Consider the following 46,088-nt stretch of genomic DNA (forward strand, 5'->3'; position numbering starts at 1 on the left):
GCCGTCGGCACTGCCGAGGGGCTTGCCCAGCAGCAGGCGAACGTACTCCGACCCGATGAATCCGGCTCCGCCGGTGACGAGGATCCTCACGGGTCCGAGAGTCTACGCCGGCCGACTGGCGGCGACGGCAGGTGTTTCGGCATTATCGGTTCGGGCCGCCCGGGCGATTGCAGGTGTAGCGGGGTTCGGGTAGAAAGTGCCAGCGAAGTACGACTCGTCGTGCCCGCACGTATTACATCTATGGGGGGCGAGTGAACGGCGTGTCGCTGGTCAAGACTGCTCGGCAATCGCCGAGTCCCGGCACGAAACCATCGCCCGGCCGCCGCGTACTGGGTCTGTTGCGGCAGCTCGTCGCACCCGAGCGTCTCTACATCGGCGCTCTCGGCCTGACCGGGCTGGCGGCGGTCCTGTCGGTGGCCCTGCCGCCGGCGGAGCGCGGTGAGCTGTCCGCGAACATGGTGAGCGCGACGCTCGGTGCGGCCGTCGGTGGTCTGTCCCTGGACACCTTCCTGCTGTCCCGTCCGGGCGGCTGGGTCTTTTCCCGGGGACGCCCCTGGGTCCTCGCCATGTTGGGGGCCTCGGTCCTCCTCTCCGTCGTTGCCGCCGCGGTGCTCACCACGGTGGCCGGACTCGGCAGCTACCTGGTCGGCATGGGGTCCGCGGCAGGTCTGACGATCTTCAACACGGTCTCGTCGATCGCGCTGCGCCAGAAGAGCTTCCTGGTCGTCTACGCGATGCGCGCGGCGAGCGGAGCCGTCCTGGTCGGTGGCTACGTGGCGCTGTACTTCGCCGGCTACCTGGACGGCGGCCTGTGGAGCATGGTGTGGCTGGTCGTCCAGTGGGTCAGCGCGCTGTCCGTGTGCGCCCTGGTGCTGGGGATGCTCCGGCGGATCGGGCCCGCACCACGGCCGGAGGCGACCGCGGTGGACTACCGCGCCGACATGGCAGCCGTCGGCAACCTGCACCTGGGGATCTTCGCCCAGATGATGACGCTGCGGTTCAACCAGATCCTGGTGGCCAGGTTCGTCGGCGCCGGCCCACTCGGCGTGTACGCGCTGGCGGTCGCCGCGCTGGAGTTCGCCCAGGCGGGTGCCGTCGTACGGGCGCAGCGGATCCTGGCCAGCCGGGACGGCGACGGCGGCCCCGACCCCACCCGGGCCGTGGTCACCGCGGCTCTGCCGGTCGCCCTGGCCGCCATCCTCGGGCTCGGTGTGCTGGGCTACCTCCAGCCCGAGTACCGGTACGCCTGGATCCTCGGCCTTGTCCTGCTGCCCGGTTCACTGGCCACCGCGGCCGGCAAGAGCTGGAGCGCCCTGCTGCTGAAGAGGCGGGGCGAGCGGGCGACGACGGTGGTCGCACTGATCACCCTCGGGTTCGCGATTCCCGCATACTTTGCGATCATCCCGTGGGCTGGTGTGGTCGGGGCGGCGATCGCCTCGACGCTCGCCTACGCCGTACACGCCTTCGCCTCCAGAGCAAGCCTGCGACGAGCGCAGTCGCCGAATCATGGGACGGTTTGACATGGATGTCTCGATTGTTGTCCTCGCCTGGGAGGACTTTGAGCGCACGCGCGCCTGCGTCCTGTCGCTGCCGGCGGAGGCGGAGATCGTAGTCGTCGACAACGGCAGCTCGATGCACATTCAGGAGTCGTTGAGCGCGTTCTGCGCCGAGCAGGGTGTCCGGTACGTCCAGTCCGGCTCCAACCTGGGGTACGCGCGGGGGATGAACCTCGGCGTGCGCCACACCAGCCGGGCGAACGTGATCCTCTCCAACAACGACATCATCGTGCACGAGGACGCCGTCAGCCGCCTGCTGACCGCCCTGGAGGACCCGCAGGTGGGCGCGGCCTTCCCGGGCGTGGTCACCCCGTCGGGTGTGTCGCAGACCGAGGGTGGGCGGTTCCTGGGCCTGGGCGTGGGCTTCGCCCACGCCACCGGGCTGAGCATGGTGCTGCCGAACCTGCGGATCGTCGCGCCACCGGAGAAGGCGGACTGGCTGACCGGCCCCTTCGTCGCCATGCGCCGCGACACCTTCGACGCCATCGGCGGCGTCGACGAGACCTCGTTCTTCTACTCCGAGGACATGCGGCTCTGCTGGGCCGTCCGTCAGCAGGGTCTGCGGCTGGCGTATGTGCCGGAGGCCGTGATCATGCACGAGGACGACGCGACCGCGAAGCGGCGCTGGTCCGAGGAGGAGATCTCCGAGCGTCGGACCAGGGAGTTCATCCGGGCGAGCCGGAGCATGGGTGGCACGCGCGGCCGCATCGCCACGACGGCGTACGTGGGCGGGGTGCTGCTGCGCGCCGCGGTGGGTGGAAACCCGGTTCGCCGCGCCATCGCGAAGGGCGCCGTCGAGGGGCTGCGTACCTCGTGAAGGTGTTGTTCGTCTGCACCACGGGTGGTTCCGGGCGGCGGCAGCTCGGTGGCGCCGAGCGCATCCTGACCGAGATCATTCCGGCGCACGCCCGAACGGGCCTGGACGTCATCGCCGCCACGTCGGACGACGAGGTGGGTCACGCGCTGCGCGAGGCCGGGGTGCCGTGGGTCGGGCTCAGCGCGACCAGCCGGATCGACCTCGCGTACGCGCGGGAGATCCGCCGCCTGGTCGACGAGGTGCAGCCGGACGTGGTCTGCGCCCACCTGCTGTCCGCCGCCATGCACTCCCGGGCGGCGCTGAGCATGGGACGCCGGCGGATCCCGCTCGTCGTCACCCTGCACAACAGCCTCTGGCAGTACCGGGACACCGCCGGATCGTTCCAGCAGAAGGCGCTCATCCAGTCCAACATCACGCTGGACCTGGCCATGCGTCGGGCCCGTCCACACGCGACGGTGGCGGTGTCCGAGTTCGAGGCCTCCGAGCTACGCGACCGCGGTGGCGTCAAGAACATCCACCTGATCCCGAACCCGCTGCCGGTCACCTGGCCGAGCCCGAAGCCCGCGCACCTGCCGGAGCCGGGTCGACGGCCGGTGGTCGGCTATCTCGGCCGGCTGGAGAAGGAGAAGGGCGCCGATCTCCTGCCCGAGATCGCCTCCCTCCTTCCGGAGGTGGACTTCAAGGTCGCCGGGGCGGGTTCCATGGCGATCGACCCCAGGCCCAACCTCGACCTCGTCGGTCGGGTCACGGCCGCAGACTTTCTTCAGGAGATCGACTGCCTGGTGGTGCCGTCCCGGGTCGAGTCGTTCGGGCTCAGCGCCCTGGAGGCGCTGTCCCTCGGCGTACCTGTGGTGCACACCGGGGCCGGCGGTCTGGCCGAGGTCACCCGCCACGCCACGGGCACCCTGGCGTTCCAGGCGGACCTCGCGCCCGCCGCGCTCGCCGCCGCCATCCGGGACGCCGTCGGCCACCGCGCCATCGACGAGGGTCAGCGGGTGGCCGAGTGGTACGCCCAGGAGTACGCCTTCGATCGGTGTGTCGAGCGGTGGCAGAGCCTGTACAGGTCTCTTCTGTGACCACAACAACCAGGGCCAGCAGCCCCACCCTCTACCGGACCCTGGTGCCCTGGGTGGTGGCGGTCGTCATCGTCCTGGCGGTCCTCCTCTGGGACACCGAGTTCGGCGTCGCCGCCGCCTTCCTCGCCATGGCGGCCCTGATCTTCCGTGCTCACACGTGGCTCGCCATCTGTACGGCCGCCTGGGGCTTTGTCTTCCTCGCCGTCCTCACCATTCCGGGGCCGTACGACTCTCCGGCCGGACGCGCCGCGGTGCCGATCTTGGGGATCTACGCGGCCTGGTTCCTCGCCGCCTGGTATTTCGGTCGTCGACTGGCAGCCAACAAGCGTCGCCCGGAACAGTCGACGGCGACCGAGGACACCGTCGTCATGCCGGCCGTGCGGACGGAGTCCGCGGTCACCGTCGTCATGCCGGCCGTGACGACGCGTCCGCCGATGGACCGAGCGGGCGTCGAGTCGGCTCGAGCCGAACTGCGCTGGCCCGCCGAAAGTCGGCTCCGGCCCTTCGTACTCTTCCTCCTTCTGCTCGCGCTCATCGGTGCGGCGATGAAGTTCCGCGGTGAGGTACCGCCGCTGTTTGCCGACAACCCGGACGCCGCACGCGAGGCGGTACGACTGCGCTCCAACCTCCTCACCGGGCTGTTCTCGGAGTTCTGGGGGATCGGATTGGCGATCTCGCTGCTTCGCGCGCTCACCGGGAAGGCGGAGGGACGGTGGAGCTACGTCGCCTTCGTCGTCATCTTCGCGTTCGGCGCGGCGCTGGGCGCGAGCAAGAACTCCGTTCTGCTGGGGATCGTGCCGCCGCTGGTCGCCGCTCTCTCGGTACGCCGATCGGCGACCATCAGCCGGAAGAACCGGCTGCGGGTGTCGCTCGTGGTGCTGGTGATCGGAGCTCTCGCAATGGGTGCGGCAGTCTTCCTCGGCGGCCAACGGACGCTGGCCGGCACCGGGCAGTTCGAGGACCAGTTCCGAGCGCAATACGGCGCCAGCCCGTTGTACGCCAGTGTCGGGTCGCTGGATCTGTCGCTGAGCAGTTCCGTCGAGACCTTCGGTCGGTTGTGGCAGGTGCGCGAGCAGCACCCGCCGACCTGGGGTCGATACACCCTGACCTTCACGGGTTCGTTGGGCGATCGCCTGCTCGGTTCGGCCGACATCTACAAGATCACCGCGGGCCTGAGCAAACCGTTCTACATGAACACCGCGACGTTCGTGGCCATACCTCTGCTCGACTATGGGCCGGTCGGCGCGGTGCTCTTTCTCTCGCTGTTGGGCTTCTGCGTCGGGGTCATCGATCGGCGGCTGACGTACACGTCAAGCCCTGCCCACCAACTGACCCGGGCGTTCGTGATCTATTTCGCGACTTTTGGTGTCTACGAGTTCTATCCCGTGGTGCAACCCTTCTGGCTGGCGCTCGCCCCTGGCCTCGTTGCCCTTTACCTGCTCAGCAAACCGATGAGGTGGATCCCGGAGTGGATGAAGCGCTGACAATCGTCACCGTTCTCTACCGTTCGAGCGACATGTTGACCCAGACGCTGCCTACCTGGGTGCGCAGCGCCGAGGGACTTCCGGTGCGGTTCATCTTCGCCGACAACTGGCCCGAGGACGGCTGCGAGAAGGTCGTTGCCGGTTGGCTCGACGAAGAGCGGTACGAGTACCTCCCCGACTCCTCGAATCCGGGGTTCGCGGCGGGCTGCAACCGCGCGGTCGCGGCCGCGAGGACGAACCACGTGCTGCTGCTCAACCCCGACGTGTGGCTGCCCGATGACGCGCTTGCGCGCATGTGCGCCGCCATCGCCGAGGACCCCGGCACACCGATCGCGGTTGGTCTGGCCATGCACGGTGGGGAGTACATCGGCATCGACGTCAATCCGGTCTCGCTCTTCATCGACAGGACCGCCACCGCGGCGCGGGGACCACTGGGTCCGTCGGGGGGCGCCGCCGTCTTCCCGACCGAACTGTTCCACCAGTTCGGGGGGTTCTACGAGCACCTGTTCGCCTGGGGCGAGGACGCTGACCTGGCTTACCGTCTCTACGCATCGGGATACCGGACCCGCGCGCTCGATCTCGTGCTCCCCCACGCGGGTGGGCACAGCGTCGAGGGCGACAACAAGCTCCAAGGCTTTCGTGCCTTCCTGCTGGCCCGAAACCGACTTCTGGTCGCGGCCCGGGTCTTCACCTGGCCGCTGATGCTCCTCGCCATGCCGGTACTGGCCCTTGCGCACCTCGCGCTCGCCGCCCGACGTGTCCGTCAAGGCCTGCTGTGGCCGTTCCTCCGTGGCGTCGGACGTGGCCTGGCGGAGAGCCCGGCCGCCCGACGGCAGTGGAACGGCAAGCGGTTCGGCTTCGCGTCCCTCTACAGCTACCTGACAGTTCGGAGAGCATGATGGCAGGACACCAGTGGAGTGTCGTGACGGTCACCTACAACTCGGCGGAGACGCTCCGCAGGTGCTGGCGGGGAGCCAAGCCCTACGAGTGGATCGTCGTCGACAATGCCTCCTCCGACGACTCGGTCGCGGTGGCGGAGGAGTTGGGTGCCCGGGTCATTCGCCTGCCGGAGAACGTCGGCTTCTCCAAGGCCAACAACGTCGGCGTGCGCCAGGCGGCGAGCGAATACGTGGTATTCGCCAACCCCGATCTTGAGATCGACCCGGACGGTCTCGACGTGCTCAAGCGGCACCTCGACGTCCACGGCGGTCTGGTAGCTCCTCAGCTGCTCGCGACGGACGGCACTCCCCAGCCCAACGGGCGCGGTTTCCCCTACGCCACCGCCAAACTGGGCAACCGGAAGATCTGGCCGCTGTCCCGGATGCACGCGACCTACCGGGTGGTGGCGAACCCCGGTGAAGCGGTCTACGTCGCCTGGGCCATGGGTGCCGCAATCGCCGCCCGCACCGCCGACTTCATCGCCATGGGCGGATGGAACGAACAGTTCTTCCTCTACTACGAGGACCACGAGCTCGGTCTGCGGGCGTGGCGGCACGACATGCCCGTGGTGCTGCTCGGCGACGTGCGGTGGACCCACCACTGGGCCCGTGCGACGAACTCGTTCCAGTGGTCGCGCGCGCACACTCTGGAACTGCAGAGCGCCAAGACCTTCTTCAGTCTGTTCCCTGAGTTCGTCATCGGGTTGCCGTCGGCCTCCCGGCGCAACCCGCAGGCGGCACGCCTGATCGGTGCCCCGGTGCCCATGCAACGACGCACGGGTGAGTCGCTGCCCACGCCGGGCCGCCAAGCAGGGGGCAGCTGACGGCGCCCTGCTCCACCTCGGCGCCACGACGGGCTCGGTCGACACCGCAATTCGCTCTCATCGACGATGTCGTCGGAATGAAGCATGGTCGTTTCGCACTCTGGATGGGAATTGGCGTGGTTGGACAACTCGTACTCGAGAACGTGAGCCCGTCGGACGCCCCAGCGGCACCGACAACCAGGCGCCGCCCCACCTCCGCGGACTGGGTCGCCATTGCCGTATTGCTGGCCCTCGTCCCGGTGGTCCACGACGTCAAGACGATGCTCACGGCGGGGTACTGGCTCGACGAGGCGTGGGTGGCGCTCTCGGTCCGGCTCCCGCTCGGCGACCTGCCGGTGACGACCGCGTCCACCCCGATCGGGTGGACCCTCCTGCTGCGGCTGGTGCCGGACGCCGACTACCTCCGTGTGGTGCCGCTTGCCTTCCTCTGCCTGGGTGTCGTCGCCGCGTACGGGCTCGGGCGGTTGCTGCGGTGGCCGACTCGGTGGCTCGGAGTTGTCGCAGGCTTCGTCTGTGCCATGGCGGTCCTGCTCCTGCCGGCGCAGCAGATCCGTCACGACCTCAAGCAGTACACCGCTGATGCCGCCGTCACGGTGGTCCTGCTCGCTCTGGGCGCTTGGACCGAGCAGACCTGGTCGCGGAGACGGCTTGGCGTGGTCGCGGCCGTGGCCGCCACAGGCATATTCGTCAGCCACGTCACTGCCATCGCCACCCCCGCCGTGTTCGGCGGGTTGTTGCTGGTCACCGCGCTGCAACGCCAGTGGGCGCGACTCCGGGACGTCGTCGTGGCGGGGCTCGGCGCAATGACTGTCATCGTCGCCGTCTACTTCGGTATCTCCGCGCGGGGCAACAATGACTCGATGCGGGAATTCTGGGTCGGTAGTTTCCCGACCCTGACCGAGTTGCCCGGCTACCTCAGCGGGCACATCGGCGACCTGGTCCCGATGCTCGGCGCGTCCGCTCTGGTCGTCGGCGGGCTGTTCATCGCAGGTGCCGTCACCCTCGCCCGGCAGGGCCGCCCCGCGTCGGCGATCGCGGTGCTTCTGCTGCCGGTGGCGGTGACAACGCTGGGGGTCGGCAAGTTCTATCCGCTACTGGAGCTGCGTACCTCGCACTTCCTGCTCGTCACGACGGCTGCGGTCGCCGGCCTCGGTCTCGCCGGACTGGCCCACGGGGTGGCCGCGCTCGTTGCCCGCAGGGTTCCTCGCGTGCCGTCGACGGTCCTGACCGCGGCGATCTGCGCCGTCCTGCTCACGATCTTCGGCATCAACAACGGCCGCTGGTACCGGTTCGACGGCAACGACCCGGGGTTCTACTTCACCGCCATCGGCGCGACGGACATCCGTTCGGCGACCGAATACGTGAACACCCATCGGTCGGCCAACGATGCCATCGTCATGAACGGTCTGGCATGGTACGGCTTTGCGTACTACTCGCGGTCCGACAAGGTCAAGCTTGTCGCACCAGCCGACAACACCGTCGGCTGGCAGGTCGAAATGCCCACCCGGTCCGACCTCATCGTGATTCCCCACCACGACATCGCACTCATCCACGCCAAGATCGATGAGGCGCTGGCATTGGCAGCGCAGCGCGGCGGCGGGCGCGTATGGCTGATCCGCACCCACGTGATGTGGGAGACGGAGGACTGGCAGAAGGTGTTCACCGACTACCGGGTCGAGCAGGCTACCGGTGGTGTGGAACCGGTCCTGCTGATCAGCAAGAAGTGACCACCCCGGCACCGAAGTAGCCACCGCACGCCAGGGCTTGGCTAAAGGCTTCCGGTCAAGCCGAGGTGGAGACCAGCGGCGGTTCGGCAAGGCGGAGATTCGTCCAGAGATCGAGGTGCACCCCGGGCGAATCTCCGCCTCCGGGCGGGCCTAACGGATCTTGTAGATGAGGAATGTGGCAGCCGGATAGCGGACTGTCTCGCGAAGTTCCAGACACGGCTCGTCGAGCGCCGTCGCTGTCACCAGGTACCGGACCTGATGCTGCTGGAGGAAGCTGCCGCACGGTTCGGTGGCGACCTCGAAATGGTCGGGCGTCGGCAGGTCGAAGGTCGTCGGTGAGTCGCGGGCGGGGTCCCGGTCGAACACGAACCAGACGTGGGCGTAACGGTTGTAGACCGCGTCCTGCTCGCCCTGCTCGTCTGCGGTCCGCCAGAGATCCAGCTGGGGGTAGGCGTAGACGCCGGACAACGAGCGGGCGCCGCTCATGGAGGCGAAGCTCTGAATGCTTCCCACATCGGTCACCCAGGCGGCGCCGGGGTCTTCGGCATTGATGGTGCGGATCGACTCCGCCAGCGGCGTGCGGGTCAGTGCTGCGGTGCCGCGGTAGAGCGGGTGGATGAACACCGTCATGGCAACGGAGAAGGCCAGCAGGACGGATACGGCCCAGGTGAAACGCTGACGAAGCAGCAGATACACGACCAGCGGAACCGGGATGATCGACAAGAGGAAGCCGCGCGACTGCATGAAGCCGGGAAATGCCCGCTGCACGTGCAGGCTGAGCAGCACCTGAACGAGCAGGACGACGAGGGCGTATCCGACGACGACCTTGAAACCCGGCTTGGCCGATCGCTCGTCCTGCAGCCGCCGGACGACCAGCACCACCCCGATGACACTGAGCAGACCGATGCCGACGAGCAACCGCGTGTGCGGCACCAGGCTGAGGAACAGGATCTTGCCGACAAGGTCGAGATGGGGGACGGACAGCCAGACCAATGCCCCTAGAAGCGTGAGATTGGCGAGCAGCAGTGGCCAGTCGATGGCCCGCTGGGCGCGGTACAACAGGTACAGCAGGATCATGCTGGGCACTACCAGGTACGGGAATACGAGCAGGAAGTTGGAGTTCTCGCTCTGATTGTCCATGACCTGGTAGAGCTCGGCCTTCTCGGCGAACTGCAACCCGAAGCTGGTGTGCCCGGAGAACAGGTGCAGCAGATCGAACCCGCCGCTCTCCACGACGCGCTCACCCGGATAGACCGTGCTCTGCATGGTCTCGATGACGGTCAGCCGGGAGGCGATGAACGCACCGATCACGGCACCCGCAACCGCAAGCGATGCAGCGACGATGCTCAGCTGCCGCAGCAGCAGTCGGCGCTGTAGTACACGGCCCTGCTCGATCAGGTAGCCGATGGCGAACGGCGTCACCGCCAGGACGCAGGCGATCTGGAACGGCGGGTAGAGCACGAGCGCGAAGCAGGTGAGCAGGTAGGCCAGGAGCGCCCCCCAGGCAACTGTGACGAGCAGCCGTTTCGAACGCACCAGAAGAATCAGCACCGTAGCCGCGAACAGGGCGTAGTACATCGACGACAACGTCACGTACTGGTACCACCACTGCACGAACGGACTGAAGAACAGCGCCAGGGAGAGCCCGGCGGCAAACCACCGTTGCCTGGGCATCAGAGCCAGCACGAAGAAATAACAACTCAGGATGAGCAGATAGCCCATCAGCCACCATTTGAAGGCGAAGGCAAAGTCGAACGGCAGCACCAGAAAAGCCAGGTTGTGCGGCTTGAAGGCGACCGACCACTCCTTGTACGGGACGTCCCTGACCAGGGAGACATCCTCGCCTTCCTCCCCCACGTTCGGGTTGATCAGGGGGTAACCGGCCGCGTCCTGGGCGACGGTCATTTGAGTGTTGACGTTCCACTCGTCTGACCGGATCCCCTGCGGGCTGTTGAACAGGAGGTCCGGGTCCTGCTGCGCGCCGTACAGCGTCTTGTGGACCATTCCCATTGAGGACCCGTTGATTTGCAGAGCCGTCAGCCCCAGCAACGCGACAGTCAACAGAGCCGGGAAGAGCCAGATGCTACGGACGAATCTCCCGCCGGCGCGGGTGGCCCGGCCACGGAGACCAGTGATGTCGTTCATCAGTACCATTCTGTTCAAGGAGTGAGGGCATTGCGCGGTCAGCCGCAGGAAGACGTGCTGCCTCGTCGGCGCAAGACCCCGTAGTCAGCGCGGCGGCGCGCCTGGGCCGTTCGCAACGCCCGGGCCGGCCGGGTAGTAGTTGTGCCAGAGCCTCAGCTGTGGCGACGCCACATGTCGCGCAGAGCGTCCCAGTTGCCCGCGATGCCGGCCATGCAGGGAGTTTCGAGAACCATGACGGCGTTGGAGTCGTCCCGGTCCCACCAGACACCGCAGTATGCCTGGCCCTCGAACAGGAAGCCGTACTCGACGTAGCTACCGGGCACACCTGTCACGCCGCCCGTCGTGCGGGTCGGCTCCCTGACTCCAGGGGCGAACGCGTTGGCAGTGCGGCCGAGTTCTTCACGCTGCGCGCGCCCCGCGATCTTCAGGGCTCCTTCCCGGAACAGCGAGAAGTGCACCTGCAGTGCGCCGTCGGGGCAGAAGACGTGGGCCTCCTCGTTCTCTGCCAGTGCGGGGCCGCCGCGACCGTAGACCACGCAGCCGCTGACGTCGGCCAACCAGAGTTCGCCCATCTGCGCCAGCTCGCCGGTGAACTTCGACTTGTTGATGGAGAGCTGGGTCGCCTGATAGGGCGAGAGGGAGGCGGTTACGGGCGGCGGCTCGTCCGAGTCGCCGCGTCCACCGAGGGCGTACCCCGCGACACCGGCGACGAGGGTGAGCGCCAACCCGCCGACGACGACCCAGATCCAGTTCACGCCTCTCCGGACGACCTGGACCGGTGCGATCCGCCGGCCGGGCGCTGCGAACTGTTGGTCGAAAGGGGCCGGCGCGGCGGACGAGGGCGCCGCCGAGATCGGTTGGGACGACTGTGCGGACCACGGCGCTTGCGAATACAGGGCAACCTGCTGCGTCGGCTCCGCCGGCGCGCCGGTGACGTCGTCACCCGCCAGGTCCCCACTCGGGCCCGCCGACACGGGGATGCCGCTGACCGGAGCGGCTGGACCACTCACCGGCGCAGCGGGGTCTTCGGAACGGTAGTCGAGCTGCAGGAGCCGGAAGAGCTGCCCCGGAACATCAGGCTGCTCGCCCTCGTACGCCACCCATGGGTTCGTCGCGGACAGGTCGGCCTCGGCGTAGTGCTGGTTGCCAGGCGCCTGCATCAACATCCTGACGGCGTGAGCGAAGGCGTCTCGCCAGCGCGGGTCCGCCGCCGCCGGCCCTTCCAGCAGGATGACCGTCCTGGGTCGCCCCCGCTCGTCGACGGCGGCCCATGCCTTTCCCACCAGCGACCCGCCGAGTGCACGGGTGAACCTGTAGGGACTGTCCGGCTGCATGCGCGCTCCTCCGTCGTACCGCCGTGCGGATAGTACAGATCACCACCGACCGGGGGCTGCCCCGTAAACGTGTGCTTGAGGCCACTGTCCGGACGGCAGCGGCGCACTTGCGGCTGTTCTACCGGAAAGAAGCGGCCGGCGCATCCCGCCGGTGGGTGCTGTCGCCCGCGGAGGCCTGCTGACCTGCGCTACCTCGCCTTGGTCAGGTACTCGCAGGTGAGAGGCACGAACCAGGCTGGATTGATGTCGACGCGGACCTCCGTCGCACCGGCGGCACACTGCTGCTCGGCAACCGCGAGACTCTGCTGCCACGTGGGGCCGTCGAGTCGCACCAGGCCAGTCGTGGACTGCCACTGGTAACCGATGCCGACGAGAATTATCGCTGCGACGCCGACGCGCACGACGGTCAGCAGGTGCCGCAACTGAGGTCGGGGAGCCCGTGCCAGGCTCACGAGCACGGCGGTGAACAGGAACAGACAGGGTGCCGCGCTGTAGCGCTGCATGGGAATGACGACGTTCGGCGCGTCGAGGCGAAGCAGGAAGGACCAGTTCATGTAGAGCTCCGCGGAGATGAACGCTGCGGAGAGGAGCAGGCTCGTGATCACCAGGATCCGCCGGCCCGAGGTCCCGTTGCGCAGGCCGTACCCGACGATGGCCAGAACGATGACCGCGGCGAGCGCCGCCGGCCAGGCGTAGAAGTCCGAATAGAACGCGAGCGCATGGGGGTAGAGCTCCGCGGTCCACTCCGGCCCGAAGAACAGCACCAGGGGCCCGCGGGCCGCGGCTGCGGACACTCCCTGCAGCAGGTCGAACGGTTCACCGCCCCGCTCCGAGGTCGACCCCAGCAGCGGCACGATCTGCATCGCCGAGCCGATGATGAAGGCGAACGCCGGAACCCGGTCACGTCGTCGGGGCAGCGCGAGTCGTGCGGCGGCCAACGGAACGAGCAGCATTCCCAACGGGCTCGTCAACGCGGCGAGCAGGAGCGCAACGGCACTGAGCCCGTTCTGCCAGCGGGTGGTCGGCCGCCAGAGGAGTGCCCAGAAGGCGCCGAAGATGACGAACCAGTGCAGGTTGGCAAGGTTGTTCAGGGCCTCGCTGTTTCCCGCCGGGAGCAGGACGACCGCGGCGGCCAACACCGCTCGCAGCCTGCGGGACGGCAGATGACCGGAGGCCGCGGTGAAGACCAGCAACGCGACCGCGGCACGCACCACCGCCGCGGCGATCGCCACCACCGCGGCCCACCAGCCGATCGGCAGGTGGGTGGCCAACTCGGTGGAGAGTCGTGGCAGCACGTGCAGATAGCCGCCGTACGGCTCGACGAGCACCAGCGGGAAGCTCTTGGCCACCGCCCCGTCGAAGAAGATCCGACCGTCCTCCGCCCACATGTGCGTCAGGTGGGTTCGGCCCTGCGGGATCACCAACTGGTAGGTCACCGCGAGCAGGAAGGCCGCGACGTAGCCGAGGACGGTCCTGCGGTCGGTCGCCGGCGGTGTGAGCGTGCGGGGGAAGACGTTGTCCGCCAACCACCGTTGCCAGGCCAGCCCACTCAGCCAGCCTCTCGGCGTGGGCCGGTGGGTGGAGTCGACCGCCGAGGGCGATTCCGGGGGTGGTGTGTCGTCGTGGATGGTCGCGATGTGCTGGCCCTGTTCCACGCTTGTCACGACACTACCTCCGCTGATCCCCCGCGCCGGATCGGCAGTATTGCATAGGCCGGACCTACCGATTCGACAGCGCAGACCTTGCCGTTGAAATTTTTCATGCATAAAGTCGCGCCATGAATGACGGCGGTGCGGGGTCGACCGACCACCTGCTCGACCTCTTCCACGGCGTACGACTCACGCCCACCCAGCGCCGCATCGCGCACTGCCTGGTGCAGCACGCCGGAGCGGCGGCCTACCTGTCCGCGGCGGAAGTCGCCGAGATGGCCGGGGTCAGCCAGCCGTCGGTGACCCGGTTTGCGATGGCGCTCGGATACGACGGCTACCCCGCCCTCCGCCGTCGGCTGCGGAAGGCGGGCCCCACCGAGGGCACCGAACCGGACGACGCCGGCAACGAGCTACAGCAGGCGGTACGCGCGGAGATGGAGAACCTGGACCGGCTGGCCGTTCAGCTCGCCGACCGGGACCGGATCGCCGAGACCGGGCGGTTGCTCGCCCGGAGCCGCCCACTGCCGGTGCTCGGCCTGCGCGCCGCCGCGCCGCTGGCCGCGTACTTCGCCTACTTCGCGGCGAAGGTGCACCCGGACGTTCGGGTGCTCGACGACGGCGGCAGCCTGCTCACCGACCGCCTGGAGCAGGCGGCCGCGGCCGGGGCGTCGGCGCTGCTCGCCTTCGTCCTGCCCCGCTACCCCAGGGAGACCCTGGACGCGCTCCGCGACGCCCGCGACGCCGGGCTCACCGTGGTGGCGATCACCGACTCACCGGTCAGCCCCGCCACCGAGCACTCCGACGTGGTGCTGCCCGCGGCGGTCGGCGCGCAGCTCGTCTTCGACCTGCACACCGCCCCGATGACCCTGGCCATGGTGTTGTTACAGGCGATCTGCGACGCCGCACCGGCCGACACCCAACGCCGACTGGAGGCGTTCGAGGCCTCCGCGGCCCGCCGTCAGTTGTTCCGCGGATGACCGGAGGAGACCCGAGATGACCCAGCCCGTCCGTGCCGCACGGGGCAACCAGCTCACCGCCCGCGGGTGGCAGCAGGAGGCCGCCCTGCGGATGTTGATGAACAACCTCGACCCGGAGGTCGCCGAGCGCCCCGACGACCTGGTCGTCTACGGCGGCACCGGCAAGGCGGCCCGGGACTGGCCGTCGTACTACGCGTTGGTCCGCACGCTTACCGACCTGCGCGAGGACGAGACGATGCTCGTGCAATCCGGCCGACCGGTGGGCGTGCTGCGTACCCACGAGTGGGCGCCCCGGGTGCTGCTGGCCAACTCCAACCTGGTCGGCGACTGGGCGACCTGGCCGGAGTTTCGCCGGTTGGAGCAGCTCGGCCTGACCATGTACGGGCAGATGACCGCCGGTTCGTGGATCTACATCGGCACCCAGGGCATCCTCCAGGGCACCTACGAGACGTTCGCGGCGGTGGCCGCGAAGAGGTTCGGGGGCGACCTCGCCGGCACGCTGACGCTGACCGCCGGCTGCGGTGGGATGGGCGGCGCGCAGCCACTCGCGGTCACCATGAACGGCGGCGTCTGCCTGATCGTCGACGTGGACCGCACCCGGCTCGACCGGCGGGTGCACGACCGCTACCTGGACGAGGTCGCCGACTCGCTGGACGACGCGGTACGACGGGTGCTCGCCGCGAAGCGGGACCGGCGCGCGCTCTCCGTGGGCGTGGTCGGCAACGCCGCCGAGGTCTTCCCCGAGTTGCTCAGGCGCGGTGTCGGGGTCGACGTCGTGACCGACCAGACCAGCGCCCACGATCCGCTGTCGTACCTGCCGGTGGGGGTGGAGCTGGCCGACGCCCGGGACTACGCGCAGGCGAAGCCGGCCGAGTTCACCGACCGGGCCCGCGCGTCGATGGCGACGCACGTCGAGGCCATGGTCGGCTTCCTGGATGCCGGCGCCGAGGTCTTCGACTACGGCAACTCGATCCGCGGCGAGGCACAGCTCGCCGGATACCAGCGGGCCTTCGACTTCCCCGGTTTCGTGCCCGCGTACATCCGGCCGCTGTTCTCCGAGGGCAGGGGGCCGTTCCGGTGGGCGGCGCTCTCCGGCGATCCGGCCGACATCGCGGCCACCGACCGGGCGATCCTGGAGTTGTTCCCGGAGAACGAGCCGCTGGCCCGGTGGATCAGGCTGGCCGGCGAGCGGGTCGCCTTCCAGGGCCTGCCGGCCCGGATCTGCTGGCTCGGCTACGGAGAGCGGGACCGGGCGGGCGTGCGGTTCAACGAGATGGTCGCCTCGGGCGAACTCTCCGCCCCGGTCGTCATCGGGCGGGACCACCTGGACGCCGGCAGTGTGGCCAGCCCGTACCGGGAGACCGAGGCGATGGCCGACGGCTCCGACGCCATCGCCGACTGGCCGCTGCTCAACGCCCTGGTCAACACGGCCAGCGGGGCCTCCTGGGTGTCCCTCCACCACGGCGGCGGGGTGGGCATCGGCCGGTCGATCCACGCCGGGCAGGTGTGCGTCGCGGACGGCACCGCCCTCGCCGGGCAGAAGATCGAGCGGGTGCTCACCAACGACCCGGCGATGGGCGTGATCCGGCACGTCGACGCCGGCTACGACATCGCCCGCGACGTCGCGGACCGCACCGGCCTCCGCACGCCCATGGCCGAGGGACCCGCGTGAGCGCGAGGAGTGCAGCGCAGCGGAGCCCCGCAGTCGCGAACAACGGGAGTAGAGCGTGAGCGCGGACCTGTCCGGCCGGTTCCGGGCGCTGTGGGACGAGATCGCGCCGGTCGGGCGGGACGCCGACAGCGGCGGCTATCTGCGGTACGCGTTGACCGAGCCGGAGCGGGAGCTGCGCGCCTGGTTCCGAGCCCAGGCCGAGCAGCGCGGAATGCCCGTCACCGAGGACGGCAACGGCAACCTCTTCGCCCACTGGGGTGACCCGCAGGCGTCCGACGCGGTGCTCACCGGCAGCCACTTCGATTCGGTGCCGCACGGCGGGGCGTACGACGGGCCGCTCGGCATCGTCAGCGCGTTCCTCGCCGTGGACGAGCTTCGCGCCGCCGGCGTCACCCCGGATCGGCCGCTGGTGCTGGCCGCGTTCGTGGAGGAGGAGGGTGCGCGCTTCGGCGTACCGTGCCTGGGGTCTCGGCTGCTCACCGGTGCGCTGTCCGCCGACCGCGCGGCCGGCCTGCGCGACGCGGCCGGGGTGAGCTTCGCCGAGGCGCTGGGTGACCGGCCGGCGGGCGCCCGCCCGGAGTTGCTGGGCCGGTTCGGCGCCTACGTGGAGTTGCACGTCGAGCAGGGCCGCGCGCTCGTCGACACGGACGCGCCCGTCGCGGTGGCGAGCGCGATCTGGCCGCACGGCCGGTGGCGCTTCGACGTCGTCGGCGAGGGCAACCACGCGGGTACGACCCGGATGGCCGACCGGCGCGACCCGATGCTCACCTACGCGTTCACGGTGCTGGCGGCCAACAAGGAGGCCCGGCTGCGCGACGCGCACGCCACCGTGGGCCGGGTCGCCGTCGAGCCGAACGCCACGAACGCGATCCCGTCGAAGGTGACCGGGTGGCTGGATGCCCGCGCCGCCGACCCGCAGACGCTGTCCGGGCTGGTCGAGGCGGTGTGGGGCAAGCTCACCGAGCGCGCCCGCCGCGACGGTACGGTGGTGACGGTCACCGAGGAGTCGGCGACGCCGCTCGTCGCGTTCGACGGCGGTCTGGCCGGACGGCTGGCCACGCTGCTGGACGCGCCGGTGCTGCCCACCGGTGCGGGCCACGACGCCGGGGTGCTCGCCGCGCACCTGCCCACCGCGATGTTGTTCGTCCGCAACCCGACCGGGGTGTCGCACTCCCCCGGCGAGGCGGCGACCGACGACGACTGCGCCGCCGGGGTCCGCGCGCTGGCCCGGGTGCTGGAGGAGCTGACATGCCGATGACACCGACCCGCTGGCTCGCCGAGTACGCCTGGTTGCCCGAGCACCCCGAACCCACACCCGACGTGCTGATCGAGGTCGAGGACGGCCGGATCACGGCGGTTACGCCGCTGACCCCCGGCAGCAGGCCGACGGCCGGGGTCGACGTGTACGCCGACGCGGTGCCGCTGCCCGGTCTGACCCTGCCCGGCCTGGCCAACGTGCACTCGCACGCCTTCCACCGGGCGCTACGCGGACGTACCCACGGTGGTCGGGGCGACTTCTGGACCTGGCGGGACCGGATGTACGCCGTCGCGGACCGGCTGGACCCGGACACCTACCTGGCCCTGGCGCGTGCCGTCTACGCCGAGATGGCGCTCGCCGGGATCACCGGCGTGGGCGAGTTCCACTACCTGCACCACCGCCCCGACGGCGGCGCGTACGACGACCCGAACGCGATGGGCGCGGCGCTGGTGGAGGCCGCCGCGCACGCCGGGATCCGGCTCACCCTGCTGGACGCCTGCTACCTGACCTCCAGCGTGGACGGTCAGGCCCTCGCCGGGCCGCAGCGCCGCTTCGGTGACGGCGACGCGACCCGCTGGGCGGAGCGGGCGGCGGCGTTCCAGCCGGCGGACTCGCACGTGCGGGTCGGCGCGGCCGTGCACTCGGTACGGGCGGTTCCGGCGGACCAGCTCCGCACGGTCGCCGACTGGGCCCGGGATCGGCGGGCGCCGCTGCACGTGCACCTCTCCGAGCAGCCCGCCGAGAACGACGAGTGCCGGGCGGTGCACGGGCGTACGCCCACCGCGTTGCTCGCCGCGCACGGTGTTCTCGGGCCGGACACCACCGCCGTGCACGCCACCCACCCGACCAGCGCCGACCTGACCCTGCTCGGCGACAGCCGGACCGGGGTGTGCCTCTGCCCGACCACCGAACGGGACCTCGCCGACGGGATCGGCCCGGCCCGGCGGATGGCCGACGCGGGAATCCGGTTGAGCCTGGGCAGCGACAGCCACGCCGTCATCGACCTGTTCGAGGAGGCCCGCGCGGTGGAGCTGGACGAGCGGCTGCGCACCCGCCGCCGGGGCCACTTCACGCCTGTCGACCTGCTGACGGCGGCCAGCGTCACCGGGCACGCCGCCCTGGGCTGGGCCGACGCCGGCCGGATCGCCGTCGGCGCCCGCGCCGACCTGGTGACGGTACGGCTGGACAGCCCCCGCACCGCCGGCGTGCCACCGGTGGGGGCGTTCTTCGCGGCCACCGCGGGAGACGTGGAGCAGGTGCTGGTGGACGGCCGGGTGGTGGTGGCCGAGGGCCAGCACCTGAGCGTGGACGTGCCGGCCGAGTTGGCCGCCGCCATCGAGGCGGTGACCCCCACATGAGCAGTCTGCTTGTCGACACCATCGGGGAGCTGGTCACCAACGGCCCCGGTACGCGCCCACTCGGCATCCTCCGCGACGCGGCCGTGCTGATCGAGGAGGGCCGGGTGGCCTGGGTGGGGTCGTCCGCGACCGCGCCGGCCGCCGACCGGCGACTCGACGTCGGTGGGGCCGCCGTCCTGCCCGGCTTCGTGGACAGCCACGCCCACCTGGTCTTCGCCGGGGACCGGGCGGACGAGTTCGCCGCCCGGATGGCCGGTCAGCCCTACACCGGCGGCGGCATCCGCACCACGGTCCGCGCGACCCGGGCCGCGACCGATGACGAGTTGCGAGCCACCGTGCGCCGGCTGCGGGGGGAGGCGCTGCGCCAGGGCACCACGACCATGGAGATCAAGAGTGGGTACGGGCTGACCGTCGCCGACGAGGCCCGCTCACTGCGGATCGCCGCCGAGTTCACCGAGGACACCACCTATCTCGGCGCGCACGTGGTCCCCGCCGAGTACGCCGACCGCCCGGACGACTACGTGGGGCTGGTCTGCGGGCCGATGCTGACCGCCGCCGCGCCGCACGCCAAGTGGATCGACGTGTTCTGCGAGCGGGGTGCCTTCGACGTGGACCACGCCCGGGCCATCCTGGCCTGCGGGCAGGCCGTCGGGCTCGGTGTGCGGGTGCACGCCAACCAGCTCGGCCCCGGACCGGGCGTGCAGCTCGGCGTGGAGCTGGGCGCGGCCAGCGTGGACCACTGCACCTACCTGTCCGACGCCGACGTCGACGCGCTCGCGTCCTCCCTGGTCGACTGCATGTGCCACGAGGGCCCGCACAGCACCACCGTCGCGACCCTGCTCCCCGGCGCGGAGTTCTCCACCCGCTCGCCCTACCCGGACGCCCGCCGGCTGCTCGACGCCGGTGTGACAGTGGCGCTGGCGACGGACTGCAACCCCGGCTCGTCGTACACCTCGTCGATGGCGTTCTGCGTGGCCCTCGCGGTCCGCGAGATGCGGATGACCCCGGCGGAGGCGGTCTGGGCCGCCACCGCCGGTGGTGCCCGGGCGCTGCGCCGCGACGACATCGGTGTCCTCACCCCCGGCGCGCGGGCCGACCTCGTGGTCCTGGACGCGCCGTCGTACCTGCACCTGGCCTACCGGCCCGGTGTCCCCCTGATCCGCCAGGTAATTCGCAACGGAGTTCCGCTATGACGAACGTGACCATCCAGCCCACCGGGATCACCGCCGACGACGTGCTCGCGGTGGCCCGCGGCACCGCCACGGTCGTCCTCGCCCCGGCCACCGTCGAGGCCATGGCGACCAGTCGGGCCATCGTGGACGGCATCGAGTCGTCCGGCCGGCCCGTCTACGGGGTCTCCACCGGGTTCGGGGCGCTGGCCAACACCTTCATCGCTCCGGAGCGGCGGGCCGAACTGCAACACGCGCTGATCCGCTCGCACGCCGCCGGGGTGGGCGCCCCCATGCCGCGCGAGGTGGTCCGGGCCATGATGCTGCTGCGGGTCCGGTCCCTCGCGCTGGGCCGCTCCGGGGTCCGGCCGCTGGTCGCCGAGGCACTGGTCGACCTGCTCAACCACGACATCACCCCCTGGGTGCCGGAGCACGGCTCGCTGGGCGCCTCCGGCGACCTGGCGCCGCTGGCGCACTGCGCGCTGGTGCTGCTCGGTGAGGGCTGGGTCCTCGGCCCGGCCGGCGAGCGGCAGGACGCGGCCGACGCGCTGAGCGCCGCCGGGCTCACGCCGATCGAGCTGGCCGCCAAGGAGGGGCTGGCGCTGATCAACGGCACCGACGGCATGCTCGGCATGCTGTTGCTGGCCATCCACGACGCGGCGCACCTGTTCGCCATGGCCGACGTGACGGCCGCGCTGGCCATCGAGGCGATGCTCGGCTCGGAGCGGCCGTTCCTGCCGGAGCTGCACGCGATCCGGCCGCACCCCGGTCAGGCGGCGTCGGCGGCGAACATCCACCGGCTGTTGCAGGACTCCCGGGTGATGGACTCGCACCGCGACGACCTGGCCCATGCCGTGCAGGACGCGTACTCGATGCGTTGCGCCCCGCAGGTCGCCGGCGCGGCCCGCGACACCCTGGACTTCGTCCGTACGGTCGCGGGCCGGGAGTTGGTGTCCGTGGTGGACAACCCGGTGGTGCTGCCGGACGGGCGGGTCGAGTCGACAGGCAACTTCCACGGCGCGCCGCTCGGCTTCGCCGCGGACTTCCTCGCCATCGCCGCCGCCGAGGTGGGCGCGATCGCCGAGCGGCGGGTGGACCGGCTGCTCGACGTCACCCGCTCCCGGGAACTGCCGGCGTTCCTCTCCCCCGACGCCGGGGTCAACTCCGGGCTGATGATCGCCCAGTACACGGCGGCGGGGATCGTCGCCGAGAACCGTCGGCTGGCCGCCCCCGCCTCGGTGGACTCGCTGCCCACCAGCGGGATGCAGGAGGACCACGTGTCGATGGGCTGGGCGGCGGCCAAGAAGCTGCGCACCGTGCTGGACAACCTGACCAGCCTGCTCGCGGTGGAGCTGCTGGCCGGCGTACGCGGTCTGCAACTGCGCGCCCCGCTGGAGCCGTCCCCGGCCGGCCGGGCGGCCGTCGCCGCGCTCGGCCCGGCGGCCGGCGAGCCCGGCCCGGACGTGTTCCTCGCCCCGGTGATGGAGGCGGCCCGAGCGGTCGTCGGCGGGCCGGAGTTGCGCGCCGCCATCGAACGGGAGGTCGGCCCGCTGGGCTGACCTCCGTCGGTCGCTGTCGTCCGCCGCGGGTCAGGCGGCGGGCGGCAGGGTCCGGTCCCACCCTCGCCCGGCCTGTCGGCCGGTACTGCTAGGTTCGCCGCCGTGGACATCGAGGAGCCTGAGCTCACCGAGCAGATCCGGGACGTCGTCCGTCGTCAGGTGGCGCTGGCCGAGTTGCCGGCCGCCGCGATCGTCGCCGGGACGATGGAATATCTTGCCGACGAGGCAGACCCTGCGGAGATCCAGGCCCGAGCCTGGCCGATGGTCACCGAAGAGTTGAGCGCTCACCTCGCCGCCCAGGCCCAGTGGCCAGAGATCACCGACAACGATCGGCTCACCGCGGCCTTCCGGACGCTCTCGGCCGCCGGGGTGGTGGCTCGGGAAAACTTCAGCTGCTGCCAGACCTGCGGCACCGCCGAGATCGGCGGCGAGATTCCGAGGGGGCGCACCGCCCGGGGGTACGCCTTCTACCACCAGCAGGACGCCGAGAACGGCGTCGACGACTCGGGGGTGCACGTCGCGTACGGCCTGTTCGGGCAGCCGACGACGGCCGACCTCGGTGCGGAGGTGGTGGCGGCGCTGCGCGCCGAGGGGTTGAGCGTGCACTGGGACGGCAGCACCGGCACCCGGATCCGGGTCGCGTTGACCTGGCAGCGGCGCCGGGTCGGTCGGTTGGCCGCGCTGCCCGCCACTGTCGACGACGACGTCGACATCGACGTGGAGCTGCTGGACCAGTGGACGGGGGTGTACGCCCCGACCGACGGGCCCTCGTCGGCCGCCCGGCTCGCCGGTCTGCACCTGCCGTGGTTGCCGTCCGGCGTGCGGGTCCGGCTGGCCCGCGAGGGCGCCGCCGTCATCGTCCGGCGGGAGGGGGACGCCCTGGTGGGGACATCCCCGGACCAGGCTGGGCGGGAGCTGACCGTCGGCCGGTTCGACGGCCTGGAGCTGATCGGCCGGTTTACCGATGGGTCGGTGCGGGCGGTCGCCACGCCGGCCCCGCCAGATTTCCTCGAGGCGACCTACCAGTACCGCGACGACGTCCAGAAGGAGGTGCCCCTGGACGCGGCCGAGGCCCGCCTCCTGCTCCGTGCGATGCGACCGCTGAGCAGGGACTTCCTGACCGCCTCCGGCCGTTCCGGCGGCTGCGTGCAGGCCACCTGGGAGCGCGACGGGCTGTGGTTGGAGGAGCTGGACACCGCGCGGGCCACCTCGACCGGCCGGATCGCCACCGTGGCCGAAGCCGAACGACTGCTCACCGTGCTCGCGACGGAGGACCGCGTCGGGATCGACGAGCTGGGCGGCGACCTCGTGACGAAGAGCTGGTGACAGCCGTCGGAGGTCACCGACCGCGCCGGCGCGTCCCGGTGCTGCTCAGGCGGCGGGCGGCAGCACCTTGGCGATCAGCTTCGCCAGCTCGCGCAGTGCCTTGCCGCGGTGGCTGATCGCGTCCTTCTCCGCCGGGGTCAGCTCGGCGTTGGTCCGGTCCTGTCCGTCGCCCAGGAAGATCGGGTCGTAGCCGAATCCGCCGTCACCGCGCGGAGCCCGCAGCACCCGACCGGACTGCCGACCGTCGACGAGGTGCTCCTTGCCGCCGGGCAGCACCAACGCCACCGTGCAGACGAACGAGGCGGCCCGCTGCTCGTCGGGCACGTCGGCGATCTGGTCCAGCACCAGCTGAAGGTTGGCGCGGTCGTCGCCGTGGCGGCCGGACCAGCGGGCGCTGAAGACCCCCGGCATCCCGTTGAGCGCGTCCACCGCGAGCCCGGAATCGTCGGCGATGGTCGGCAGCCCGCTCTGCCGGAACCCCTCCCGCGCCTTGATCAGCGCGTTCTCGCCGAAGGTCAGGCCGGTCTCCGGCAGCTCCTCGTACTGCTCGACGTCGTCCAGCCCGAGCAGGGCGATCCGCTGCGCGCCGAGCGCACCGTCCAGGATGCGCTGGAGTTCCACAAGCTTCTTACGGTTACGGGTGGCGAGCAGGACCTTGTTCACGCTGAAACACCTCTGTTCGCGACTGCGGGGCTCGCAAGCTCACTCCTCGCGCTCACGCGAGTGCCTTCCGCTGGGCTTCGGCCAGATCCGCGCAACCCGCGACGGCCAGGTCGAGCAGGGCGTCGAGCTGGTCACGGGCGAACACGCCCGCCTCGCCGGTGCCCTGCACCTCGACGAAGTCACCCGTGCCGGTGCACACCACGTTCATGTCCACCTCGGCGGCGACGTCCTCCTCGTAGCAGAGGTCCAGTCGTGCCTCGCCGGCGATGATCCCCACGCTGACCGCGGCCACCGAGCGGTGCATCACCTTCTCCGGCTTACCGGCCAACGCCTTGCGGGCGGCGAGCCAGGTCACCGCGTCGTGCAACGCGACGTACGCGCCGGTGATCGCGGCCGTCCGGGTGCCACCGTCGGCCTGGAGCACGTCGCAGTCGAGCACGATCGAGTTCTCGCCGAGCGCCTTCAGGTCGATGCTGGCCCGCAGGCTCCGGCCGACCAGCCGGGAAATCTCGTGGGTACGACCGCCGACCCGGCCCTTGACGCTCTCCCGGTCGGAGCGGGTGTTGGTGGCCCGGGGCAGCATCGCGTACTCGGCGGTCACCCAGCCGAGCCCGGAGCCCTTGCGCCAGCGGGGCACCCCCTCGGTGACGCTCGCCGTGCAGAGCACCCGGGTGCCGCCGAACTCGACGAGCACCGAGCCCTCCGGATGGGTGCTCCAGCCTCGGGTCAGGGTCACCGGTCGGAGTTGATTGGGCCCTCGCCCGTCAGGTCGCGCCATCCCTGCACCCTATGCGGTGCGCTGATCCACCTCAGCCGGGGTGCCCCGAGCAGTATCCGCGTCGTGCACCTGGAGGAATCCGGCGACCGCCGCCGGCCAGCCGAACTCCTCGGCCCTGGCCCGGGCGACCCGCCGCCGCTCGGCCGTCGGCCGGTCCGCCAGGCGGGTCACCGCCGCGGCCATCGACTCCCCCGAGCCGTACGCGGCCAGGCCGGCAGCTCCGACCACCCCGGGCAGGGCACTTGCCGCGTTGACGACGACCGGGGTGCCACAGGCCAACGCCTCCAGCCCGGCGAGGCCGAAGGTCTCCACGGGGCCGGGCGCCAGCACCACGTCCGCGCTGGCCAACAACGCGGCCACGGCGTGGCGGTCCGGCAGGAAACCGGTGAACGTCACCGGCAGCCCGGCCGCCCGCCGGGCCAGCGCGCCGCGCAGCGGGCCGTCACCGGCCAGCACCAGCACCGCCGGTACGCCCTGCCGCCGCAGCTCGGCGAGAGCCTGCACGGCCAACTCCGGTCGCTTCTCCGGGGACAGCCGGGCGCAGTGCACCAACAACAGCTCGGTGGGGTCGGCGTACCGGGCGCGCAGCCTCGGGTCGGCTCGGTCCGGGTGGAAGGTGTCCAGGTCCACCCCGAGGGGCACCAGGTCCACGTTGCCCGCGCCGATCCGGTCGAACTCCTCGGCCGCCCACCGGGTCGTGCAGACGATCCGGTCGTACGCCCGACTGGTCGCCCGGTTGAGCCGGTCGGCGACCGGCCGGCGCAGCGCGAGAGGCACACCCCACTGGCCGAGCAGCCCGGTCAGCGACTCGTGCGAGACCATCACCGACGGCACACCGTTCGCCCGTGCCCATGCGCCCGTCCAGCGCAGCGACGACCGGTCGGAGACCTCCAACCGGTCGGGTGCCAGGCCGGCGAGCAGCCGGGCCAGCCGACGCCGACCGGCGAGCAGCCGGTAACCGCCGCTGCCCGGCACCTCCGGGCCGGGCAGCGTGATCACCCGTCCCCACGGGTAAGATTCGTCGGCGGCCCGCCGGCCGGGGATCACCAGCACCGGATCGTGACCGGCGGCCCGGTAGCCCTCCCCGAGGTGCCGTAGCGCGGTCCGCAGACCACCGGATCGCGGGGTCACGAAGTTGGCGAGCCGCACGATCCGCAGCCCGCCCCCCACCGTCGAGATCACGACGCGGCCGGCAGGCCGACGGTGGCGGCCACGGCGCGTACCGCGTGGTAGTGCCCGATCAGCTCGTCGCCGACGGCCGCCCAGGTACGCCGGCTGACCGCGACCCGGGCGGCCAGGCCGTAGGCCCGCCGCCGGTCGGCGTCCCCGGCCAGGTCAGCCACCGCGGCGGCCAACGCGTCGCCGTCGTTCGGTGCCACCAGCAGCCCGGTCACACAGTCGTCGACGAGGTCGACCGGGCCGCCGCTGGCCGGCGCCACGACCGGCACCCCGGAGGCCAGCGCCTCCTGGATGGTCTGGCCGAAGGTCTCGTGCGGTCCGGTGTGCACGAACAGGTCCAGGCTGGCGTAGAGCCGGGCCAGGTCGTCGCCGTGCTGCACGCCCAGGAAGGTCACCCCGGGCAGGTCCCGCGTCAACTGGCGGCGGGCCGGGCCGTCACCGGCCACCACCACCCGCACCCCGGGCAGCCGCGCCGTCGCGGCCAGCAGTTCCACCCGCTTCTCCGGGGCGAGCCGGCCGACGTAGCCGACCAGCAGCTCACCGTTGGGCGCCAGCCGGTTCCGCAGGGCCGCACACCGTTTGGCCGGATCGAAGCGGACCGCGTCCACACCCCGGCGCCACAGCCAGATCCGCTGCACCCCGTTGGCGATCAGGTCGGCGGCGGCCCGGGTGGAGGGCGCGAGCGTGCGCTGTGCCGAGTTGTGGATCTCCCGGATCCGACGCCAGGCCGCCGCCTCACCCCAGCTCACCCGGTACGCCCGCGCGTACGCGGCCACATCTGTCTGGTAGATCGCCACCGTGGGCAGCCGGTACCGGCTGGCCAGCGTAGCCGCCCGCGCGCCGAGCACGAACGGACTGGCCAGGTGCACCACGTCCGGCTCGGCCGACAGCAGCGCACCGGTCAACCGGGTGGTCGTCGGCACGCCCAACCGGAAACCCTGATAGCGGGGCAGCGGCACGCTGGGGATGCGCACCACCGGGTACGGCAGCCGGTCGATGTCCCGCCGGCCGGCGCCGGGTGGGGCGGGCGCGATGACAACCGGCTCGTGGCCCCGGTCGAGCAGGTGTTCCGCCGTGCGCACCACGGAGTGCGCGACGCCGTTCACGTCCGGTGGGAACGACTCGGTCACGATGGCGATCCGCATGCCCACACCGTGCGGGTGTCACGGGTGCGCCAGACGACCGCCCGCTGACCGGGCGGCGAACAATGCGGCACAACACCGGTCCCGGCCTCGCGAAGCGGGACTCGGTGGGTCAGACGTCGTAGCTGGCGCCGGGTCGGACCACGTCGATCGGACCGGCGTACGCGCCGGCGGCCGAGTCCAGGGTGTGTGCCTCACTTCCCCAGGCGGGCACCAGGTGGGTCAGCAGGAGCCGGCCCACCGCGGCCTTGGTCGCCGCCTCGCCGGCCTCCCGGCCGGTCAGGTGCAGATCCGGCGGATTGTCCATGCCATCGAGGTAGCTGGCCTCGCAGAGGAAGACGTCGACGTCCTGGGCCAGCCGCAGCAGGGCCGCGCAGGGCGCGGTGTCCGACGAGTAGCACAGTGACCGGCCGTCGTGCTCCAGCCGCACGCCGTACGTCTCGACGGGGTGGTTGACCCGGTCCACGGTGACGGTGAACGGGCCGATCGGGAACGTGCCCGGCTGCAGGGCGTAGAACTGGTAGACGTCCTCCACCGAACCGTCGTCGCCGTACGCGGCGCTGAGCCGGTCCGGTGCGCCGGAGGGGGCGTACACCGGCAGCGGTGGATAGGGGCCGTCCGGTGCGTACCGGCGCACGACGACGTACAGGACGGCGTCGAACATGTGGTCGCAGTGCAGGTGGGTCAGCAGGATCGCGTCCGGGGCGTGCAGCCCCGCGTACCGCTGGAGGCTGGACATCGACCCGGAACCGAAGTCGACAAGGAGACGGAAGCCGTCGGCTTCGACGAGATAGGCCGAGCAGGGCGACTCGGGACCGGGAAAGCTACCGGCGCTGCCAAGGACAGTCAGTCGCATCGAGTTGTCTCGCTGTCACTGTCAGTAGCATCCGTGTGGGCAATCGCCTCAGCCATGATCTCTACCGACGCGTACGTCACGCTGCGCAGCCTACGCTGGGGTACCCGGCGGTAAGAATCATCCGGCGGAAGTTGTCACGAACGTGACACCTGCTCACGGTGCGCCGGACCGCGTACGGGCCGTCGACCCACGTCGACGGCCCGTACCGGGAAGACCGGTCCGGTCAGGCCCAGAGCTGCCCCTCCAGGGCGTCCTCGGCATCGGCGAGCGTGCCGCCGTACGCGCCGGTGGACAGGTATTTCCAGCCACCGTCGCAGACCACGAAGGCCACGTCGGCCCGACGACCGTCGCGAACCGCCTCGTGCGCCACCGCGAGCGCGGCATGCAGGATGGCACCCGTGGAGAAGCCGGCGAAGATGCCCTCCACCTCCACGAGTTGGCGGGTACGCAGCACCGCGTCCCGGGTGCCGACCGAGAAGCGCCGGGAGAGCACCGAGGCGTCGTAGAGCTCCGGCACGTACCCCTCGTCGATGTTGCGCAGGCCGTAGACCAGCTCGCCGTAGCGCGGCTCGGCCGCCACGACCTGGATGCCGTCGACCTTTTCCCGCAGGTAGCGGCCGGTGCCCATCAGCGTGCCCGTGGTGCCGAGCCCGGCCACGAAGTGCGTGATGCTGGGCAGGTCGTGCAGCAACTCCGGCCCGGTCGTCTCGTAGTGCGCCCGCGCGTTGGCCTCGTTGCCGTACTGGTAGAGCATCACCCAGTCCGGGTGTTCGGCGGCGATCAGCTTGGCGGTGGCGACCGCCTGGTTGGAACCACCCGCCGCCGGCGAGAAGATGATCTCGGCCCCGTACATCCGGAGCAACTGGACCCGCTCGGTGGAGACGTTCTCCGGCATCACGCAGACCAACCGGTAGCCACGCAACTTGGCCACCATCGCCAACGAGATACCGGTGTTGCCACTCGTCGGTTCGAGGATGGTGTCACCCGGCCGGAGCCGCCCGGCCTCCTCCGCCGCCCGGACCATGAACAGCGCCGCGCGGTCCTTGATGCTGCCGGTGGGGTTCCGGTCCTCCAGCTTGGCCCAGAGCCGCACCGGTGGCGCCCCGTCGGACACCGTCGGGGAGAGCCGGGGCAGACCGACCAGCGGCGTACCCCCGCACGCGTCGAGCAGGCTGTCGTACCGCGCCATGGCGGCCGACCTCAGCCAGCCGCGACGGCGCCGCGGACCGCCGCCGCGGCGCTGTGCGAGCTGATCGCCGCCGCCGCGGCGCTGTGCGAGCTGATCGCCGCCGCCGCGGCGAAGCCGAACGCGCCGCCGGCCACCGCGGGCAGGATGGTGACGCTGTCACCGTCGGAGAGCTTGGCGTCCAGCGCGCCGAGGAAACGGACGTCCTCGTCGTTCACGTAGACGTTGACGAAGCGGTGCAGCGTGCCAGCCTCGGTGATCAGCCGGCCACGCAGGCCGCTGTGCCGGGAATCCAGGTCGGTGAGCAGGTCGGCGATGGTGTCGCCGGTGCCGTCGACGACCTTGGCGCCGCCGGTGTAGCTGCGCAGGATGGTGGGGATGCGAACCTCAATGGCCATGATGTCGAACTCCTCGATCGGGTGTGCCTACGGTGACGGGACGGGACGAGTGCGAACGCTGACGGATCAGCGGCCGGAACACTCGTAGTCGACCGTCGCCGGGCTCTGCCCGAACATGTAGGACTGGACGGCATGCGGGTCGACCCCGGCCTCCACGACCCGGACCGGCTCCTCGGCGATCACGCCGTCGACGATCCGGAACGAGCGGATCTCCTCGGAGTCGGGATCGCGGGTCGAGACGAGCAGGTAGTGCGCGCCCGGCTCACCGGCGAAGGAGACATCCGTCCGCGACGGGTACGCCTCGGTGGCGGTGTGCGAGTGGTAGATGACCACCGGTTCCTCGTCGCGGTCGTCCATCTCGCGCCACACGCGCAGGTGCTCCATCGAGTCGAACTCGTAGAAGGTCATCGACCGCGCGGCGTTGTCCATCGGGATGTGCCGGGTCGGGGTGTCGCTGCCGACGGGACCGGCGACGACGCCGCACGCCTCGTCGGGGTGATCCCGGCGCGCGTGGGCGACGATCGCGTCGATGATCGACCGGTCGATGCTCAGCACGAGGACCAGCCTAACGCCTGACGAGCGCGGGCCGAAGTGGTGCCGGTCACGCCTAGTCGATCAAGGCGTTGAGCAGCGACTCCTGCAAATACCCGAGATAGGCGTAGACCGAGAGCTGGAACACCCGGCTGGATCCCGGGTCCTCGGCGACCGCGTCGTCCAACTCCTCGCCCAGGTCCGTGCCGTCCTTGATCTCCAGGCGGACACCCATTGCGAGCCGGGCGTCGTTCAACGCCCGCAACCACGCCTCGGCCGCCTCGGCGTCGAGTCGTACCTCACCACCGGTGTCGTCGGGCAGCGCGGCCAGGATCGCCCCCGCCTGATCGATCTTCGCGGTCTTCAGGTCGCCCTCGGTGTACCGCCGGAACTCGGCCGTCCCCGGCGCGTCCTGCGGGTAGACCGCCGGGAAGAGCCGACCCACGACCGGGTCGGTGTGGTCGAAGCCATCGGTGAGCAGGCCGACCACCTCGGAGGCGACCTTGCGCAGCACCCGCACCTCGTCGACCGCGAAGGTGGCGACGTAGCGGCCGGCCTGGCGATGGAACATGCTCACGACCGATCCACCGTCGCCCACAGCCCATACGCGTGCAGCTGCGACGCGTCGTGCTCCATCCGCTCCCGGACACCCGTGGAGACCACGGCCCGGCCCTTGTGGTGCACATCCAGCATCAGCTGCTCGGCCCTCTCCCGGCTGTAGCCGAAAAGCTTCTGGAAGACCCAGGTCACGTACGTCATCAGATTGACCGGGTCGTCCCACACGATCGTCACCCATTGCCGGTCAGCCGCCGGCACCTCGTCAGTGTCCGACGTCTCGACCGGTGCAACCTGTGGAGCCGCCATGCCCCCCATCGTGCCACCGGTTTCCCGGAACCGAGGAACCGGAACGCCGGCCCGGCGCGGATCGCCCACCCGGGACACCTCTGATCCGCCCCGGGCGCCCTCGGACCCGTGGTGCGGCGCGGACCCGGACTCGGGGGCGGCCACACCGTCAGGCGAGCAGGATGCCGTGATCGACTGCATCGGAGAGCACCGCGCCCAGCGAGAGGCGGATCACCTCGAACCGTCGGGATATCTCCCGGGACAACCCCAGCTCGACCTCCCGCACCGCGCGCTGGGACCAGGCCCGCGCCGCGTTGTGGTCGTCGCTGCCGGGCGTACGCCACTGCTGCCAGCACCCGCCGGAGAGCGCCACCGCGATCGGCGGGAGCACCTCGTCGCGGCACACCGCCGGATAGTTGGCGAGGGCATCGATCGCCTCCGGACCGGTCAACCCGGCCACCCCGGCTGTGCTGGTGATCAGCAGCACCTTGTCCAGCTCATGGCCGGGCCGGTCGTCCAGGCCGTACTGCACGGCGGTGGTGATCCGCCGCCGTACTCCTTCGACGGGCGGCGCGCCGAGCACCCGGACCGCGGCGTCGGTGACGATGCCGCGCACCGCCTGGTCGCACTGCGCGGTGGCCAACAGCGACAGCGCCGCCATCTCCCGATCCAGGAGGTCCGGTAGGCCCGCGCAGCCGACCCCGAACACGATCTCCTGGACTGCCCGCAGGTGGATGTTCGCCAGTTCCAGTGCGAGATGCTGACGGATCCGCTGCGCGCACGTGCGGGTCTGCCGGTCCAGTTGCTCCGACCAGTCGCCCGGATCGGCGACCACGGCCACCCGGTCGTGTTGCCCCGGCAGTACCGGCGGTTCGACGCTGGCCCGTCGCAACCCCTCCTTCGACGACCAGCCGACCAAGGCCCGTCGCAGGTCGGCGGCGGAGTCGGTGCAGTGGGCGTCGACCGGGAACCACCGCGCGTCGGCGAGCGCCGGTACCGCGGCCAGCAGCGCCGCGCGGTGCGCCGCCACGGTCACCGCGGCCGCGTCCATCTCGGTCGCCTGACCCCCGACCGGCGAGACGGACGCCCCCGCGTCCTCCGTCGTCGCCACGCCGTCGACCGGCGGGGCCCACCCTGCCGCGCCGGGGGTCACCGCGAAGACGACCTCCACCGAGGTCGGGGCGACCTCGGCGAGCAGGTTCAGCTCGGCGGCCGTGAACGCCTGGTCGGCGGCGATCACGAAGAGCAGCGCGCCGGCCCGGCCCACCGCGTCGAGCAGCACCTGCCGGCCGGACACGCCGAGCGTCGCGGTGTCCGGTACGTCGATGAGCGTGAAGTGCCGCAGCACCGGCTCGGGCACACTCAACTCGACCCGCCGGGGTGGACGGGCCAACGCCGGGCCGGCGGCGTTCCGGTCGGCCCCGTACGAGTGGGGCTGGCGGTAACCGGGCACGTACGCCGCCCGGGTGGGCACCTTGGCGTTGCGCACCAGCAGCCAACTGCCCGACGGCACGGTGAGCATGACCGGGTCCAGCCCGAGCAGCGTGGCGAGCACCGCGCGTCGCTCGGCGCCGGCCGGACCGACCGCGACCACGCCGAGCGGCTCCTCCGGGCCAGGGTTGGTCACGCCGACCTGGGAGGGCAGCGGGCCGCAGCTGGGCAGATCGGACGGGCCGACCACGTCATCCGAGGAGTCGACCGAGGGGAGAGGGCCCTGCTTCATCAGGTGGCCTCCCGGGGGCAGGTGGCCGGACGCCCCGGCCAGGTGGGAAATCCGGTCGAAAAACCCGGATGTCGGAAGACTACGGGCGGGCCGGCAACCAGGTGGAACACCTCGGATACTCAGCGGTAATTGTGCGGCTACTCAACTTCGTTGAGTGACGGTGCGGGCGCGGACGGATTCCGGTCGATATGCTGCGCGAATGAGTCGATGGAAGTTCGTCGGCCGGACCGATGAGCTCAACCGCCTGCTGGCGGCGGTGACCGGCGAGGCTGGTCGCGGGCTCTTCTTCAGCGGCAGCGCCGGGATCGGCAAGAGTCGGCTGCTGCGCGAAGGCGTGAGCACGTTGCCCACCGAACGCTTCGCGATCTGGTCCATCGCGGCCAGCGCCACCACCGCCGCACTACCGTTCGGCGGGCTGGTGCAGGTCCTTCCCACCGAGCAGCCCCAGGGCCTCTCCCCCGCCGGCATCCTGCGCTGGGCGCTCAACGTGCTGCAACAGCAGGCTGCTGGTCGACGGATCGTGCTCGCCATCGACGACGCCCACCTGCTCGATCCGCCCTCGGCCGCACTCGTGCACCTGGTCGCGCGCTCGGAGAACGCCACAGTGGTCGGCACCCTGCGCGACGGCGAGCAGATCCCGCTGCCGATCCGCGCACTCTGGACCGACGACCTGGTCGAGCACGTCGAGCTGACCCCGATGCCGCACGCGGAGACCGCCGGCCTGCTGGCGGCGATCCTGGGCGGCCCGGTCGACGCCAACTCCGCCGACCGGCTGGGCCGGCTGTCGGCCGGAAACCCGCTGCTGCTGCGGGAGCTGGTGCACGCCGCCAACGGCAGTTCGGAGTTGAAACAGACCTACGGGATCTGGAAGTGGACCGGCCGACTGGAGCTGGCGCCCAACCTGACCGACCTGATCGACACCCGGGTCGGCAAACTCACCGACGGCGTCCGCGCGGTCGTCGAGCTTGTCGCGTTCGGCGAACCACTCGGCCTGCACCTGCTCAGGCAGGCCGCCGACCAGGTGGACGTGGAGACCGCCGAGGAGCGCGGGCTGATCAGCGTGGTCCAGAACGACCGACGGACGAACGTCCGGCTGGCCCATCCGCTGTACGGCGAGGTGATGCGCCGCCGCTGCCCGGTCAGTCGCACCCGCCGGCTTCAGGCACACCTCGCGGAGCTGCTCGAACAGGTCGGCAAGCGCCGCCGCGACGACCTGCTGCGGGTCGCGGTGTGGCGCCTCGACTCGGGCACCGCACAGGATCCGGCCCTGCTGGTGGACGCGGCGGTCCAGGCGTTCACCCGGTACGACGTGCCGCTGGCGACCCGCCTGGCGCGGGCCGCGTTGCACGCCGGCGGCGGTTCCGACGCGGCGGAGCTGCTGGCCACCATCCTGATGTTCGCCGACCGGCCGGAGGAGGCCATCGAGGTCCTCGACGCGGTGACCCCCGAGCCCGGCGACGAGCGGCGATACTGCCGCTGGCTGACCGTCCGCGGAATGGTCAGCTACTGGGGGCTGAGCCAGCAGTCCACGGTGGAGGAGATCGCGAGCCGCGTCGAGCAGCTCAGCGACTCGGCGGACCGGTCCCGGGTGCACGCCTTCGAGGCGATCATGCGCCTGCACCGGATGGACACGAGCATCGCGGTGCGGCTCAGCCAACAGGTGCTGGACCGGCCGGCGGCAGGCGTCGCCGCCCGCGAGTTGGCCCGCTGCACCATCGCGTACGTCCAGGCCGCGCAGGGCCAGCTGACCCGCAGCGGTACGGCGATCGCCCAGGTGCACTCGGCCGTCGCCAACTGGCGCACCGACATGCCGTACCTGCAACTGGCTCTGGAGTTGGCCCGGGGCACCCGACTCATGCTGACCGGTGACCTGGCCGGGATCGACGCGATAGTGGCCGACGAGTTCGCCGACCTCGCCGATGCCGGCGACTTCCGGCTCGGCACCGGCTACCTGGCCATCCTCCAGGCGTACGCGGCCCGCTTGCGTGGACAGAGCGACGCCGCCACCCGCGCCTCGCTGGGTGCCTGCGCGGTGTTGGCCACCAGCCGGGTCTACGCCGGTCTGGCCCAGGCCGAGCGAGCCCAGTCGGCCGCGCTGCGCGGTGACGCCGTCCAGGCAGCCGCGGCGATGGCCGAGGCAGACCGCACCCACGCGCCGGGCATGGCGGTGCTCTACCCGTGGCTGGAGCAGGCCCGGGGTGCGACGCTCGCCGCGTCGGGTGACCTGCCGGGTGCGGTCAAGCACCTCGCCGACCTGGTGGATCGGCTGCGCTCGGACGGGTTCGCCGGCCACGAGGTGCACGTCCTGCACGATCTCGTCCGGCTGGACCAGGCCGGCATGGCGGTCGGGCCCACCTGCTCCGATGGTGGTCGACGCACGGTGGCGCAGCGCCTGGCCGAGCTCTCCGAGCGGGTCGACGGGGTGCTGCCGCCGTTACTGGCCCGGCACGCCCGCGCGGCGGTCACCGACTCCGCCGACGATCTGCTCGCGGTCGCCGACGACTACGCCGCGCTGGAGCTGACCGTGTACGCCGCCGAGGCCGCCTCCCAGGCCGTGCAGCGGCTGCGCCGGCAGCACTCGACGGCGGCCAACGGCGCCCGGGAACGTCTGGCCGGGTTGCTCGGGCGCTGTGACCTGATCCGCACGCCAGCGCTGCACGCGGGGGCGCCGGTGTTGACCGAGCGGGAGTGGCAGGTCGCCCGCCTCGCCGCGCACGGAGCGTCCAGCAGGGCCATCGCGGAACGGCTCTACCTCTCGGCGCGCACCGTCGAAAACCACCTCCAGCGGATCTACAGCAAGCTCGGCGTGACCGGACGGGCCGAGCTGTGGGCCGCGCTACGGTCGATCCCGGGCCACGACGACGGCGACGCGGACTGAACCTTAGGCTGGGGCGGTGAGCATCAACCGTCCCGCGCTGCTGACCGACCACTACGAGCTGACCATGGTCAGCGCGGCACTGAAGGACGGCACCGCCGACCGCCGGTGCGTCTTCGAGGTGTTCAGCCGCCGGCTGCCCAGCGGCCGCCGCTACGGCGTGGTCGCCGGCACGGCCCGCCTGATCGAACTGATCCGCGACTTCAGGTTCGACCCCACCGAGGTCGACTTCCTGCGACGGACCGGCGTGGTCGACGACGCGGCCGCGGCCTGGCTCACCGACTACCGCTTCACCGGCGACATCGACGGGTACGCCGAGGGTGAGCTGTTCTTTCCCGGTTCGCCGATCCTCACCGTCTCCGGCGGTTTCGCCGAGTGCGTGGTGCTGGAGACGCTGGCACTCTCCGTGCTCAACCACGACAGCGCGGTGGCCGCGGCGGCGGCGCGGATGGTGACCGCGGCGCGGGGTCGAGCGCTTATCGAGATGGGGTCGCGTCGGGCCCACGAGGAGGCGGCGGTGGCCGCGGCGCGGGCCTCGTACCTGGCCGGGTTCCGGTTCACCTCCAACCTCGCCGCCGGTGCGCGCTACGGCATCCCGACGGCGGGCACGGCGGCGCACGCGTTCACCCTCTTGCACGACGACGAGCGGGCGGCGTTCGCCTCGCAGGTCGCCACGCTGGGCAAGGACACGACGCTGCTGGTCGACACGTACGACATCAGCCAGGGCATCCGCAACGCGATAGCGGTGGCCGGGCCGGAACTGCGGGCGGTACGGATCGACTCGGGCGACCTGGCGGTCATCGCCCAGCAGTCCCGGGAGCTGCTCGACTCGCTGGGCGCCACCGAAACTAAGATCATCGTTTCCGGTGACCTCGACGAGTACTCGATCGCCGCGCTCGCCGCCGAACCAGTGGACATGTACGGCGCCGGCACGGCCGTGGTCACCGGCTCCGGGGCGCCGACCGCCGGGCTGGTCTACAAGCTCGTCGAGGTCGAGGGACGCCCGGTGGTGAAGCGCTCCGAGCACAAGGCGACCATCGGTGGCCGGAAGGTTGCGGTCCGCCGGCACAAGCCGACCGGCACCGCCACCGAGGAGATCATCGTGCCGCAGGGCGTACCGGACCGGCAGCCCAACGACCGCATGCTCCAGCACTCGTACGTGGTCGCCGGTGAGCCGGTGTGGCTGCCCACCCTCGACGAGTCGCGGGAGCACCTGCGCGAATGCCTGATCTCCATCCCGTGGGAGGGGCTGAAGCTCTCGGCCGGCGACCCGGCGGTCCCGGTCTCCGTCGTACCCGCCGACTGAGCTCATCGCGCACCGCCGCCGCAGACAGCCCGTGAGGAGAGGAACTCCAATGGCCAACGCTCTGATCATCGTGGACGTGCAGAACGACTTCTGCGAGGGTGGCTCGCTGGCCGTCGAGGGCGGCGCGGGGGTGGCCGCCGGCATCTCCCGGCTGCTCGCCGCCGAGCCGGACCGCTGGTCGCACGTGGTCGCCACCAAGGACTACCACGTCGACCCGGGTGCACACTTCGGCGATCCGCCGGATTTCGTGGAGTCCTGGCCGAGGCACTGCGTGGTCGGCACCAGCGGCTCGGAGTTCCACCCCGAGCTGAACACCGATCGAGTCGAGGCGATCTTCCACAAGGGCGAGCACGCGGCGGCGTACTCCGGGTTCGAGGGGCACGCCGACGACGGCGAGTGCCTGGCCGACTGGCTGCGCCGGCACGACGTGGATCGGGTGGATGTGGTCGGCATCGCCACCGACCACTGCGTCCGGGCGACCGCGTTGGACGCCGCCCGGGAGGGGTTCGCCACCACCGTGTTGCTCGAACTGACCGCCGCCGTCGCTCCGGCGACCACCGACGTGGCACTGCGCGCCATGGACGGCGCCGGGGTCACCCTGCAGGGCCAGCCTGTGATCAGGGCCGCATAAGACCCTAATTGGCTGGCCATCGGGGCGCCGCCGGTCGACGATGTCGCCGGAGGTACGGACCCACGTGAACATGAAGCCTTACCGGCAGGCGCTCGCCCTGCCCGGCCTGCGGTCGCTCCTGGTGGTCGCCGTCCTTGCCCGCATACCGCTCACCGCGACCGGGGTGACGCTGACCTTCCACGTGGTGCTCGACCTCGATCGGGGCTACGGGGCCGCTGGCCTGGTGGGCGCGGCCGTCACCGTGGGTGCGGCGATCGGCGGACCGCTTCTCGGCCGACTGGTGGACCGGCGTGGACTGCGCTCGGTCCTCGTGCTCACCGGCATCACGGAGGCGATCTTCTGGTCCACCGCGCCCGGACTGCCGTACCCCCTGCTGCTGCCGGCCGCCTTCGTGGCCGGCTCCCTGGCCCTGCCCATCTTCTCGGTGGTCCGTCAGTCGATCGCGGCGCTGGTTCCGGAGGACCGACGACGCCCCGCGTACGCACTGGACTCGATGTCGGTGGAACTGTCCTTCATGATCGGCCCGGCGTTGGCGGTGGCCCTGTGCACCGCGATCTCCGCACAGACCACCATGTACCTGGTCGGCGGCGGCATCGTCGCCGCCGGGATCGCCCTGTGGCTGGTCAACCCACCGATGCGCGACGCCGCCGAGGCCACCGCTCCGCAGCGCCGGACGCCTCGCCGGGAGTGGCTGACACCTCGACTGCTCGCCGTGCTGGCGCTCAGCGGCGCCGCGACCCTGGTGCTCGGTGGCACCGACGTGGCGGTGGTCGCCGTCCTGCGGGCCAGCGGCGAGGTCGGCTGGACCGGCGCGGTGCTGGCCATCTGGGCGGTCGCCTCGCTGATCGGTGGCTTCGCCTACGGAGCCGTCCACCGCTCGTTCTCCCCGCTGATCCTGACCGCCGCCCTCGCCCTGTGCACCATCCCGGTCGGGCTGGGCGGAGCGCACTGGTGGCTGCTCTGCCTGGCACTGATTCCGGCCGGCGCGCTCTGCGCGCCGACCATCGCGGCCGGCTCCGACGCGGTCAGCCGCCTGGTTCCAGCCGAGGTACGCGGTGAGGCGATGGGCCTGCACGGCTCCGCGGTCACCGTCGGCATCGCGATCGGCGCGCCACTCGCCGGCGCGGTGATCGACGCCACCTCGCCGCCCTGGGGCTTCGCGGTCACCGGCGCCCTCGGCGCACTGGTCACCCTGGTGGTACTCACGATCGAGCTCCGCCGCCGCCGCACCGCCGACGGGGCCACCCCGCCGCCGGTCGAAGCCGACCTCACCCCCGCCGCCCACTGACGACTGCCGCCCCGACCGCTCTCCCGCCGACGCGGTGAAGGTCGGAGGCGCAGCGACTTCGGCCGGTCAGTCCCGGGCGTGCCGCGCGGCGTCGACCAGTCCGGCGTCCGCCGGGCACCCGGCGCGCATGCGTGGTGCAGAGCGTGATGCCTGTGAGTCATCTTGATGACTCACAGGCATCAGGCGCTTCAGGCACCCAGCCCCAACGCCGTTGCGTTGGCGCTGTGGCCGACGGGTCGACCCGCTGGTGACCAACGGGGCTTGTAGGGCCCGGCCGGGTAAGCAGTTGTCCGGGAAGTTGTTCGGATCTGGACGCGGGCGCGGGGCGCCGGGGGGCGCACATGGCGACGGGCGCCGCTCCCGGTGGTCCGGGGGCGGCGCCCGTCGTACTGCTGGGCTTGAGCGTCAGTGCCGGTCGATGTCGCTCGCGGTGTCTTCGCGGTAGCTGGCGCCGCCGTCCGACTCGCTCGTGAGCGGCTTCGAGCCGCCCTCCGGCGGGCCGGCCAGGGTCTGACCGGCGGCCAGCTCCGGGAACTTCGCGTCGAACGCCGGCCGCTCGGAGCGGATGCGGGGCATCCGGTCGAAGTTGCGCAGCGGCGGCGGGCTGCTGGTCGCCCACTCCAGCGAGTTGCCGTGGCCCCAGGGGTCGTTGACCTCGACCACCGGGCCGGTCTTGTACGACTTCCAGCAGTTGTAGATGAACGGCAGCGTGGAGATACCGGTGACGAACGCGCCGATCGTGGAGATCGTGTTCAGCGTGGTGAAGCCGTCACTGGGCAGGTAGTCGGCGTACCGACGGGGCATGCCCTCGTTGCCGAGCCAGTGCTGCACCAGGAACGTGGTGTGGAAACCGATCATGGTGAGCCAGAAGTGCACCTTGCCCAGGCGCTCGTCGAGCATCCGGCCGAACATCTTCGGGAACCAGAAGTAGATGCCGGCGAAGACCGCGAACACGATGGTGCCGAAGAGTACGTAGTGGAAGTGCGCCACCACGAAGTACGAGTCCGACACGTGGAAGTCGATCGGCGGGCTGGCCAGCAGCACGCCGGTGAGACCACCGAAGAGGAACGTGACCAGGAAGCCGATCGCCCAGAGCATGGGCGTCTCGAAGCTGACCTGACCCCGCCACATGGTGCCGATCCAGTTGAAGAACTTCATACCGGTCGGCACGGCGATCAGGTAGCTCAGGAAGCTGAAGAACGGCAGCAGCACCTGGCCGGTGGCGAACATGTGGTGCGCCCAGACGCTCATGGAGAGCGCGGCGATCGCGACGGTCGCGGCGACCAGACCCTTGTAACCGAAGATCGGCTTGCGGGAGAAGACCGGGATGACCTCGCTGATGATGCCGAAGAACGGCAGCGCGACGATGTAGACCTCGGGGTGCCCGAAGAACCAGAACAGGTGCTGCCAGAGCATCGGCCCACCGGTTGCGGGGTCGTACACGTGGGCGCCGAGGATGCGGTCCGCGGCGAGCGCGAAGAGCGCGGCGGCCAGCAGCGGGAAGACCAGGATCACCAGGAGGCTGGTGACCAGGATGTTCCACGTGAAGATCGGCATCCGGAACATGGTCATGCCGGGCGCACGCAGGGTGAGCACCGTGGTGATCATGTTCACCGCGCCGAGGATGGTGCCCAGACCGGAGATGGCCAGACCCATGATCCACATGTTGGCGCCGACGCCGGGCGAGTGCTCGACGCTGCTCAGCGGCGCGTACGCGAACCAGCCGAAGTCGGCGGCGCCACCCGGGGTGAGGAAACCGGCGGTCGCCATCGTGCCGCCGAACAGGTACAGCCAGTAGGCGAAGCTGTTCAGGCGGGGGAAGGAGACGTCGGGCGCGCCGATCTGGATCGGCACGATGTAGTTCGCGAAGGCGAACACGATCGGCGTCGCGAAGAACAGCAACATGATCGTGCCGTGCATCGTGAAGAGCTGGTTGTACTGCTCCGGCGACAGGAACTGCAGCCCGGGTCGGGCCAGCTCAGCACGCATGATCAGGGCCATCAGGCCACCGATCATGAAGAACGCGAACGCGGTGACCATGTACATGATCCCGATTTGCTTCGCGTCCGTGGTTCGCAGCAGCCGCGCGATGGCCGACCCCTTGACCGGCTCCCGGACCGGCCAGGGCCGGGTCACGACCGGCTTGGGTGCGACGGTGGTCACGAGTGGCCTCCGGTTCTCGGTTGTCCCGCTCGGCACACGCTGTTTATCGGCGGGCCGTCATCCGCAAGGAGGATAGTCCCCGGCAGGTCGCAGCGCCGCGTGGGGTGGCGTGACACGATCTACTACGGGCCTACAGCGGGCCGAGCAGCAGCCGGTAGTGCTCCCCGAAGATCCGGCCGCCGCGCCCGCGCAGCAGCGGGTCGCGCAGCGCCGGCGGCACGTCCCTGGTCCGGTTGCGGTCCCGGGTCCGGTCCCGCACCCATCGGGTACGCGGTCGACGACGACTCTCGTACGCCACCAGGGCCGCTTCCACGCTGCCGGCGGCGCGCAACGACTCCGCGAGCACCACCGCGTCCTCGAGTGCCATCGCCGCGCCCTGGGAGAGCGTGGGCGCGGTGGCGTGCGCGGCGTCGCCGACCAGGAGCACCCGTCCCCGGTACCAGCGACCCAACTCCACCTCGTCGGTGATCCCGACGTGCACCTTGTCGAGTGCCGCCAGCACCTCCGGCACCGGGCCGCGGTAGTCGGCGAAGAGCTCGCGCAGCCGGCCCAGCGGGTCGGCGGGCGCCTCCGTGCCGGCCTCGTCGGCGTAGAGGTGCAGCCGCCCGGCGCCCATCGGCACCATCAGGAACCCGGAGCGCTGGCCGAGCAGGGCGGCCCACTCGGTGACGGGTGGGCCGTCGCGCAGCACGGCGCGGTAGACCACCTGACCGACCGGGCGGGGCGGCCCACCGAGCGCGGCCAGCGCGCGGACCGAGGAGCGTGGCCCGTCGGCGCCGATGACCAGGTCGTACTCGGTGGTGGTGCCGTCGGTGAAGGTGACCCCGACCGCGCCGGGCAGCAGCTCCAGGGTGCGGACCTCGGCACCGTGCCGGACGGCGCCGCCGGCGCCGCTGAGCAGCACCCGGTGCAGGTCGGCCCGGGGCAACGCCCGACATTCGCCGACGCCGGCCCAGAGGGTGTCGAGGTCGACCTCGCAGAGTCGCGCGCCGGTGGCGTCGAAGAACCGCTGCCGGTGGATCACCTGCCCGAGCGGGCGGACCGGGTGGTGCAGATCGAGCCGGTGCAGCGCGCGGGCGGCGTTGCCGGGCAGGTAGAGGCCGGCTTCGGTGGACTCCCCCGGTGGCAGTTTGTCGGTGACGTCGGGCCGGAAGCCCGCGAGGCGCAGGGCCCGAGCCGCGGCCAGGCCGGCGATGCCCGCGCCGACGACGAGGATGCGCAGGGGGGAGCCACCCATGGTGGTGTACGCCTCCGGAGGGGGAGCGGAACGCGTTGGAGGCAACACGCTACTCGGAGCGATCGGCGCACGCCAGGCCCGATCGGCCGTCCGGTTCCACTCGTCGGTGTGCCCGTGCCGCTTGGCTGGTCGCCCGTCGACAGCCGTCCGGTGGGGGCACGGCAATCCGCCCGATTCATCAGTTTGCCGCGTACGGTTGCGCAGCAGTTTCAGGCATGTAAATGTGTCGTTGAGCGTGGGAGCGCTCCCGCACCACCCCACCACACGCGGCGCCCGGCATGCGCCGAGTCAAGGAGCGTCATGAAACGTCAACTTCGGGCCCTGGCCGCCGCCAGCGTGCTGCTCGCCGGCTCGCTGGTAGCGGTGGCCTTCGGCGGCACCGCCTCCGCCGACACCCAGATCTGCGAACAGTACGGCTCGACGGTCATCCAGGGCCGCTACGTGGTGCAGAACAACCGCTGGGGCACCACCGCCCAGCAGTGCATCAACGCCACCAACAACGGCTTCGAGATCACCACCCTGAACGGCAGCAGCCCCACCAACGGGGCGCCCACGGCGTACCCCTCGATCTTCTTCGGTTGTCACTACACCAACTGCTCCCCCGGCACGAACCTGCCGATCCAGGTGAGCCAGATCAGCAGCGCCACCAGCAGCATCTCCTACCGCTACGTCAGCGGGGCGACCTACAACGCGTCGTACGACATCTGGCTGGACCCGTCGCCCAAGCGGGACGGGGTGAACCAGATGGAGATCATGATCTGGCTCAACCGGCAGGGCCCGATCCAGCCCATCGGCTCGGTCGTCGGCACGACGAACCTGGCCGGCCGCACCTGGGAGGTCTGGCGGGGCAGCAACGGCTCCAACAACGTCATCTCCTACGTCGCGTCGTCGGCGATCTCCAGCCTGAACTTCAGCGTGCTGGACTTCATCAACGACACCCGCAACCGGGGCGCGATCACCAACTCCTGGTACCTGACCAGCATCCAGGCCGGCTTCGAGCCCTGGCAGGGTGGCGTCGGCCTCGCGGTGACCTCGTTCTCGGCAAACGTCAACGGTGGCGGCCAGCCGCCGACGACCCCGCCGCCGGGCGGTGGCGCGAGCTGCGCGGTGAAGTACACGGCGAACTCGTGGAACAACGGCTTCACGGCCGACGTGCAGATCAGCAACACCGGGTCCAGCGCGATCAACGGTTGGACGCTCACCTACAACCTGCCCGGCGGGCAGCGGGTCACCAACGCCTGGAACGCCACGGTGAGCCAGAGCGGGTCGACGGTGACCGCCCGCAACGTCGGCCACAACGGGTCGGTCGCACCCGGTGGCACGGCCAGCTTCGGCTACCAGGGCACGCTGAGCGGGTCGTACTCGTCCCCGACCAGCTTCTCGCTCAACGGGGCAACCTGCTCCCGGAGCTGAGTGCTCGCAACAGGCTGCGGGGGCGTGACCGTTCAGGTCACGCCCCCGCGGCGTCTGTCGGTGCCGGACGCTCAGGCGGCCGGCGGGATGGTCCGCGTCCGGGTCAGTTGGCCGAAGCTGGTCGGCGACCCGTCGTACGTGGTGCCGAAACCGCTGCCCGAGACGGTCGTCCACGCGGACGTGCTGATGTGCACGCTGCCGTCCGCACCCGTCCACCGCTCGCGCCGCAGCGGCTCGTCGAGAGCCACCCAGGTGACCTTGAGAGTGGTGGTGCCCGTGCTCTCCCGCCACTCGCCGCAGATCTCGTCCCCGTCGACGAAGTCGCAGTGCTGCTGAGACTCCTGATACGGCACCGTCGCGGTGAGCTTCGCACCCGTCAACGAGAACGAGAAACGGGTGACCGGCACGTCGTACGCGCGGCGGGAGACGCTGTCGCAGCCGCGCACTCCGTCGGTGACGCCACACACGCTCTTCTGCCACTCGACGTCGACAACTGTGTCGCCGACCGCCGGCCGGGTCACGTCGACGGACATGCTGCCATCGCCGTCGAATTGGGCGTGCGCGGACCGGTTGACGGTGTCGGCCTGCGCCGGGCCGGCGACCAGCGTGATCGTGGCGGCGGCAGTGATGCCGGCGGCCAGGACTGTGGAGAAACGGATCACTGTGCTCCCTTGCTGAGGTGGAGCGATGACCTTAAATCAATCCACCGACATCCGGCACCCGGTTTGATCCACTCGGGTCACCTGAAGTCGGGGCATCATCGCGCCTGGGACGCCCCGACTTTCAGGAAGTCGAGTCGGTCAAGCGCGGACGGCCGAGATCAAGCGCCGGAAGGCCGCTGTCAGACGCGGGTGAGGCGTACCGCGTCGGCGATGACCAGGCCGCTGGTGTTGCTCCACCGGCTCACGCCCACCCGGTTGGCGTCGCCCGCCGGGAGTGCGAACGTGCCGAGGACGCGCCACTGCCCGCCGGTGGCCCGTTGGTCGACCCGCACCGTCTGGTTGCCGGTGCTGGTGGCGACGATGTACGGGGTGGCGCTGTTGTAGCCGGAGTTCGCCGGCCACCAGGCCTCGACCCGGTAGCTGGCGGTGGCCGGCACGTTGAACCGGTACCACGCGACGTCGCTGGCCGCGACCGGGTCCGCGTACCGGTAGTCGGCGCCGTAGCGCTGCCCGGAGTACGACGACACGCCCCAGTTGGCGCTGGCGGTGAACCGGCCGCTGGTGGTGTTGTCCACCGTGGACGACCAGGCCGTGCCGCCGCCGGCCATTCTCGCCGCCACGTCGGCCCGCATCACGTTCAGGTCGATGAACGACGGGTCGATCTTGCCGGTGGTGCTGGTCTCCCGGTGCCCCCGGGCATAGCTGCTGTCCCGGCCCAGGCGGGTGAGCACGGCAGCGGTGGCGGCGAGCGACGCGCTGTACTGCGCGGCGGTCATCTCCTGACTGACGCCGTTGTAGTCGATCTCCCACCCGATCATGAGGGTGTTGCCGTCGCCCGCCGGGATCGGCCCGCTGCCGCCGCTGACCCCGGCGTGGTTGCACCGGCCGGCCGAGATGACGTGGAAGACACCGTTGTAGTCGACGAGCGCCTGGCAGAGCGGGCCGGGCAGGTCGGACCGGCCGTTGATGCAGATGCCGAGGGCCGGGTGCGGGTTGCTGGCGCTGGAGGTCGAGGCGGTGTGGTGCCAGAGCACCCCGATCGGGTCGAAGGAGCCGGGCCGCATCCGGTTGAGCCAGTCCCCCTCGACGACGACCTGGACCCCGGCGGCGCGTAGGACGTCCACCAGCCAGGGGATCGTCGCCATCAGGCGTCCTGGAGCAGGTCGGCGAGGCACTCGGCCTTCGGCGCGGCGCTCGCCGGAGTGGGCCGGGCGACGACGGTCAGCGCGGCGGCCACCAGGGCCGGGATGCCGAGCAGCCCGCGGCGGCGCAGGCGGATGGACGGGGGTCGGGACATGGCGATCCTCCAGCGACGGCGGGTTTCGAATGGATCGACGAACGTGATGACGGGCACGTTATACCGTCACGAACGTCGATGTCGATACCCTTCATCTTCATGTTGCTGACTGAAGGAAATCGCCGCTTCAGACCTCGCCGAGCGCGTCGATGTCGCGCATCTCCTCCGCCGTCACGCTGCGCGGCTACCTGTGCAGCCGCACACCCCGCGGTATAGCAGACGCTATACTTCACGGATGGCTACGGACGAGTGGGAGATCTACCTCGTCAGCGAAGTGCAGGAGTGGATCGACAGCCTCGATCCACTCACCCACGCCCGCGTCGTGCAAGCCATCGACCTGCTCGCCGAAGCTGGTCCAGGGCTCGGCCGGCCGCTGGTCGACACGATCCACGGCTCGTCGGTCGCCAACCTCAAAGAGCTGCGCCCCGGCACCGTACGCATACTCTTCGCCTTCGACCCGTGGCGTTCCAGCATCCTGCTCGTCGCCGGAGACAAGGCCGGACGATGGCAGCAGTGGTACGCGGAAGCGATCCCCCTGGCCGAGCAACGCTACGAGATCTACCTGAAGGAACGCGCCGAGGAGGAGGGCCGACAGCCATGAGCAGCTACCCACGCTGGAGCGACATCCGCGCCGCTCACGTCGAGCGCGCCGGCGGCGAACAGGCCGTCGAGACGGGCAAGCAGGAACTACTCGCCAGCGTGGTCGGACACCGCCTTGCCGAGGTACGCCGCGCCCGTGGCCTAACCCAACAGCAGGTCGCCGACCGCATGAGCGTCACGAAAGGCCGAGTCTCCCAAATCGAACAGGGCAAGATCTCCGGCCAAGACATCGTCGCCCGCTACGCCGCCGCCCTCGGCGGACGCCTCCACCAAGCCATCTACTTCGACGACGGCGACATCGCCGCCATCGCATAACCACCCCACCTGGCCAAAACCAGCCATCGACCGAATCGCGAACGGTGCCGTGGCCGAGCAGCCCCAGCGCGGGCCCCGCCCCCGCCGGATGTGAAAGAAACCGCCTCAGACCACGCCGCGCGCGGCGATGTGG

40 protein-coding genes are annotated in these 46,088 nt (G+C 70.9%); 21 read left to right on the forward strand and 19 right to left on the reverse strand.

Translation table 11 applies throughout. The features are described 5' to 3' along the window. Nucleotides 1-338: 338 nt before the first annotated feature. From AB0A90_RS33960 to AB0A90_RS33990, 7 genes are all read left to right on the forward strand, one after another. Nucleotides 339-1,520, forward strand: a complete 1,182-nt coding sequence (locus AB0A90_RS33960) for a hypothetical protein (RefSeq protein WP_357255951.1) — start codon at nt 339-341, stop codon at nt 1,518-1,520. 1 nt (nt 1,521) lies between these two features. Then, nucleotides 1,522-2,373, forward strand: coding sequence for a glycosyltransferase family 2 protein (locus AB0A90_RS33965; RefSeq protein ID WP_357255953.1), 852 nt, complete (start codon nt 1,522-1,524; stop codon nt 2,371-2,373). Continuing rightward, nucleotides 2,370-3,449, forward strand: a complete 1,080-nt coding sequence (locus AB0A90_RS33970; RefSeq protein WP_357255955.1) for a glycosyltransferase family 4 protein — start codon at nt 2,370-2,372, stop codon at nt 3,447-3,449. Before AB0A90_RS33965 ends, AB0A90_RS33970 begins: the two co-directional genes overlap by 4 nt. After that, nucleotides 3,446-4,933, forward strand: coding sequence for an O-antigen polymerase (locus AB0A90_RS33975; RefSeq protein WP_357255956.1), 1,488 nt, complete (start codon nt 3,446-3,448; stop codon nt 4,931-4,933). Before AB0A90_RS33970 ends, AB0A90_RS33975 begins: the two co-directional genes overlap by 4 nt. Next, nucleotides 4,918-5,832, forward strand: a complete 915-nt coding sequence (locus AB0A90_RS33980) for a glycosyltransferase (RefSeq protein WP_357255959.1) — start codon at nt 4,918-4,920, stop codon at nt 5,830-5,832. Before AB0A90_RS33975 ends, AB0A90_RS33980 begins: the two co-directional genes overlap by 16 nt. Next, nucleotides 5,829-6,695, forward strand: a complete 867-nt coding sequence (locus tag AB0A90_RS33985) for a glycosyltransferase (protein WP_357255961.1) — start codon at nt 5,829-5,831, stop codon at nt 6,693-6,695. Before AB0A90_RS33980 ends, AB0A90_RS33985 begins: the two co-directional genes overlap by 4 nt. Before the next feature lie 221 nt (nt 6,696-6,916). Continuing rightward, complete coding sequence (locus AB0A90_RS33990) at nt 6,917-8,422, forward strand: hypothetical protein (RefSeq protein WP_357255963.1); 1,506 nt, start codon at nt 6,917-6,919, stop codon at nt 8,420-8,422. Between the two features lie 150 nt (nt 8,423-8,572). Here the strand turns inward: AB0A90_RS33990 and AB0A90_RS33995 are convergent, their stop codons facing one another. The 3 genes from AB0A90_RS33995 to AB0A90_RS34005 form a co-directional block, all read right to left on the reverse strand. Next, entirely contained in the window at nt 8,573-10,567 is a 1,995-nt protein-coding gene (locus tag AB0A90_RS33995) for a hypothetical protein (RefSeq protein WP_357255965.1), read from the reverse strand. Between the two features lie 152 nt (nt 10,568-10,719). Next, entirely contained in the window at nt 10,720-11,901 is a 1,182-nt protein-coding gene (locus tag AB0A90_RS34000) for a hypothetical protein (protein WP_357255967.1), read from the reverse strand. A gap of 188 nt (nt 11,902-12,089) precedes the next feature. After that, nucleotides 12,090-13,565 carry a hypothetical protein gene (locus AB0A90_RS34005; RefSeq protein WP_357255969.1) on the reverse strand — a complete coding sequence of 492 codons (1,476 nt, stop codon included), beginning with the start codon at nt 13,563-13,565 and terminating at the stop codon, nt 12,090-12,092. 113 nt (nt 13,566-13,678) lie between these two features. On the opposite strand from AB0A90_RS34005, the gene AB0A90_RS34010 reads away from it, so the two are divergent. The 7 genes from AB0A90_RS34010 (at nt 13,679) to AB0A90_RS34040 (ending at nt 22,869) form a co-directional block, all read left to right on the forward strand. Then, a complete protein-coding gene (locus AB0A90_RS34010; RefSeq protein WP_357255971.1) occupies nt 13,679-14,527 on the forward strand; it encodes a MurR/RpiR family transcriptional regulator in 849 nt (282 codons plus the stop codon). Nucleotides 14,528-14,543: 16 nt separating this feature from the next. Continuing rightward, nucleotides 14,544-16,199 (forward strand): urocanate hydratase, encoded by a 1,656-nt coding sequence (gene hutU, locus AB0A90_RS34015; RefSeq protein ID WP_357255973.1) that lies wholly within the window; start codon nt 14,544-14,546, stop codon nt 16,197-16,199. A 55-nt stretch (nt 16,200-16,254) separates the two neighbouring features. Then, the gene (locus AB0A90_RS34020) at nt 16,255-17,457 is read left to right on the forward strand and encodes an allantoate amidohydrolase (protein WP_357255975.1); all 1,203 of its coding nucleotides are present in this window, start codon (nt 16,255-16,257) and stop codon (nt 17,455-17,457) included. Continuing rightward, a complete protein-coding gene (locus AB0A90_RS34025) occupies nt 17,448-18,815 on the forward strand; it encodes a formimidoylglutamate deiminase (RefSeq protein ID WP_357255977.1) in 1,368 nt (455 codons plus the stop codon). Before AB0A90_RS34020 ends, AB0A90_RS34025 begins: the two co-directional genes overlap by 10 nt. Beyond that, a complete protein-coding gene (gene hutI / locus AB0A90_RS34030) occupies nt 18,812-20,008 on the forward strand; it encodes an imidazolonepropionase (protein WP_357255979.1) in 1,197 nt (398 codons plus the stop codon). The genes AB0A90_RS34025 and hutI overlap by 4 nt, the downstream gene beginning before the upstream one ends. Beyond that, nucleotides 20,005-21,543, forward strand: coding sequence for a histidine ammonia-lyase (hutH, locus tag AB0A90_RS34035; RefSeq protein ID WP_357255981.1), 1,539 nt, complete (start codon nt 20,005-20,007; stop codon nt 21,541-21,543). Before hutI ends, hutH begins: the two co-directional genes overlap by 4 nt. A gap of 102 nt (nt 21,544-21,645) precedes the next feature. Beyond that, nucleotides 21,646-22,869 carry a hypothetical protein gene (locus AB0A90_RS34040; protein WP_357255983.1) on the forward strand — a complete coding sequence of 408 codons (1,224 nt, stop codon included), beginning with the start codon at nt 21,646-21,648 and terminating at the stop codon, nt 22,867-22,869. A 45-nt stretch (nt 22,870-22,914) separates the two neighbouring features. Here the strand turns inward: AB0A90_RS34040 and rdgB are convergent, their stop codons facing one another. The 11 genes from rdgB to AB0A90_RS34095 form a co-directional block, all read right to left on the reverse strand. Continuing rightward, nucleotides 22,915-23,532, reverse strand: a complete 618-nt coding sequence (rdgB, locus tag AB0A90_RS34045) for an RdgB/HAM1 family non-canonical purine NTP pyrophosphatase (protein WP_357255984.1) — start codon at nt 23,530-23,532, stop codon at nt 22,915-22,917. A 52-nt stretch (nt 23,533-23,584) separates the two neighbouring features. Beyond that, a complete protein-coding gene (gene rph, locus AB0A90_RS34050; protein WP_357255986.1) occupies nt 23,585-24,310 on the reverse strand; it encodes a ribonuclease PH in 726 nt (241 codons plus the stop codon). A gap of 9 nt (nt 24,311-24,319) precedes the next feature. Beyond that, complete coding sequence (locus AB0A90_RS34055) at nt 24,320-25,489, reverse strand: glycosyltransferase (protein WP_357256023.1); 1,170 nt, start codon at nt 25,487-25,489, stop codon at nt 24,320-24,322. After that, the gene (locus AB0A90_RS34060; protein ID WP_357255988.1) at nt 25,489-26,634 is read right to left on the reverse strand and encodes a glycosyltransferase family 1 protein; all 1,146 of its coding nucleotides are present in this window, start codon (nt 26,632-26,634) and stop codon (nt 25,489-25,491) included. The genes AB0A90_RS34055 and AB0A90_RS34060 overlap by 1 nt, the downstream gene beginning before the upstream one ends. A gap of 109 nt (nt 26,635-26,743) precedes the next feature. Then, nucleotides 26,744-27,487, reverse strand: coding sequence for an MBL fold metallo-hydrolase (locus tag AB0A90_RS34065; protein ID WP_357255990.1), 744 nt, complete (start codon nt 27,485-27,487; stop codon nt 26,744-26,746). A 223-nt stretch (nt 27,488-27,710) separates the two neighbouring features. Further along, the gene (locus tag AB0A90_RS34070) at nt 27,711-28,676 is read right to left on the reverse strand and encodes a pyridoxal-phosphate dependent enzyme (RefSeq protein ID WP_357255992.1); all 966 of its coding nucleotides are present in this window, start codon (nt 28,674-28,676) and stop codon (nt 27,711-27,713) included. An 11-nt stretch (nt 28,677-28,687) separates the two neighbouring features. After that, complete coding sequence (locus AB0A90_RS34075) at nt 28,688-29,071, reverse strand: MoaD family protein (protein WP_357255994.1); 384 nt, start codon at nt 29,069-29,071, stop codon at nt 28,688-28,690. Between the two features lie 66 nt (nt 29,072-29,137). Next, nucleotides 29,138-29,626, reverse strand: a complete 489-nt coding sequence (locus AB0A90_RS34080; RefSeq protein WP_357255995.1) for a M67 family metallopeptidase — start codon at nt 29,624-29,626, stop codon at nt 29,138-29,140. Between the two features lie 52 nt (nt 29,627-29,678). Further along, nucleotides 29,679-30,173 (reverse strand): DUF2017 domain-containing protein, encoded by a 495-nt coding sequence (locus AB0A90_RS34085; protein WP_357256025.1) that lies wholly within the window; start codon nt 30,171-30,173, stop codon nt 29,679-29,681. A 2-nt stretch (nt 30,174-30,175) separates the two neighbouring features. Then, nucleotides 30,176-30,466 (reverse strand): ATP-dependent Clp protease adapter ClpS, encoded by a 291-nt coding sequence (clpS, locus tag AB0A90_RS34090; RefSeq protein ID WP_357256027.1) that lies wholly within the window; start codon nt 30,464-30,466, stop codon nt 30,176-30,178. 148 nt (nt 30,467-30,614) lie between these two features. Continuing rightward, nucleotides 30,615-32,168 carry a hypothetical protein gene (locus AB0A90_RS34095; protein WP_357255998.1) on the reverse strand — a complete coding sequence of 518 codons (1,554 nt, stop codon included), beginning with the start codon at nt 32,166-32,168 and terminating at the stop codon, nt 30,615-30,617. Nucleotides 32,169-32,367: 199 nt separating this feature from the next. On the opposite strand from AB0A90_RS34095, the gene AB0A90_RS34100 reads away from it, so the two are divergent. From AB0A90_RS34100 to AB0A90_RS34115, 4 genes are read left to right on the forward strand one after another with little or no spacing between them, the layout of a single operon-like run. Next, nucleotides 32,368-35,046, forward strand: a complete 2,679-nt coding sequence (locus tag AB0A90_RS34100; protein WP_357256000.1) for a LuxR C-terminal-related transcriptional regulator — start codon at nt 32,368-32,370, stop codon at nt 35,044-35,046. A 16-nt stretch (nt 35,047-35,062) separates the two neighbouring features. Next, entirely contained in the window at nt 35,063-36,349 is a 1,287-nt protein-coding gene (locus tag AB0A90_RS34105) for a nicotinate phosphoribosyltransferase (RefSeq protein ID WP_357256002.1), read from the forward strand. A gap of 49 nt (nt 36,350-36,398) precedes the next feature. Next, a complete protein-coding gene (locus AB0A90_RS34110; RefSeq protein ID WP_357256004.1) occupies nt 36,399-36,980 on the forward strand; it encodes an isochorismatase family protein in 582 nt (193 codons plus the stop codon). Nucleotides 36,981-37,020: 40 nt separating this feature from the next. Beyond that, a complete protein-coding gene (locus AB0A90_RS34115; RefSeq protein ID WP_357256006.1) occupies nt 37,021-38,268 on the forward strand; it encodes an MFS transporter in 1,248 nt (415 codons plus the stop codon). Between the two features lie 405 nt (nt 38,269-38,673). On the opposite strand, the gene ctaD is transcribed toward AB0A90_RS34115, so the two are convergent. Next, nucleotides 38,674-40,431 (reverse strand): cytochrome c oxidase subunit I, encoded by a 1,758-nt coding sequence (ctaD, locus tag AB0A90_RS34120; RefSeq protein WP_357256008.1) that lies wholly within the window; start codon nt 40,429-40,431, stop codon nt 38,674-38,676. Between the two features lie 130 nt (nt 40,432-40,561). Further along, a complete protein-coding gene (locus AB0A90_RS34125) occupies nt 40,562-41,668 on the reverse strand; it encodes an FAD-dependent monooxygenase (RefSeq protein WP_357256010.1) in 1,107 nt (368 codons plus the stop codon). Between the two features lie 300 nt (nt 41,669-41,968). On the opposite strand from AB0A90_RS34125, the gene AB0A90_RS34130 reads away from it, so the two are divergent. Then, nucleotides 41,969-43,081 carry a cellulose binding domain-containing protein gene (locus AB0A90_RS34130; protein ID WP_357256012.1) on the forward strand — a complete coding sequence of 371 codons (1,113 nt, stop codon included), beginning with the start codon at nt 41,969-41,971 and terminating at the stop codon, nt 43,079-43,081. A 71-nt stretch (nt 43,082-43,152) separates the two neighbouring features. On the opposite strand, the gene AB0A90_RS34135 is transcribed toward AB0A90_RS34130, so the two are convergent. From AB0A90_RS34135 to AB0A90_RS34145, 3 genes are all read right to left on the reverse strand, one after another. After that, nucleotides 43,153-43,743 (reverse strand): hypothetical protein, encoded by a 591-nt coding sequence (locus AB0A90_RS34135; RefSeq protein WP_357256014.1) that lies wholly within the window; start codon nt 43,741-43,743, stop codon nt 43,153-43,155. 179 nt (nt 43,744-43,922) lie between these two features. After that, nucleotides 43,923-44,888: an N-acetylmuramoyl-L-alanine amidase gene (locus AB0A90_RS34140; protein ID WP_357256016.1), complete on the reverse strand. Its 966-nt coding sequence runs from the start codon at nt 44,886-44,888 to the stop codon at nt 43,923-43,925. After that, the gene (locus AB0A90_RS34145; protein WP_357256018.1) at nt 44,888-45,040 is read right to left on the reverse strand and encodes a hypothetical protein; all 153 of its coding nucleotides are present in this window, start codon (nt 45,038-45,040) and stop codon (nt 44,888-44,890) included. The genes AB0A90_RS34140 and AB0A90_RS34145 overlap by 1 nt, the downstream gene beginning before the upstream one ends. A 235-nt stretch (nt 45,041-45,275) precedes the next feature. Between AB0A90_RS34145 and AB0A90_RS34150 the strand changes: the two genes are divergently transcribed. Both AB0A90_RS34150 and AB0A90_RS34155 read left to right on the forward strand, forming a co-directional pair. Continuing rightward, a complete protein-coding gene (locus AB0A90_RS34150) occupies nt 45,276-45,641 on the forward strand; it encodes a type II toxin-antitoxin system RelE/ParE family toxin (RefSeq protein ID WP_357256020.1) in 366 nt (121 codons plus the stop codon). After that, nucleotides 45,638-45,955 carry a helix-turn-helix transcriptional regulator gene (locus AB0A90_RS34155; RefSeq protein ID WP_357256022.1) on the forward strand — a complete coding sequence of 106 codons (318 nt, stop codon included), beginning with the start codon at nt 45,638-45,640 and terminating at the stop codon, nt 45,953-45,955. The genes AB0A90_RS34150 and AB0A90_RS34155 overlap by 4 nt, the downstream gene beginning before the upstream one ends. The last annotated feature ends 133 nt before the right edge of the window (nt 45,956-46,088 follow it).

Source organism: Micromonospora sp. NPDC049204 (genome assembly GCF_040647935.1).
GTDB lineage: Bacteria > Actinomycetota > Actinomycetes > Mycobacteriales > Micromonosporaceae > Micromonospora.

Excerpts from the sequence above, each read along its gene's own strand:
- AB0A90_RS34130 (WP_357256012.1), top strand. The coding sequence starts at position 41,969 with ATGAAACGTCAACTTCGGGCCCTGGCCGCCGCCAGCGTGCTGCTCGCC.
- AB0A90_RS34010 (WP_357255971.1), top strand. The coding sequence starts at position 13,679 with ATGAATGACGGCGGTGCGGGGTCGACCGACCACCTGCTCGACCTCTTC.
- clpS (WP_357256027.1), bottom strand. The coding sequence starts at position 30,466 with ATGGCGGCTCCACAGGTTGCACCGGTCGAGACGTCGGACACTGACGAG.
- AB0A90_RS33985 (WP_357255961.1), top strand. The coding sequence starts at position 5,829 with ATGATGGCAGGACACCAGTGGAGTGTCGTGACGGTCACCTACAACTCG.
- hutI (WP_357255979.1), top strand. The coding sequence starts at position 18,812 with ATGAGCAGTCTGCTTGTCGACACCATCGGGGAGCTGGTCACCAACGGC.
- AB0A90_RS34095 (WP_357255998.1), bottom strand. The coding sequence starts at position 32,168 with ATGAAGCAGGGCCCTCTCCCCTCGGTCGACTCCTCGGATGACGTGGTC.
- hutH (WP_357255981.1), top strand. The coding sequence starts at position 20,005 with ATGACGAACGTGACCATCCAGCCCACCGGGATCACCGCCGACGACGTG.
- AB0A90_RS34110 (WP_357256004.1), top strand. The coding sequence starts at position 36,399 with ATGGCCAACGCTCTGATCATCGTGGACGTGCAGAACGACTTCTGCGAG.
- AB0A90_RS34075 (WP_357255994.1), bottom strand. The coding sequence starts at position 29,071 with ATGGCCATTGAGGTTCGCATCCCCACCATCCTGCGCAGCTACACCGGC.
- AB0A90_RS34150 (WP_357256020.1), top strand. The coding sequence starts at position 45,276 with ATGGCTACGGACGAGTGGGAGATCTACCTCGTCAGCGAAGTGCAGGAG.
- AB0A90_RS33965 (WP_357255953.1), top strand. The coding sequence starts at position 1,522 with ATGGATGTCTCGATTGTTGTCCTCGCCTGGGAGGACTTTGAGCGCACG.
- rph (WP_357255986.1), bottom strand. The coding sequence starts at position 24,310 with ATGGCGCGACCTGACGGGCGAGGGCCCAATCAACTCCGACCGGTGACC.
- AB0A90_RS34145 (WP_357256018.1), bottom strand. The coding sequence starts at position 45,040 with ATGTCCCGACCCCCGTCCATCCGCCTGCGCCGCCGCGGGCTGCTCGGC.
- AB0A90_RS34085 (WP_357256025.1), bottom strand. The coding sequence starts at position 30,173 with ATGTTCCATCGCCAGGCCGGCCGCTACGTCGCCACCTTCGCGGTCGAC.
- AB0A90_RS34060 (WP_357255988.1), bottom strand. The coding sequence starts at position 26,634 with ATGCGGATCGCCATCGTGACCGAGTCGTTCCCACCGGACGTGAACGGC.
- AB0A90_RS34025 (WP_357255977.1), top strand. The coding sequence starts at position 17,448 with ATGCCGATGACACCGACCCGCTGGCTCGCCGAGTACGCCTGGTTGCCC.
- AB0A90_RS34070 (WP_357255992.1), bottom strand. The coding sequence starts at position 28,676 with ATGGCGCGGTACGACAGCCTGCTCGACGCGTGCGGGGGTACGCCGCTG.
- AB0A90_RS34000 (WP_357255967.1), bottom strand. The coding sequence starts at position 11,901 with ATGCAGCCGGACAGTCCCTACAGGTTCACCCGTGCACTCGGCGGGTCG.
- AB0A90_RS34065 (WP_357255990.1), bottom strand. The coding sequence starts at position 27,487 with ATGCGACTGACTGTCCTTGGCAGCGCCGGTAGCTTTCCCGGTCCCGAG.
- AB0A90_RS33995 (WP_357255965.1), bottom strand. The coding sequence starts at position 10,567 with ATGAACGACATCACTGGTCTCCGTGGCCGGGCCACCCGCGCCGGCGGG.
- AB0A90_RS34125 (WP_357256010.1), bottom strand. The coding sequence starts at position 41,668 with ATGGGTGGCTCCCCCCTGCGCATCCTCGTCGTCGGCGCGGGCATCGCC.
- hutU (WP_357255973.1), top strand. The coding sequence starts at position 14,544 with ATGACCCAGCCCGTCCGTGCCGCACGGGGCAACCAGCTCACCGCCCGC.
- AB0A90_RS34100 (WP_357256000.1), top strand. The coding sequence starts at position 32,368 with ATGAGTCGATGGAAGTTCGTCGGCCGGACCGATGAGCTCAACCGCCTG.
- AB0A90_RS34115 (WP_357256006.1), top strand. The coding sequence starts at position 37,021 with ATGTCGCCGGAGGTACGGACCCACGTGAACATGAAGCCTTACCGGCAG.
- AB0A90_RS34140 (WP_357256016.1), bottom strand. The coding sequence starts at position 44,888 with ATGGCGACGATCCCCTGGCTGGTGGACGTCCTACGCGCCGCCGGGGTC.
- AB0A90_RS34155 (WP_357256022.1), top strand. The coding sequence starts at position 45,638 with ATGAGCAGCTACCCACGCTGGAGCGACATCCGCGCCGCTCACGTCGAG.